Annotated in this window: 56 protein-coding genes and 4 tRNA genes (2 of these 60 cut by a window edge); 35 read left to right on the top strand and 25 right to left on the bottom strand. The window is 33.8% G+C overall.

The features are described from left to right. Both EW093_RS10010 and EW093_RS10015 read left to right on the top strand, forming a co-directional pair. Positions 1 to 182, top strand: partial view of an FGGY family carbohydrate kinase gene (locus tag EW093_RS10010; RefSeq protein WP_149568271.1) — the 3' portion only. It extends 946 nt beyond the left edge of the window; the window shows 182 of its 1128 coding nt (coding positions 947-1128); the start codon falls outside the window, past its left edge; the stop codon is at positions 180 to 182. Positions 183 to 454: 272 nt separating this feature from the next. Next, positions 455 to 1786, top strand: a complete 1332-nt coding sequence (locus EW093_RS10015) for a hypothetical protein (RefSeq protein ID WP_149568272.1) — start codon at positions 455 to 457, stop codon at positions 1784 to 1786. 59 nt (positions 1787 to 1845) lie between these two features. Here the strand turns inward: EW093_RS10015 and EW093_RS10020 are convergent. The 4 genes from EW093_RS10020 to alr all read right to left on the bottom strand — a co-directional run bounded on the left by EW093_RS10020 (position 1846) and on the right by alr (position 3289). Next, positions 1846 to 1919: transfer RNA gene (locus tag EW093_RS10020), tRNA-Asp, on the bottom strand. 45 nt (positions 1920 to 1964) lie between these two features. After that, positions 1965 to 2038: transfer RNA gene (locus EW093_RS10025), tRNA-Asp, on the bottom strand. A 17-nt stretch (positions 2039 to 2055) separates the two neighbouring features. Further along, positions 2056 to 2128: transfer RNA gene (locus tag EW093_RS10030), tRNA-Arg, on the bottom strand. A 69-nt stretch (positions 2129 to 2197) separates the two neighbouring features. Continuing rightward, on the bottom strand, positions 2198 to 3289 hold the full coding sequence (gene alr / locus EW093_RS10035; protein ID WP_149568273.1) for an alanine racemase: 1092 nt from the start codon (positions 3287 to 3289) through the stop codon (positions 2198 to 2200). Between the two features lie 211 nt (positions 3290 to 3500). On the opposite strand from alr, the gene EW093_RS10040 reads away from it, so the two are divergent. The 11 genes from EW093_RS10040 (at position 3501) to EW093_RS10090 (ending at position 14261) form a co-directional block, all read left to right on the top strand. Next, the gene (locus EW093_RS10040) at positions 3501 to 5048 is read left to right on the top strand and encodes an HD domain-containing phosphohydrolase (protein ID WP_149568274.1); all 1548 of its coding nucleotides are present in this window, start codon (positions 3501 to 3503) and stop codon (positions 5046 to 5048) included. A 62-nt stretch (positions 5049 to 5110) separates the two neighbouring features. Then, positions 5111 to 5800, top strand: coding sequence for a response regulator (locus EW093_RS10045; RefSeq protein ID WP_149568275.1), 690 nt, complete (start codon positions 5111 to 5113; stop codon positions 5798 to 5800). Continuing rightward, a complete protein-coding gene (locus EW093_RS10050) occupies positions 5797 to 7554 on the top strand; it encodes an ATP-binding protein (protein WP_149568276.1) in 1758 nt (585 codons plus the stop codon). The genes EW093_RS10045 and EW093_RS10050 overlap by 4 nt, the downstream gene beginning before the upstream one ends. 5 nt (positions 7555 to 7559) lie before the next feature. Further along, positions 7560 to 7904, top strand: a complete 345-nt coding sequence (locus tag EW093_RS10055; RefSeq protein ID WP_149568277.1) for a hypothetical protein — start codon at positions 7560 to 7562, stop codon at positions 7902 to 7904. Positions 7905 to 7964: 60 nt separating this feature from the next. Continuing rightward, a complete protein-coding gene (locus EW093_RS10060) occupies positions 7965 to 9071 on the top strand; it encodes an ROK family transcriptional regulator (RefSeq protein WP_149568278.1) in 1107 nt (368 codons plus the stop codon). Beyond that, positions 9052 to 9717, top strand: a complete 666-nt coding sequence (locus tag EW093_RS10065; protein WP_149568279.1) for a carbohydrate-binding family 9-like protein — start codon at positions 9052 to 9054, stop codon at positions 9715 to 9717. The genes EW093_RS10060 and EW093_RS10065 overlap by 20 nt, the downstream gene beginning before the upstream one ends. Positions 9718 to 9727: 10 nt before the next feature. Continuing rightward, positions 9728 to 10936, top strand: a complete 1209-nt coding sequence (locus EW093_RS10070; RefSeq protein WP_149568280.1) for a diphosphate--fructose-6-phosphate 1-phosphotransferase — start codon at positions 9728 to 9730, stop codon at positions 10934 to 10936. A gap of 15 nt (positions 10937 to 10951) precedes the next feature. Continuing rightward, positions 10952 to 11968, top strand: a complete 1017-nt coding sequence (locus tag EW093_RS10075; protein WP_149568281.1) for an SIS domain-containing protein — start codon at positions 10952 to 10954, stop codon at positions 11966 to 11968. 67 nt (positions 11969 to 12035) lie between these two features. Further along, positions 12036 to 13148 carry a GGDEF domain-containing protein gene (locus EW093_RS10080; protein ID WP_149568282.1) on the top strand — a complete coding sequence of 371 codons (1113 nt, stop codon included), beginning with the start codon at positions 12036 to 12038 and terminating at the stop codon, positions 13146 to 13148. 1 nt (position 13149) lies between these two features. Next, positions 13150 to 13356: a hypothetical protein gene (locus EW093_RS10085; protein WP_149568283.1), complete on the top strand. Its 207-nt coding sequence runs from the start codon at positions 13150 to 13152 to the stop codon at positions 13354 to 13356. A 2-nt stretch (positions 13357 to 13358) separates the two neighbouring features. Then, positions 13359 to 14261 (top strand): DMT family transporter, encoded by a 903-nt coding sequence (locus tag EW093_RS10090; RefSeq protein ID WP_223111594.1) that lies wholly within the window; start codon positions 13359 to 13361, stop codon positions 14259 to 14261. Here the strand turns inward: EW093_RS10090 and EW093_RS10095 are convergent. The 5 genes from EW093_RS10095 to EW093_RS10115 all read right to left on the bottom strand — a co-directional run bounded on the left by EW093_RS10095 (position 14247) and on the right by EW093_RS10115 (position 17217). Then, positions 14247 to 15077 carry a M14 family metallopeptidase gene (locus EW093_RS10095; RefSeq protein WP_149568285.1) on the bottom strand — a complete coding sequence of 277 codons (831 nt, stop codon included), beginning with the start codon at positions 15075 to 15077 and terminating at the stop codon, positions 14247 to 14249. The genes EW093_RS10090 and EW093_RS10095 overlap by 15 nt on opposite strands. Before the next feature lie 87 nt (positions 15078 to 15164). After that, positions 15165 to 15686: an ECF transporter S component gene (locus EW093_RS10100; RefSeq protein WP_149568286.1), complete on the bottom strand. Its 522-nt coding sequence runs from the start codon at positions 15684 to 15686 to the stop codon at positions 15165 to 15167. Next, complete coding sequence (locus EW093_RS10105; RefSeq protein WP_149568287.1) at positions 15683 to 16312, bottom strand: hypothetical protein; 630 nt, start codon at positions 16310 to 16312, stop codon at positions 15683 to 15685. The genes EW093_RS10100 and EW093_RS10105 overlap by 4 nt, the downstream gene beginning before the upstream one ends. Next, positions 16293 to 16886, bottom strand: a complete 594-nt coding sequence (locus EW093_RS10110) for a hypothetical protein (RefSeq protein ID WP_149568288.1) — start codon at positions 16884 to 16886, stop codon at positions 16293 to 16295. Before EW093_RS10110 ends, EW093_RS10105 begins: the two co-directional genes overlap by 20 nt. Next, positions 16876 to 17217 (bottom strand): hypothetical protein, encoded by a 342-nt coding sequence (locus tag EW093_RS10115; protein ID WP_149568289.1) that lies wholly within the window; start codon positions 17215 to 17217, stop codon positions 16876 to 16878. The genes EW093_RS10110 and EW093_RS10115 overlap by 11 nt, the downstream gene beginning before the upstream one ends. 71 nt (positions 17218 to 17288) lie before the next feature. Here EW093_RS10115 and nudC point away from each other — a divergent pair, with 71 nt between their 5' ends. Further along, entirely contained in the window at positions 17289 to 17939 is a 651-nt protein-coding gene (nudC, locus tag EW093_RS10120; RefSeq protein WP_149568290.1) for an NAD(+) diphosphatase, read from the top strand. A 1-nt stretch (position 17940) separates the two neighbouring features. Beyond that, the gene (locus tag EW093_RS10125) at positions 17941 to 18891 is read left to right on the top strand and encodes an alpha/beta hydrolase (protein ID WP_187759668.1); all 951 of its coding nucleotides are present in this window, start codon (positions 17941 to 17943) and stop codon (positions 18889 to 18891) included. Here the strand turns inward: EW093_RS10125 and EW093_RS10130 are convergent. The 4 genes from EW093_RS10130 to EW093_RS10145 form a co-directional block, all read right to left on the bottom strand. Beyond that, the gene (locus EW093_RS10130; protein WP_149568292.1) at positions 18875 to 19912 is read right to left on the bottom strand and encodes a 2TM domain-containing protein; all 1038 of its coding nucleotides are present in this window, start codon (positions 19910 to 19912) and stop codon (positions 18875 to 18877) included. The genes EW093_RS10125 and EW093_RS10130 overlap by 17 nt on opposite strands. Before the next feature lie 72 nt (positions 19913 to 19984). Beyond that, positions 19985 to 20068: transfer RNA gene (locus EW093_RS10135), tRNA-Leu, on the bottom strand. 198 nt (positions 20069 to 20266) lie between these two features. Continuing rightward, positions 20267 to 21091: a radical SAM protein gene (locus EW093_RS10140; protein WP_149568293.1), complete on the bottom strand. Its 825-nt coding sequence runs from the start codon at positions 21089 to 21091 to the stop codon at positions 20267 to 20269. Between the two features lie 12 nt (positions 21092 to 21103). After that, the gene (locus EW093_RS10145) at positions 21104 to 23077 is read right to left on the bottom strand and encodes a methyl-accepting chemotaxis protein (RefSeq protein ID WP_187759669.1); all 1974 of its coding nucleotides are present in this window, start codon (positions 23075 to 23077) and stop codon (positions 21104 to 21106) included. A gap of 232 nt (positions 23078 to 23309) precedes the next feature. Between EW093_RS10145 and mnmC2 the strand changes: the two genes are divergently transcribed. The 4 genes from mnmC2 to EW093_RS10165 all read left to right on the top strand — a co-directional run bounded on the left by mnmC2 (position 23310) and on the right by EW093_RS10165 (position 27186). After that, positions 23310 to 23984 (top strand): tRNA (5-methylaminomethyl-2-thiouridine)(34)-methyltransferase MnmC2, encoded by a 675-nt coding sequence (gene mnmC2 / locus EW093_RS10150; protein WP_149568295.1) that lies wholly within the window; start codon positions 23310 to 23312, stop codon positions 23982 to 23984. Positions 23985 to 24078: 94 nt separating this feature from the next. Beyond that, positions 24079 to 25611 (top strand): ribonuclease Y, encoded by a 1533-nt coding sequence (gene rny / locus EW093_RS10155; RefSeq protein WP_149568296.1) that lies wholly within the window; start codon positions 24079 to 24081, stop codon positions 25609 to 25611. Continuing rightward, positions 25601 to 26416: a TIGR00282 family metallophosphoesterase gene (locus EW093_RS10160; RefSeq protein WP_149568297.1), complete on the top strand. Its 816-nt coding sequence runs from the start codon at positions 25601 to 25603 to the stop codon at positions 26414 to 26416. The genes rny and EW093_RS10160 overlap by 11 nt, the downstream gene beginning before the upstream one ends. Next, positions 26416 to 27186, top strand: coding sequence for a TlyA family RNA methyltransferase (locus EW093_RS10165; RefSeq protein ID WP_149568298.1), 771 nt, complete (start codon positions 26416 to 26418; stop codon positions 27184 to 27186). Before EW093_RS10160 ends, EW093_RS10165 begins: the two co-directional genes overlap by 1 nt. On the opposite strand, the gene EW093_RS10170 is transcribed toward EW093_RS10165, so the two are convergent. The 12 genes from EW093_RS10170 to EW093_RS10220 all read right to left on the bottom strand — a co-directional run bounded on the left by EW093_RS10170 (position 27164) and on the right by EW093_RS10220 (position 37336). Then, the gene (locus EW093_RS10170; RefSeq protein WP_149568299.1) at positions 27164 to 27574 is read right to left on the bottom strand and encodes a prepilin peptidase; all 411 of its coding nucleotides are present in this window, start codon (positions 27572 to 27574) and stop codon (positions 27164 to 27166) included. The two genes, EW093_RS10165 and EW093_RS10170, sit on opposite strands and share 23 nt — an antisense overlap. Continuing rightward, complete coding sequence (locus EW093_RS10175) at positions 27571 to 28425, bottom strand: hypothetical protein (protein WP_149568300.1); 855 nt, start codon at positions 28423 to 28425, stop codon at positions 27571 to 27573. The genes EW093_RS10170 and EW093_RS10175 overlap by 4 nt, the downstream gene beginning before the upstream one ends. Beyond that, positions 28409 to 28885, bottom strand: a complete 477-nt coding sequence (locus EW093_RS10180) for a hypothetical protein (RefSeq protein WP_149568301.1) — start codon at positions 28883 to 28885, stop codon at positions 28409 to 28411. Before EW093_RS10180 ends, EW093_RS10175 begins: the two co-directional genes overlap by 17 nt. Continuing rightward, complete coding sequence (locus tag EW093_RS17325; RefSeq protein ID WP_187759670.1) at positions 28857 to 29021, bottom strand: hypothetical protein; 165 nt, start codon at positions 29019 to 29021, stop codon at positions 28857 to 28859. The genes EW093_RS10180 and EW093_RS17325 overlap by 29 nt, the downstream gene beginning before the upstream one ends. After that, on the bottom strand, positions 29014 to 29460 hold the full coding sequence (gspG, locus tag EW093_RS10185) for a type II secretion system major pseudopilin GspG (protein ID WP_149568302.1): 447 nt from the start codon (positions 29458 to 29460) through the stop codon (positions 29014 to 29016). Before gspG ends, EW093_RS17325 begins: the two co-directional genes overlap by 8 nt. After that, the gene (locus EW093_RS10190; protein WP_187759671.1) at positions 29441 to 30022 is read right to left on the bottom strand and encodes a carboxypeptidase-like regulatory domain-containing protein; all 582 of its coding nucleotides are present in this window, start codon (positions 30020 to 30022) and stop codon (positions 29441 to 29443) included. Before EW093_RS10190 ends, gspG begins: the two co-directional genes overlap by 20 nt. Continuing rightward, complete coding sequence (locus tag EW093_RS10195; RefSeq protein ID WP_149568304.1) at positions 30019 to 30870, bottom strand: hypothetical protein; 852 nt, start codon at positions 30868 to 30870, stop codon at positions 30019 to 30021. Before EW093_RS10195 ends, EW093_RS10190 begins: the two co-directional genes overlap by 4 nt. After that, positions 30861 to 31778, bottom strand: a complete 918-nt coding sequence (locus tag EW093_RS10200) for a hypothetical protein (RefSeq protein ID WP_149568305.1) — start codon at positions 31776 to 31778, stop codon at positions 30861 to 30863. The genes EW093_RS10195 and EW093_RS10200 overlap by 10 nt, the downstream gene beginning before the upstream one ends. After that, positions 31778 to 32947 (bottom strand): type II secretion system F family protein, encoded by a 1170-nt coding sequence (locus EW093_RS10205; RefSeq protein WP_149568306.1) that lies wholly within the window; start codon positions 32945 to 32947, stop codon positions 31778 to 31780. Before EW093_RS10205 ends, EW093_RS10200 begins: the two co-directional genes overlap by 1 nt. Continuing rightward, positions 32944 to 34329 carry a GspE/PulE family protein gene (locus EW093_RS10210; protein ID WP_149568307.1) on the bottom strand — a complete coding sequence of 462 codons (1386 nt, stop codon included), beginning with the start codon at positions 34327 to 34329 and terminating at the stop codon, positions 32944 to 32946. Before EW093_RS10210 ends, EW093_RS10205 begins: the two co-directional genes overlap by 4 nt. Next, entirely contained in the window at positions 34329 to 36485 is a 2157-nt protein-coding gene (locus EW093_RS10215; protein ID WP_149568308.1) for a hypothetical protein, read from the bottom strand. Before EW093_RS10215 ends, EW093_RS10210 begins: the two co-directional genes overlap by 1 nt. Positions 36486 to 36601: 116 nt before the next feature. Beyond that, positions 36602 to 37336, bottom strand: a complete 735-nt coding sequence (locus EW093_RS10220) for an Rpn family recombination-promoting nuclease/putative transposase (protein WP_149568309.1) — start codon at positions 37334 to 37336, stop codon at positions 36602 to 36604. A 387-nt stretch (positions 37337 to 37723) separates the two neighbouring features. Here EW093_RS10220 and EW093_RS10225 point away from each other — a divergent pair, with 387 nt between their 5' ends. The 16 genes from EW093_RS10225 to EW093_RS10300 form a co-directional block, all read left to right on the top strand. Beyond that, entirely contained in the window at positions 37724 to 38221 is a 498-nt protein-coding gene (locus EW093_RS10225) for a GNAT family N-acetyltransferase (protein WP_149568310.1), read from the top strand. Between the two features lie 84 nt (positions 38222 to 38305). Further along, complete coding sequence (locus EW093_RS10230) at positions 38306 to 39655, top strand: dicarboxylate/amino acid:cation symporter (RefSeq protein ID WP_149568311.1); 1350 nt, start codon at positions 38306 to 38308, stop codon at positions 39653 to 39655. 172 nt (positions 39656 to 39827) lie between these two features. Continuing rightward, positions 39828 to 41195 (top strand): [FeFe] hydrogenase H-cluster radical SAM maturase HydG, encoded by a 1368-nt coding sequence (gene hydG, locus EW093_RS10235; RefSeq protein ID WP_149568312.1) that lies wholly within the window; start codon positions 39828 to 39830, stop codon positions 41193 to 41195. Further along, the gene (hydE, locus tag EW093_RS10240; RefSeq protein ID WP_149568313.1) at positions 41192 to 42208 is read left to right on the top strand and encodes a [FeFe] hydrogenase H-cluster radical SAM maturase HydE; all 1017 of its coding nucleotides are present in this window, start codon (positions 41192 to 41194) and stop codon (positions 42206 to 42208) included. The genes hydG and hydE overlap by 4 nt, the downstream gene beginning before the upstream one ends. Beyond that, on the top strand, positions 42201 to 42452 hold the full coding sequence (locus EW093_RS10245; protein ID WP_149568314.1) for a hypothetical protein: 252 nt from the start codon (positions 42201 to 42203) through the stop codon (positions 42450 to 42452). The genes hydE and EW093_RS10245 overlap by 8 nt, the downstream gene beginning before the upstream one ends. An 8-nt stretch (positions 42453 to 42460) precedes the next feature. Then, positions 42461 to 43525: a lyase family protein gene (locus EW093_RS10250; protein ID WP_187759672.1), complete on the top strand. Its 1065-nt coding sequence runs from the start codon at positions 42461 to 42463 to the stop codon at positions 43523 to 43525. Continuing rightward, positions 43522 to 44706, top strand: coding sequence for a [FeFe] hydrogenase H-cluster maturation GTPase HydF (hydF, locus tag EW093_RS10255; protein ID WP_149568316.1), 1185 nt, complete (start codon positions 43522 to 43524; stop codon positions 44704 to 44706). Before EW093_RS10250 ends, hydF begins: the two co-directional genes overlap by 4 nt. A 73-nt stretch (positions 44707 to 44779) precedes the next feature. Next, positions 44780 to 45802 (top strand): LacI family DNA-binding transcriptional regulator, encoded by a 1023-nt coding sequence (locus EW093_RS10260; protein WP_187759673.1) that lies wholly within the window; start codon positions 44780 to 44782, stop codon positions 45800 to 45802. Between the two features lie 229 nt (positions 45803 to 46031). Continuing rightward, complete coding sequence (locus EW093_RS10265; protein ID WP_149568318.1) at positions 46032 to 46304, top strand: hypothetical protein; 273 nt, start codon at positions 46032 to 46034, stop codon at positions 46302 to 46304. A gap of 15 nt (positions 46305 to 46319) precedes the next feature. Next, positions 46320 to 48143 carry a glutamine--fructose-6-phosphate transaminase (isomerizing) gene (gene glmS, locus EW093_RS10270; protein WP_149568319.1) on the top strand — a complete coding sequence of 608 codons (1824 nt, stop codon included), beginning with the start codon at positions 46320 to 46322 and terminating at the stop codon, positions 48141 to 48143. Positions 48144 to 48216: 73 nt separating this feature from the next. Then, positions 48217 to 50127: a RecQ family ATP-dependent DNA helicase gene (locus tag EW093_RS10275; RefSeq protein ID WP_149568320.1), complete on the top strand. Its 1911-nt coding sequence runs from the start codon at positions 48217 to 48219 to the stop codon at positions 50125 to 50127. Positions 50128 to 50188: 61 nt separating this feature from the next. After that, positions 50189 to 52165, top strand: coding sequence for a signal peptidase I (lepB, locus tag EW093_RS10280; RefSeq protein ID WP_149568321.1), 1977 nt, complete (start codon positions 50189 to 50191; stop codon positions 52163 to 52165). Between the two features lie 103 nt (positions 52166 to 52268). Then, positions 52269 to 54773 carry a glycoside hydrolase family 94 protein gene (locus EW093_RS10285; protein ID WP_149568322.1) on the top strand — a complete coding sequence of 835 codons (2505 nt, stop codon included), beginning with the start codon at positions 52269 to 52271 and terminating at the stop codon, positions 54771 to 54773. A 94-nt stretch (positions 54774 to 54867) separates the two neighbouring features. Further along, positions 54868 to 55050: a hypothetical protein gene (locus tag EW093_RS10290; protein ID WP_149568323.1), complete on the top strand. Its 183-nt coding sequence runs from the start codon at positions 54868 to 54870 to the stop codon at positions 55048 to 55050. Positions 55051 to 55151: 101 nt separating this feature from the next. Continuing rightward, positions 55152 to 56657: a 4Fe-4S binding protein gene (locus EW093_RS10295; RefSeq protein ID WP_149568324.1), complete on the top strand. Its 1506-nt coding sequence runs from the start codon at positions 55152 to 55154 to the stop codon at positions 56655 to 56657. 218 nt (positions 56658 to 56875) lie between these two features. Then, a protein-coding gene (locus EW093_RS10300; protein ID WP_149568325.1) for an aldolase catalytic domain-containing protein crosses the window boundary here: on the top strand, positions 56876 to 57671 show its 5' portion. The gene runs 206 nt beyond the window's last position; the window shows 796 of its 1002 coding nt (coding positions 1-796); its start codon is at positions 56876 to 56878; its stop codon lies beyond the right edge, outside the window.

Genomic DNA, 57671 nt, shown 5'->3' on the forward strand with positions numbered 1-57671 from the left:
ATGCAGGAATAGAGAGGCTAAATATTAAAAAAGCATCTCAATTTGATATTCCTTTAAAAGTATATCCTGAGGGGTCTGACCTTGTAGGAAATGGGGTTTTAGGAAGTTTGGTTTTAGGGGTTTATCCCTCAATAGGTGAGGCTTGTTCTAGAATGGTTAAGGAGAAAGTCTGTTACAACTAATAAAAAAATATTTACTTCTTATTATCGTTTTATTTACCTCTTGTACATCTACTCCTCCCCCTTTAAATATTTCAAAAACATCTATTTTTGAGTATTTTAAAAGTGACAAAATTGAGGATTGGAAAATTGGGCTGGCTGAATTAGAGAGTAGCCCTGATAAGAAGTACTTTTTATCTCTTATAGACCTATATTTTGATGACTCTTATAGGGGCATTAGATTAGAAGTTAAGGGTCTACTAACCTTATATATAGGTAGTTTTGATATAGATTATATGGAACTTATAAGTAGAGTTGATTCTATAAAGAGTGTAGAGTTATTAACTGACCTAGTTGTAGGTTTAGATGATACTGAAGTAAATTTATACTCAGTTGGACTATTTAATAATAACTCCCAATATAGGGACCTATTTCTTCAGATGTTAGGTTCAGATATTTTAAAATATACTAATGTTGTAGAGTTATTTGACACTTTAAATAAGGAAGAGAAGTTAGGTCTTATTTTCGCTGTAGGGTTTATGAGTAATCCAAGTATAAATAACTGGTTAGTATCTGCTCTTTATAACAAGGATGATGATATCTCATCTTCTGCGGTGTTTGCACTATCAAAACGGGGAAGTTCTGGTTATAGGCTTTTAGCGGAGAACCTCATTGATCTTTCAGATAGGATAAAGATGATTTCTTTAGACCTTTTAACCTATAATAAGGTTTATGCAGTTTATGATAAATTCCCTGAACTTCTTACTACAAAAAACGATTTAATTGCTAAGAAAATTTTCAATGTCTATAGATCTTTAGGAGAAAGAGCAGAACTTTATATATTAAATAGCTTAAAATTAGCCCACAAAGATTATCTTTTACAACTATTGGAGATTCTTGATGATTTAGAAAATAAGGATTATTTAGGTAATATCTACTATCTTATAGATAACCCTCTAGTTCAAGGCAAAATAATTGAATTATATTTTAACAATGAGTCCGTGTATCTACTTAGAAAGATACTCTTATCCCAAGAAATAGAGGTGGTAGATATGGTAATTGACTACGCTATAAAAAATAATTCAGTCCTACTTTTTGCAAATAAACAGATTAGTGATTTAGTGCTTTCAAATTTTCTATCTCATTACCAGACAAGTAGTGTTATAGGGTATTTTGAGAGTATCGGAATCGATAATAACTATATTGATGATTACCAGAGTTTAGAGACTATATATAGGGCTATTGCTGTTTTAAAGGATGTTGAAGGAAAGAATGGAGAGGTCGATTATATCTCTAAGTACTTTGAGTTTGAACAGAGTCAGGTAATTGCTCAACAGGAACTCTCTATTTTTTATAATGGAATGAAGAGTTGGCTAAAGAGTGGAAATATAGAAGACTTAGATCGCTCTTTAGCAATAAAGAGTGCAAAAAATGCTAGTTCTGGAAGTATTGAGGATGAAAAGAGGTCTTTTGTAGACGCTTTAACAGAGGATGAGAGGTCTATTTTACTAAGTTACGAAAAATCAAAAAAAGATATATCTAGAAATTATAGAACGCTAAGCTTTAGATTAAAGTATTTTGCCCAGAAGATTATAAACGAGAGTGGTTACCAGCATTTAATAGAATAAAAAAGCAAAAAAAACGTAATCTAAAGACTTCTAAGAAGTACAATAAGATTACGTTTATTCGAGAACAACGGGGATCGAACCCGTGATCTTCGGCTTGACAGGCCGACGCGATAACCATCTTCGCTATGCTCCCAATTTGTTATTAGCGCTAATTTATCTTAAAAGATAAAAAAGAGTACGAGAACAACGGGGATCGAACCCGTGATCTTCGGCTTGACAGGCCGACGCGATAACCAGCTTCGCTATGCTCCCAATTAACAACCTAAGTATACCCCGGAGCCGATTCGAACGGCCGGCCTATCGCTTAGGAGGCGATTGCTCTATCCCCTGAGCTACCGGGGCGCTAACAACGAAGATGATATTAAAACGACTATCAAAAAGAGTCAACACCTAAGGCATAAAAAAAAAGAACTATTTATTGTAAAACCTTTTAACTCTGTGAATATTAGTTAGAATTTCATAGCTTATAGTCCCAACTTCTTCTGCTAAGCTTTCTGCATTAGGTTGATCTTTCTCTTTTCCAATTAGAGTAACCTCATCATAGAGTTTTACCTTATCATCAACTTTAACCATCATTTGATCCATGCAAATATTACCAACAATAGGGTATAGATTCCCATTTATATATACGGTTCCAACATTAGACAGAGCCCTAAAATATCCATCAGCATATCCAACTGGAAGTGTAGCTATAATACTCTCCTCTTCTGTAATATATGTTCTTCCATAGGATATTGATGTTCCTTTTTTAACTTTTTTTAACTCTACAATTTGTGTTTTGAACTCTAAAACAGGCTCAAAATTTAGGGTTAGCCTGTCTGTAGGCGGGTATCCGTATAAATTAATTCCGCTTCTTACAAGGTTAAATATGGATTCTGAGTTGTTAATTATTGCTCCTGAATTTGCAGCATGGAAATATTTAGGTGATATGTTAGACCCTTTTAACTGGTTTATTACCCCTTTAAATCTATCCAATTGAATATTTGTATAGTCCTGATTCTTTAGTTCTGAGGTTGAAAAATGTGTACAAAGCCCTTTAAACTTTAGATATTTTGAGTTAAAAATCCTCTTTCCCAGGTCTAGAGCATCCTCTGGAGGGCAACCAATTCTTCCCATTCCTGTATCTACTTTCAGATGGATGTTTAGATTCTTTTTCTGATTTTCACACTGCTTTTCAAATAAAACTATGTGTTCTTTTGTACTTATTATAGGCTCTAAACCCAACCTAACGATATCCTTTATCTCTGTAGGAGTAGGTAGGGAGAAGAGTATTATTGGTCTTTTAATTCCATTTTCTATAAGTTCCAAGGCCTCGTAGATAGTAGCTACTCCAAAAAAATCACAACCAAAATCTTCTAGGCTTTTAGATACTTCAATAGCCCCGTGGCCATAGGCATCAGCCTTAACTGCAGCACAAACCGCAACGTTATTACACTGCTTTTTTATTGCTATGAAGTTATTTTTTAGATTCTCTAAATGTATTATAACCTTTGTGCTTCTCATAGATTTCTCCTATAAATATTGTTATTTTCTGGAAATTATTAATATTAGTATTAAACTATTAATATGTTAAAGAATAAATACGGTTTATATTTAATATTATTAAGGATTTTTCTCATCTCAGTGTTGGTTCAATTTATAATAGTTATTCTTCTTTTACAATTTTGAGTTATTAAGGCATAATGTATAAACTGAGTATGGAAGGTATTAATTTATGAGTGATGAGATCCAGTTTATGGATGAAGATGAAGACATTGATGATATCACAGAGCAACATGAGAACTGGAAAGTATTAATCGTAGACGATGAAAAAGAGATCCATATGGTTACAACTCATGTTCTTAAAGAGTTTCATTTTAAGGATAGAGGTATAGACTTTTTTCACGCTTATAGTGGGGAAGAGGCAAAAGAAGTTTTAAAGGAAAATCAGGATATTGCACTTATTTTCCTTGATGTTGTAATGGAAACAGATGATGCTGGGTTTAAATTAATAGAATGGGTAAGGAACTTTTTAGAGAATAAGTTTATTAGAATAGTTTTAAGAACTGGTCAGCCAGGGTTGGCACCAGAGAAGGAAGTTATTTTAAACTACGATATTGATGATTATAGGGCTAAAACAGAGCTTACAGCTGTAAGATTGTTTACAACCACAGTTGCCTCTTTAAGAGCCTACGCTATTATGATGGATCAAGAAGAGAACAGAAGGACTCTTGAAGCCCTTGTTAAAACTTCTTGGAGTATTGGCTCTTCTAGAACTGCAGATAATTTTTTAAAGGGTTTAATGCCACAAATTAGCTCCTTTATGTCTTTAGGGGAGAACTCCTTTCTCTCTGAGGTGGAGAGAGTTGGGGATAAAAATGTTTTAAAAGCTGTTATGGGGACTGGGCGTTTTAAAAAAATAACCGGTGATGTCGCTGAATATTTAACAAGTCATGAACATGAGATTGTAGATAAGGCACTTTTTGATGGGCATCATGTTTTTGAAGATCAGGTAGTTGTTGGTGTTGTCCTACACAGTGACCCACAAAATAGTAGACTACTTTTTATAGAGAGTCATGAGAAGATAAAGAGTTTAGACCTCTCTGTTTTGAAAATATTTTTATCAAGTCTAGACTCTGCATATGATAATATAAAACTCTCATATGAGGTTGAAATTGCCCATATAGACCAGATAAATATGCAAAAATCTCTTTTAGATAGGCTAAATAATGTTATATCAATTAGATCAAAGGAGACTGCAGGCCATGTAAGGCGTGTTGCAGAGTGTTCTGTTTTACTTGCTAAATACTATGGTTGCAGTAAAGATTATATTGAGATTTTTAAAACCGCATCTCCAATGCATGATATTGGGAAAATTGGTGTCCCAGACTCAATACTATTAAAGCCTGGAAAGCTTACCTTGCAAGAGAGAGCAATAATTAATACCCATGCCCAACTAGGACGAGATATGTTTGAAGGGGATGAATCTGCTTTAATAAAAATGATACGGGATGTTGCAGGAACACATCATGAAAGGTGGGATGGGAAGGGATACCCTGATGGATTAAAGGGGGAAGATATTCCCCTCGCTGGTAGAATAACATCAATATGCGATGTTTTTGATGCTCTTTTATCCGAGAGACCATATAAAGAGGCACTACCCCTGGATTATGTAGTTGATATCCTGAAAAAGGGTAGAGGTAGTCACTTTGATCCTAACCTTTTAGATCTATTTATGGATCATTTAGATGAAATGAGTGAAATATTTAGAACCTATAAATAATTTAACAAAATTCTAACAATTTGATTTTATAATATCAGATACAAAAGTTTGAGGGGCTATTAGTGGCACACGAGAAGATTTTAATAATTGAAGATGAAAAAGATATTTTAGAACTTATTGCATTTAACCTAGAGTGTACTGGGTATACTGTATATAAAGCATCAAACGGTGAAGATGGAATTGAAATAGTTAAAAACTCTATCCCAGATTTAATTCTACTAGATCTTATGATGCCAGGTATTGATGGTTTTGATGTTTGTAAAATTTTAAAACAGGATAAAAAGACCAAACATATTCCAATTATTATGTTAACGGCTAGAGGTGAGGATACAGATATTGTCTCTGGACTTGAAATTGGTGCAGATGATTATGTGACAAAACCCTTTAGTCCTAAAATACTTATAGCAAGAATTAGAACCGTTTTAAGAAGGCCTAATGATTCCCCTGAGGTCGGGGAGACTTTAAATGTCTCAGGAATAATTATGGACATTAGCCGTCATAGGGTAAGTATTGATAGCGAGGAGATAGATCTCTCCTCTACAGAGTTTGATATTTTAAAAACACTAATGTCCTCTCCTGGATGGGTTTTCTCTAGGAATCAAATAATCGATGCCGTTAAGGGATCTAACTATCCAGTGACCCAAAGATCTGTAGATGTTCAAATTTTAGGTTTAAGAAAAAAGCTTGGGACTAGAGGACAGTTTATTGAAACAGTTAGAGGTGTTGGATATAAGCTAAAAGAGGTCAAATGAAACAAAGAAGTATATTTACCACCCTCTTTTCAATCTTTTTAGTAATAATATTACTCTCAATAGGTGTCTCAGCAATTTACAGTATTACAACTTTTAATAACTTTATATATAAGATTGAGAAGGATCGATTAGTTGAAAAAACAGAGATTTTATTAGATTTATTTCCTGTTGAAGACATTCATAATATTGAAAAAGTTGATAGATTTACCCGTGCAGGAATAAATGGCCAAACTCGGATTACAGTTATAGATAACAGTGGAGTTGTATTGTCTGACTCTATAAAAGACTCAGAAACCATGGATAACCACCTCTACCGTGAGGAGATTCAAGACTCTATAACTGGTAGGTCAGTTGTTGTTTTAAGATTTAGTGATACTTTAGACCAAATGATGATGTATTACTCCCTTCCTATTGAGTATAAATCAAAATCTCTAGGTTTTTTAAGAACTTCAATATCCGTAGATCTTCTAGAGAAAAGGGTTCAGGTTGTAACTATAACCATAACTATTATTAGTATTGTTCTTATACTTCTCTCTGTTGCAATATGTTATATCATGACTATAAAATTTAGTATTACTATTAATTCTATTAAACGAGTAGCTGGGTGTTACGCTGTAGGAGAGTTTAATAACTCTCTCTCCGAGAATGGACCAAGGGAGATTGCATCCCTATCAAAATCTATTAATAATATGGGGAACTTTTTACAAGAGCGAATATCTACTGTAGTAAAACAGAAAAATAGATATAAATCCATGTTAGAGAGTATGCATGAGCCTGTTATTAGAATAAATAATAACTTTATAATTGATGAGATTAATAGATCTGCAGAGTTACTTTTTAATAAAAAAGATAAATACACTGTAGGAAATAATATAAGATTCTTAACAGATAATGAAATTTTTTTGGAGTTTGTAACCCTCTGTTTAAATGAGAATAAATCCCTTGTAAAGATTATACCTCTCTCTTTAGATAAAAAGTATCACTTCCAAATTCATAGTTCTATTCTATATGATGCAGATAATAATCGATTAGGAATACTTCTAGTAATGAATGACTTAACAGAGCATGTAAGGCTAGAGGGGATGAGAAAGGAGTTTGTAGCCAATGTATCCCATGAGATTCGAACTCCAGCAACAGCTATACAGGGGTATATTGAAACACTAATTCATAATGATGTTAGCTTAGAGCAGAGGGAGAAGTTTTTAAAAATTATCTATAGGCATAGTAACAGATTAAATAGCATTATTGACGATCTACTAATGTTAGCCGGTTTAGAGAAGAGTGATTCAAGTTTTCAGTTTGAAAAATTCCCAGTCTCTGATTTAATTTCAAGTGCAACAAATATAGTCTCTGTAAAAGCTGAGAAATCATTAATTGAAATTGTTTTTAATATTGGGGAGAATCATCAAATATACGCCCATCCTCTGTTAGCAGAGCAAGCATTAACAAACCTACTGTCAAATTCCATAAAATATAGTCCTAAGGGTAGTACTATTAGGATTAGTACAAGATATATACATGGAGGTTTAATGGTCGAGGTTCAGGATGAGGGGTGTGGCATTCCCTTGGAAAATCAAGAGCAGATATTTGAGAGGTTTTATCGGGTAGACAGGGGACGGAGTAGAGATCAAGGTGGAACAGGTCTTGGGCTCTCAATAGTTAAGAGGGTTATGAATATACATGGTGGGAATGCAACTTTAGAGAGTAAGGTTGATAAAGGTTCTACTTTTAGATTATTCTTCCCTGGGGAGTAATTTAGATGATTAATATAATATATAAGGCTACTTTTGTTCTGCTTATTTTTAAGCTGTTAATGACAATGTATCAACGTAAATTCAATGAAAATGGTGGTTACAAACGTTTAGTATCCCTATATCAGAGTCTCTACCTTGGTGTAATCTATATTGGTATGTCCAGTGTAATAGCCAGAGGATATAACCTAAACCTAGTTTATTTGGTTCTTATTGTGGGAGTTCTTGTTGGGATTTTGTTAAGGGGAAAATTATTTCCTTATACCACTAAATGTGAAACATGCCATGGTAGGCTAAAATTAAGCCAAATCCTCTTTTTAGATGATAAAAATTGCCAAAAATGTAAAAAATAGCATTGACGACTTAAAGAATTCCGTACTATAACTAATTGTTGATTTAATAAACAAACAATAATGGAGTTAGAAACAGTGGCGGATAATAAGGCTTTTCAGAAAAAAGCTAATATCTCTTTAGTAATGCAGACCATAAGGGTTAATAAACAGATTTCTCGGATTGATATATCCCGGGAGCTTGGGCTAGACAGGTCCACAATAACTAATATTGTATCTAAACTAATCGAGGGTGAGCTACTTGTTGAACTTGCTGAGGGTTCCTCTGTCTCAAAGGGAGGGCGAAAGCCTGTTTTATTAGGATTAAATAGGGATTTTGGAACTGTTTTAGGTTTAGAAATTCAGATAAATCTATATAGAGCAACTCTAATGAATATTGATGGTTCAATTATATGGAATCGAAGTGGCAATATAGGGAGTAGTTTAAACCTTTATGAGATAGTCTCTTCTATCTATACTGAGTTAAAAACATATCTAGATAGAAATAACTCTCCCCTTCTTGGTATTGGTATTGGCCTCCCAGGGCATATTGATCCTGAAAATAATACAATTCTAGCTTCTAGTCCATTTTTTAAAGAGAGTGGATATGTTGAGGACTTTTCTAAACTATTCGATTTTCCAGTGGTTTTAGACAATGATGCTAACTGTTGTGCATGGGGTGTTTTAGAGGATAGAAAGGAAGATAGTATTAAAAATTTCCTATACTCGATATTAGAATTCCATGGGGACAGGGAAGCTGAGAGTAAGTTAGAGATAGGGTTCGGTATTGTTATAAATGGTGATGTCTATTATGGAAGTAATTTTGCCGCCGGAGAATTAGGTGATGACTTAGTTGAAGATAGTCATCTTATTAGAGACTACAATACTTTTTTTACAAAATTAATTAAAAAGTTAACCCAATTTATATCCTTTCTAAATCCAAGCCATCTGTTTTTAGGAGGCGAGTTTATAAACCATCAAGAGTTAATAACTGATATTGTAGGGAAATCATCTATTAATAATAAGTGCGAAGTTCTCTTTTCAAATAGAAGGGAGTTTGACGTATCTTTTGGAGCTGCAAGTATGTTTATTGAAAGATTATTTAAAATCCCCGGACTAGATAACCAAAGAGTTACAAAGTTAACCTGGGAAAATATATTAAGTTTAAGAAGTGAGAAAAGGGGGAGATAATCTGAAGAATCTAGATATAAATTACTTAACAATAGACCAGGGTTGTGACCTAAAGGATATTAGGACTAGGCTTGAAGAATTGGATAGTCACAAAATTGATAGTGTAAATTGGAGTGATTATAGTTATAAACCTGAAGTTAGCTTTAATATAGCATATTCGGACTATGCCATTTATATAAACTACAGAGTTTTTGAAGGCTCAGTTTTAGCGACAAAATCAGAAATTAACTCTCCTGTTTATAAGGATAGTTGTGTAGAGTTCTTTGTATCGATGGATTTAGAGAGATACTTTAACTTTGAATTTAACTGTATTGGAACAAAATATGGTGGATCCGGATTTGATAGAAGTAGTGGTACAACAATGAGTTCAGATAAAGTAAAAAAAATTAGAACTTTTTCAACCCTTGGTGATAAAACATTTACGGAGAAAGAGATTTTTGAACCATGGAACCTTGTTGTAGAGATACCACTTGAGCTTTTTACAACAAAAAATATAGAAGAGATTAAAGGCAGTAGTGGTAGAGCTAACTTTTATAAGTGTGGAGACGAAATGTCTAAACCACATTTTATATCATGGAATAAAATAGAGACCAAAGATCCAGACTTTCATAGGCCTGAGTTTTTTGGCCAAATAAATTTTAAATAGTGGAGGAATTATGTCATTAAAAGGAAATGCAATTATTGGACAGTCAGGAGGTCCTACATCTGTAATTAACTCGTCTTTAGCAGGAGTGATTGATGCTGCAATAAAAAGTGATTCTATAGATAATGTTTATGGAATGAACTATGGGATTGAGGGGTTTATGAATGAGTGGTTGTATGATTTAACTGCTCAGCCAAAGGAGATACTAGAAGGTTTAAGAGAGACTCCATCCTCTGCGCTAGGGTCATCTAGATTAAAGCTTCAGGATGAACACTTTCCTAAAATTATGGAAGTTTTAAAAAAATATGATATTAGATATTTTTTCCTAATTGGTGGAAACGATACAATGGATACTGTTCATAGAGTAGAAGCATACTGTAAGGAAGTTGGGTATGAGTTAAAAGGAATTGGAATACCAAAAACCGTAGATAATGACCTATATGGAACTGACCATACTCCTGGTTTTGCATCAGCTGCTAGATTTAACGCCTTATCTGTAATGCAGGGTGGTCAGTTAGCTAGGGATATGAAAAAGGTTGATAAGTTTGTTGTTTTTCAAACTATTGGTCGAGATGCGGGTTGGTTAGCAGCTGCTGCAGCGTGTGGGAAGAAGAAAGAAGACGATGCTCCTCACTTGATATACTGTCCAGAGCGAAAATTTAATGCTAAAGAATTTGTAGAAGATGCTAAAGCATGCATAGAGAAGTATGGTTGGGTATCAGTTGTTGTATCAGAGGGAATTTGTTATGAAGATGGAACTCCAGTTTCTGCAGCTGTTACTAAAGATAAGTTTAATAATACAGAGTTCGGAGCTATGGGTGGCGCATCAGTTGCTCTAAATGTTCATAAGATATTAAGAGAAGCAACAGGGGAGCGGGGAGAATTTCAAATAATTGAGTCTCTAAATATGTCTGCCCATGATAGAGCTACTAAAAGTGACCTACAAGAAGCGTTTGATTGTGGTGTTGAGGCTGTAAGGTTAGCAGAATCAGGTGAAACAGGTTTTATGGTAACTATTGAGAGGGTATCAAACTCCCCTTATCAAGCTAAGGTAGGAAAAACACCTCTATCTAATGTTGCGGTTAGAGCAAAATCTATGCCAGATGATTTTATTAATGAGAGAGGAAACTTTGTTACAGAGAAAGCTTTAGAGTATCTAAAGCCATTGGTAACGGACCTTCCAAACTACGTAGAACTTCAACCAATATTTGTAAAAAAATAATCCAAGGAGATAAAAATGAACTTAACAGATAAAAAATATTCACAGTACTCACTAACTAAAGAAATGTTGGAAACAGTAGAGGTTATGAGAAACTTTGATGTAAATATAGGAAAGAAATATAGCGCTGATATTAAGGCAAAGAAAGGTATTTTTTATACAGGAGAGGGGTCATCAAGACTTTTTCCAGGAAAAAGAGCTATTTATGAAACAATGAAGGATTCGGGACATAAACCTAGTGCTACAGATGGAGCGACACAGGCCCTAGAGTATGATTTAAGTGATTATGCTGTAATTGGTCTATCTAATTCTGGTAAAACTAAGGAGTTAGTACGACTCTACCATAAATTAACTAAAGATAACCACAACGCCTTTTTTGGTATTACAGCCTTTGATAATACTCCTGTTGCTGATCTTCCTAAACAATCAACTGTTTTATCCTGCGGTCCAGAGATGGCAGTTGCAGCTACAAAGTCTGTAATCGAGCAGGCTTTGGTTGTTGATTCTATTGTACACGCCGTAAATGATAAGGAGATGCCAAGTTTAGAAGTTGCTGCTAATGCTGTAGAAACTGTATTAACCCAAGAGATTGATCCTGAGCTAATTAACAAAATAGCCAACGCTGGAACTATCTATTTTGCAGGTAGAAATAATGGAGTTGCAGAAGAGTTAACACTAAAAACTAATGAGATCACTCGAAAAAAATCTGACTACCTAGAGGGTACTTATGCAGCCCATGGTATTGAAGAGGTTCAAAATAAGGAAGATGTAATTATTGTTATTGACCCTTTTGAAGCTGAAGAGGAGAAATTTAAAGAGTGTCTAGTTGATGGTGTAGGTCTTACAATTATAGCTATTTCAACCAGGGATACAATATTTCCAACAATTAAAATCCCTAAAGTTGATCACTACCAAAACTATGTTGAATTAGCAGCAGGGTGGAACTTGTTAGTTGATACTGGTATAAAGCTAGGAATAGAGATTGATAAACCTGTTAGAGCACGTAAAGTCGGGAATGAGTTTATTCCTGAATAATAAATAAATAAAGCCATCAAAAAATAGTTTGATGGCTTTAATTATATTGTTGTGCTAAAATTACTATGTGAAAAGTGAAAATAACTTATTTCATCTAAAAGTTATATTTAAAAAGTATCCTGTATTTCTATTTTTTTTAGGTTTTGTTGGAATCATAACCTTATTATCTGCTATGTTTATCTTTAATAACTCTATTATTCAGCTGTATATGTTCTTTCTATCAATTATTATCTTTTTTGTTTTTTTTTACAGGGTAGGGGTTTTTCGTTATAAAAAACATCAAACAAAAAATATCCTTATCAATAAGGAGAGGGAGCTTTCTAGGGAAAAGTGTAGGGTTGATATCTTACTTGATGTGGGGCAATTATGCTCTTGGCAGTACTCTGTAAGTGCTGGGATACTTAAATTTGATGCATCAGGAGCTAATATTTTAGGGGAAACAAAGAGTTATTATACATATGAAGAGTTAATACAAAACAGATATTTAAAGAAGATTCTGGACTATATAGAAAACCTAGATACACCTGTCTTTGATGAAGAAGCCTGTTTCCCCTTTGTTAATAAGTGGGTAATTATACGTGGAAGGTGTATAGGCCGGGATATTGATGGAAGGCCAAACCAGTTTATAGGTATTATTATTGATAATACAGAAAGAAAGCAGACCTTAAAGAAGTTGGAAGAGATATCTGTAACCGACGAACTAACCAAGCTTAAGAATAGAAGATTCTTTTTTGAAACTTTTTCAAGGGAGTTAAATCTATATAAACGTAATCACCAAGTTTTTTCAGTTGCGATGTTAGACTTAGACTATTTTAAAAAAATTAATGATGAGTATGGGCATTTAGCAGGGGATTATATTTTAAAAAAGTTTGCCGACTTAATAACTAGAGAGGTTCGCCCCTACGATGTTGTTGCTAGATTTGGTGGAGAGGAGTTTATTATTATGTTTCCTTCAATAGATAAATCTGAGGCAAAAAAAATAGTTAATAGATTAAAAGTAAAAGTTGGGTTTCTTGAGAACAAGTTCCATGACCAACTTATTAAATTTACCTTCTCCTGTGGGATTGGGGATGTTTCTGAAATAGGCCAGTATACGGAAGAGGAGTTTATCACTATAATTGATGATAGATTGTACAAGGCTAAACACCTTGGTAGGAATCTCATAGTATCTGGAGGTTAAATTGATAGATTTAGACTTAAAAGAAGTTATTGAAGTTAGTGGTAGTGGAATAATTGTAAAGTTAACAAAGAGCGAAGAGGGAATCTACCTAAATTTCGAGTCTGAGGAGGGTGGAAGAGTTATTCGGATTCAACCCCATGAAGAGGATAAAAAAACCCTTGTACTATCCCTTGATAAAAAGAAACCATCTTTTTCCGTAGTTAAATAACAGTGGCAAACTATTTAGGGGAAATATCCGCATTTGGTACTGTATTCTGTTGGGTTATCTGTTCTATAGCCTTTGAAAGTGCTGGTAAAAAAATAGGTTCAATGCCAGTTAATATAATTCGATTAGTGATGGCATTTATTTTTATCTCAATTTTTACACTATTTAGTAGAGGTCTATTTTTTCCAGTAGATGCAACTCCAAAATCCTGGTTTTGGTTATCTCTATCTGGTGTTGTTGGTCTATTTATTGGTGATTTATGCCTTTTTAGAGCCTTTGTTTTAATAGGCTCAAGAATATCCCTTTTAATATACTCCCTTGCTCCACCTATATCTGCTCTGCTTGGTTTTTTTATGTTTAAGGAGACCATGTCTATCTATGCTATAGTTGGTATGTTTATTACTATTTTTGGAATAGGTTTAGTTATTTTAAAAAAGGATAATAAGAGATATAAATTTTCCCATCCCCTAGAGGGTGTTCTGTTGGCAATAATTGGTGCTGTGGGACAGGCATTTGGTATAGGGTTAAGTAAGTTGGGTATGGCTTTAGAGAGTGGGGGAACCTACGATCCAATTGCTTCAACACAGATAAGAATTATATCTGCAACAGTCTGTTTTATTATTCTATTTTTTATTACAAAAAGATGGTCCTATGTTTTTAAATCCTTTAAAGATCTTAAGGCTATTGGGGATGTTGCCATAGGGTCATTTTTTGGGCCATTTATAGGTGTAACACTCTCCCTTGTTGCAATAACATATACAAGTATGGGAATTGCATCTACAATTACATCCATACTGCCTGTGGCAATAATAGTTCCCCACGTTTTCATTTACAAAACAAAGATATTTAAAAGAGAAGTATTTGGGGCAATAGTGGCGGTTTTTGGTGTATCTCTACTCTTTATCTAGGTAGTTAAGTAGGGAATTAATACCATTTAAAACCCTCTGACTATTATTTTTAGAGTCGCTATCTAGCTCTATATCTAGGGCTATGACCCTATCTATTTTACCGGTGTAAGCGATAAACTCCCCTTTAAATCTATCTAAGATCGGGATAGCAGGTGAGTACATCATCTCTGGTTTATATCCAATTCCTTTTCCAAGTAATTGGGCTATTTCCCATGGACGACTCTCTACAATAAAGTTATTTCCCCTAGTTATCTTGTACTCGGGGTATACTCTTCCCCCAGACATATACCCATGTAGAGAGAGGATAATAAGCTCAGAATGTCTCTCTAGTAGTCTATCAATTAAGTCTATTAAAACTTTTGTAGTTGGAAGAACTCTGTTTATAAAGTCCCTGTTGGGGTCAACATAGTGGTCTATACCATTTATATATGTATTTTGATTACCATAAAAGATCCTGTAGTAGAGAGTTTTATTGAATTTAGTTAGATCGCTACCATCTTTTATATATCCTCTACTATCTAACTGCTCCCTAAGATAACCCCTTCTATTAACCTCTTTAGAGTAGAGTGTTGGGTTGACCGATGGAATAAAATAGATTGTTTTATTTCCATTAAGAGTATCTTTTAAAAAGTTAGCAACTGTAACAGTTTCCCGCTCATCTCCGTGTATACCTGCTATTATTAAAAGTGCTCTATTAGAATCTACACCGTTATTGAATAGTAAAATATCTCTTTTCCCTGAATCGAGACCTAAACTCTCTTGGGAGAAGAGAAGTTGGGATAGACTAAGTAATATGAATAAAAGTTTAATTTTCATTATATTTTAAAACTAGTTTATTATTAGATGTTCTGCAAGGTAGAAGTGGATTGATTTTGGAGGAACATAAAACTCCTCCAATCTATATTAGTTACTCTCTTTTTTAATAATTTTACTTGCTACTAAAAAGAGAATTCGTCCTCCAATAATACCTCCAAAAAGCTGGATAGTATTAGTTGGGAAAACTTCACCAATAGCCATCTCCATTCCACCTATATCCTTTAAGAAAAAAGCTTCTCCAATAAAATAGGTTGCAACCATTAATAGACCACCAGTCAATAGTAGTAGAAGATGTTTTATACCTTTTTTATTATAAGATAGGTAGGCCATGGAAGCCTCTAAACCCTTAGCTATAAGAGTCATAGGTGCAAACATTCCATACCCTATAACTATATCTGCTGTTGCCGCCCCAAGACCAGCTACTAAAAATGCGGCTATCATATTTCCCCAATCACCCTCTTTAATAAAGTGGGCTATAAATAATCCTGCAAAAACAACTGCAATATCACTAAAATTGAAAAAACCCACACCTACAGGTACCGCTATAAATATAGTTGTAAGTGTCACTGTTGCAAATAATACTAATAAAGTAATTACCCTTTTTGTCATATTTTCTCCTCTAATACTCTCTCTCTCTCTAAGAGAATTTTATATTTTGTTTCAAAACCTCTATATATTCCAAAAAATAGGGTTAATGGAACCGCTAAATAGTGATAAATTTTTTGTAGCCCCCTATTTGTTCTGTTTAGTGGGTGATATTCATAATGTATTTTTAATCTCTCCATTACCTCTGTTCCAGAGACCATTAATATGTAAAAAATCTTACTTAGAGGACTATTTCCTGTTAAAAGGATTATATCTATAAACCCTATCTTAGAAAATATAATATTTATAAATGCAAAGAGGTTTGGAATAATGAAAATTCTTAATACAATAGATTTCCATCTCTCTATATAAAATTCTAAAGCAAATTCTCTACCCATTACTAGGTATTTATATGTAAAAAATATTGTGTGTAGAAGAACTATTGCTATAAGTAAAAATTTTGTAAAGTTTAGAAAAGTAAGAAGTCTCTCTCTGTTACTTAAAAAAAAGTAGGTAGTGAATATAAGAAAAATCGTAAGCTGATAGGGTATGCTCTCTCTAAAAACAGTGGTTGAAGTTATTACAAATACAAATATTTGCAGAGTATATAAAATAAACTTAAACCTAGCTTTAACTATTAAAGAGTTCAATATTAACTCCTCCCTCTTTACTACTTAGCTGTAGGGTTTGATACTCTGTTTTGAAAAGATGAGAAATAATAAATATATGTTTACACTTTAGGTTCTCTACAAAAGTTATAAAATCTTCAACTTTCCCAAAGTACTTATCAGCCTCGTCAAATATAACCACATCTAAATTACTATATTTAGAACACTCAGTAATAATAAAACTCTTTTTTGAGTCGTCTGTTGGGGTTAGTGTTGTCTCATCATTAAACTCAAGGGGTATATTATTGTGACTATCATCATTTAAAAAAATTGTTTTAAAAAAAGACCCCTGCTTTTTAAGAGTTTCAACAAATACTTTTACTAGATTTATAAGGTTATAACAGAGTATCTGATTCTCAATATCCTGGGCAAAATAGAGTATAGATTTATCCTGTTTTTTTAGCTCTTTAAGTAGTACCCCTTCTATAAAGCGACTTTTACCTACCCCATTCTCTCCTTTTATAAGATATATACCTGTTGGGGAATCTATGCTCTCTTTTAGATTGTAAGTTAGTTGGGATAGTTTATCGTTGTATACTCCCTTCCTAAGCAACATATATACCCCTCTCTTCTAGGTATTTTTCTAGCTTCTCTCTGCTTTTAGGAGATAGGGATTGGGTTATATTTACTAAATTTAGGGTTACTTTTTCTAACTTCTTTTCCAATATTATATAACTTAGAGTTACAAGATACGCTATTGATCGTTGCCCACCACTTAGTGTATTTATGTTTCTTGATGGTTCAATTTTATAATTGAACTTTGTTTCTATGTCTATAAGAATTTTTTTTTCTATCTCTGTATAATTCCATATATCATTTAAGAGTAGTTCATCCTTTATTCTGTTAGATATAAACTCTTTATTATACTCAATTGTTAAAAACCTCATCTCTCTCCCTAGGAAAATTATAATAACTTAATAGAGTAGATTGCACTAGTCTTTTTTAGCTATAATGAAATATGATTTTTAAAGGTAATTCAGTTTTAGTAAGTAAAAAAGATAATAGTGTTCTGTTAGAAAATGTGGGTGATGATGCAGAGTTTATCCCTTTAATGGATTTAGCTTCCCTTATAAGTGGTCAGGAGCTTAATAATATATTAAAAGAGTATCAGGTAGATAATTGGAAGCGACGTCATAACTTTTGTGGTACCTGTGGCAGTAAAACAACATTCGATATTGATGATCAGTGTATGGTTTGTCCAAAGTGTCAAGAACGTTTTTATCAAGCTATGTTTCCTGCAATAATTGTCTCAATAATAAAGGATGATAAAATTTTATTAGCCCATAATAAGAACTTTCCTGAGAATTTGTATTCTGTAGTTGCAGGTTTTGTGGATATAGGGGAAAACCTTGAAGAGACTGTAGCCAGGGAGATAAGGGAAGAGGTTGGAATTGAGGTTAAGAATATAAAATATTTTGCAAGTCAAAACTGGGGTTTTACATCATCCCTAATGTTAGCATTTACTGCTGAGTATAGTTCAGGAGAGATTGTAGTAGATCAAGAGGAGATAGACAGAGCAGATTGGTTTACTCGGGAAAATTTACCGGATCTGCCTCCTAAGATTAGTATTTCTAGGGATTTAATAGATCATTATGTTACAGGGATGTAAGTTGAAAGTTACCAGTCTTATTTTCATCTCTATTTTGGTCTTCTCATGTCAGACATATACTAAAGAGAGTCAAGAGGTACTGGATTCTAGGGATGAACTTAGAGGATTAAGATCCTACGTTTACGAAGATTGGATAGAAGCTGATCAACTTTTTGATAGGTACTTTGATGAATATACTAAGGATCTTCCTAATAGCAAATACTTTCCTGTATGGTTTAATTCCATAGGGGAGAAGATGAATGGAGTGATATTCACTCCACAAGTTCAAACAAAGGGTACTGTCCTTTTTATACATGGTTATGCTGGTAATAGTAGAGGATTGCGATATATAGGAAATAGATTATTAAAAGATGGATACGTAATTGCAGCTTTAACACTTCCAGGCCACGGCTTAGCTGGTGGAGATAGGGGTGATATAGATAACTTTGATGATTATGCAGTTGTAGTCTCTGATTTTATTAAAATCTTAACAGACAAGGGATTAAAACCAGATTTTGCGGTTGGTCATAGCACCGGTGGCTCATCTTTAATAATATATAACCAGAAATATGGGTGGGAGTTTAAAAAAGTTATTTTAATAGCTCCTTTAATCCATTCTTCATATTGGTATACCTCTAAGATTACAAGGTTTATTACTAGGCCTTTTATAAAGAAGTTAGATACACGATGGACTGGCCCTTTAGCTGTTAGCACATTTCCTATGCATTGGTTTGATGAACTTACAAAATGGAATAAGAAGTTAGAAAATTATAATAAAATGGATGATGAAATTATTGTATTACAAGGGGATAAAGATCGAATTGTAAGTTGGAGATATAATATAAAATTTATAAAAGAGTTATATAATAAGAGTGAGGTTTTAATTTATAAAGATGGAACCCACACCTTATTCCTTGATGAGGAGTGGGATGGTATAAACGTGATCAATAAGGCTTTTAATTTTTACTACTAGTGTTGGATAACTCGTTATAGCTCTCTAATAGGTCTTTATAATAAAGCGCTAACTCTGAAGATTTCTTATCAAAGTCATCTAATATTGAGGAGTCCTCAAGTGTTGTTTGACTCTTGATTCCAACAAGTTCTAAATTAAGATGTTTTAAGCTATTAATGGATGAGGTAATCTTTAATTTCAAAAGCTCCTTATCCTCTTCTAACTTCTTTATTGTAGTAATATGATTATCGATATCATCTATTAGTCTGTTATACTCCGTAATTAATACTGGTGAGTCAGTGTTCCCTTTTTTGTTTTTTAACTCTTCCTTATCAAGAATTAAGTCATTAGTTGAACTCTCCTTTAAAAGTTCATCTAAATCCTCTTCTTTTTGAGTTAGTAGTTGTATGGTCTCTACATAGCTATCTATTTTAGGTAGAATATCCGAAGCAAAATCCTTAAACTTATGTCTTATCTCAACAATTGTCGATAGGATTGACTCTCTTAGAACTATAGCTCTTTGGAGTTGACTGTTTGTTAGAATGTCACTTATGTCATTAGGGTCTATATTTATTGGTTCTTCATAACTCTTCCTGTTTGTATAGGAAGCCCAGTGGGAGGCTACTCCAATACCCATGGCTACGATTGGTATAAAAGACCACATAAAAGCTGTTGATGTTATTATGTTTATTGTTAATAGGTATATGGAAACCGCAATATTACTTATTATATGCTGATAAAAGTTGTGTCTTAGTCTATGGGATTTAATAAGCTCTTCTAAATCTTTAGTATCCATGTCTGTTATATTTATAACATCATCTAGATTTTTTAAAGCGATAAATCGCTCTCCCCAATGGGAAACCATTCCTATACCCCATCCTCCTGTTACAAATAGAAACCAGGGAAAACTAGGTGAAGTCATCATATTTAATATAAATATACCAATGTTTACTGCTATGTAAGTTGTGAGATGTGTTCGTAGATTATTATAGGATTTTATCTCTTTGCTTTTTACTTTTTCTTTATATACTTTTAAATTCATGATTAAATTCTCTATTCAAATTTGGATATTGTCAAGTATATTGATTTGATTGGAAGAATAAAAGAAAAAAGTTGCGGACGACTGGACTTGAACCAGCACGAGCGTAAGCTCACTACCCCCTCAAGGTAGCGTGTCTACCAATTTCACCACGTCCGCTAACAGAGAGTTATATTAACTTTTTAGAGGTAATAAAGTCAATATTCCTATACAAATATTTGACTGATAGTGATTGATGGATTATTATTAAAGTAGACGGAGAGTTAGTTCTCTAGATAATAAATGTGAGAGTTTTCAGACAACATTGAATGCTCAACTGAAAACATTTCTAAAGCCGGCCAGTATAACCGGCTTTTTTTAATTAATAACTCCTAGCTGTCCACAAGCCCCAGCAATTTCTTGTCCTTTACCATGTCTAATGGTTACTTTTAAGCCTAAGTTATAGAGAAAACTTGAAAACTTCTCCACATTTTCCATTGTAGGTTCTTGAAAGTTTTTACCTGGAACATAGTTATATGGAATTAAATTTATTATAACATCCAGACCCTCTAGAAAGTCCCTAATCTCTATTGCCTCGTTAAGGGACTCATTTATACCCTGGAAGTTTATTATTTCGATTATCAACCGTTTATTTGTTTTTTGTTGGTACTGTTTAAGGCTCTCTTTTATTTCGGAGAGTTTAGGTGTATTGGGCATAAGTTTATATCTTAGATCTTGGTTTGCTGTAATTAAGGAGAAGGCTAATCCTGGGAAAGGAGGGTTTTTTAGAAGTTTGTCCATACCAGTTATTGCACCGCTAGTAGATATTGTAATTCTCCTTAGAAAAATATTGTATGTTTTAGGGTTTGTAAATGTTTTTATCGAAGTTAGAACATTGTCAATATTGTGCAGAGGTTCACCCATTCCCATATAAACTATGTTGGTTATATCCCTTTGGAAAACGTCTTTAAGTGCTTCAAACTGCCAAATAATCTCTGAACTAGTAAGATTTCTTTTTAGTCCCATAGTTGCAGTTTGGCAAAATTGACAATTTTGAGCACAACCTACCTGACAACTTAAACATGCTGTAACTCTATCTGATTGATCGATAAGTAGGACGCTTTCAATAATTGAGTTATCATCTAATTTAATTGCAATTTTTCCTGTATTATCAATTGCTCTAAGGGTTTTTATTACTTTCATTGCCAAATATTATTAGTTTACAGTAAATTGATCCATACTCTTACTTAGTTTATTAACAAGATTGTTATTTGTTATTTCTTTTGTAGTTAACTCTTGTAGTTTGGAGCCAATTTGAGTAACTGCATTAGACATTATATTTGCAGAATCTGTAACATCTATAATTATTTTGTATACTGCCTCTTCTTCATCTTGCATTTTATTATTCATAGTATTTAATTCCGAAACTGTAGAATCAACAGTGTAGCTATTTGTTTTAAGGACAGACATAGCCTCAAGAATTTCATTGGAACCTTGATTTTGTTCTGTCATAGCGCTTTTTATTTGGTCTTGGTTTTGAGCAACAGCTTCAATTTTATCAGTTATATCTGTAAATGTTTTTTCAGTCTCAGTTGAACTTTGAACTGCAGCTGATATTGCTACTATTATATTTCCTAGGTTCTCAGTTATCCCTTTAGACTGTGAAGCTGTTGATTCAGAAAGCTTTCTTATTTCATCAGCTACAACAGCAAAACCTTTACCAGCATCACCTGCATGGGCAGCTTCTATTGCAGCATTCATAGATAATAAACTTGTTCTATCTGCTATGTCAGCAATTAATGCATTTGCACTTTTAAGAGAATTAGAAAGTTCAAAAACAGTGTTTATTTTGTGGGTAACCTGATTTATTTGTTCTTTTCCTTTTATTCCAGAAGTCGATAAGTTTTCAACAATGCCTGCAGTTCTTTCAACACTTGTAGTTACTGTTCTAATATTCGCTATCATTTGTTCAACAGCTGCAGATGATTCCTCTACAGCTGTCATTTGCTCTTCAACAGCACCTGATAGCTTATTGGTATATGATACTACCTGATCCATCTCTTCTTTTAATGAAATAACACTGTTTTTCTCTTTATCTAAACTAAGTTCAACACTACCTAGGGATGTGTTTACATTGTCGTTGGAACTGTTAACTTCTGTTATTATAGTTTTTAACTGATTACTGAATTCAACAAAATTTATTCCTGTTTCTTTTATATCTGATATAAGAAGAGCTAGGCTTGATATGTAGCTATTAAAGGCATTTGATAACTTACCTATATCATCATTTATATCCTCTTCTAATAAATGAGTTAAATCTCCACCACCAGCACTCATGGCTTCAAGTCTATGGGTAACCTTGTTAATTCTTTTAATAATATAGCTTGTAATGAATATTGATAATAAAAATATAAACAGTGTTGTAACGGAAATACCAATTATACTTCCGTTTCTTGTTGCAGTTAAGTTGTTAATAATTTTAATATTACTCTCTGCTATATATTTTGATTCAATACTAATCATCTCTTGTATTTGGGATATAATCCTAGTTCCATCACTCCAAACTTTTGTACTATCTAAATTATACTCTCCAAACTTATAATTACTGTTTATTCTATTATGTACTTCTTTTAAAAATCTTAATTCATTAGATTCTAATAAACTAGTTCTAACCTTTTTGGAATTATCTGTTAATAATATGCTACTACTTTTAAGACTTAAAGCTATTGTATTAAAGTCAGAATAAATTATATCCACTACATCAGTAGGTATTGCCTCGTTTTTTTTAATAACTGAAGATGCATAACCTCTAAATCTTCCTGCAGATTCTTGAATTTCAATTAATGCATTTAAGCCTGTCAATCTTTTTCCTATACCTCCAGCAGTTTTTTCACTAACGGCGGTTAAATTAAGCTTAATTAATATATTAATAATTGTTGTATAATTTTCCATTACAGCAAAGGCTGTAATGCTTTTATTATCAACCTGTGTTCTTAAACTCTTAATTGTTTTGGTTAAAGATTCATATTCATCTTTACCTTTATTATATAAAGTACTTATATAAAGAGCATCATTGGTTTCTATATAGCTCTTATCTACGTTACTTCTTGCTTCGGTGATTTTACTCTTATTATTGTCACCATTTATGTAGTTCGAAGATAAACCTCTTTCTATTTGTATATTTGTCATTAAATTAGCTATGGAGAAAACTAAACTAGAATTAATTGTTTGCTTTGAAGCAGTATCAATTTCACTGTTGAGTCCATTGACCTGTGTCAATACATTAAAAAGAAAGCCCATAAATGGTATTAATGCTAATATTACTAAACTTTACTTGAATGATAATTTTATTTTTTTCATAGAATTATTATACATACATTATCTGTTATATATCAATTAAATTTAGTAGTATCAATTAAATATGGAAGAAAAATTAATTAATGAATATTTTGATGACTGTTATTTTTCAGATGAAAGCGGATATTTAGAGTCAGAATATGTTTTTATAAATGGAAATAACCTAGAAAGTAGATTGAATGAAGAGTTAAGTATTGGTGAAACGGGTTTTGGTACAGGGTTAAATCTCCTTGTCTTAGAAGAGTTCCTCGAAGGGAAATTGGTTGCTGATAAAACTGTTAAATTTACAACTGTTGAGAAGTATATAATAGAAGTTGATGTTGTTAAAAAAGCTTTAAGCAGTCTAGCAAATATCTCAGAAGAATCACTTAGTCGTCATTTAAACCTGTATGAAGAGATTTGTGCCAACAAAAAAAACGGGTGGAATTCGATATCGGTTGATAGATCATGGGGGAGGTTAGAGTTTAACCTGTTTTATGGTGATATTATGGATTGTTTTGAAAATTATCCCATTAAAAATAATTGTTGGTTTTTTGATGGTCATAGTCCGGATAAAAACCCAGAAATGTGGAGTGTTGAACTGTTTAAAAATGTTTCTAAACAGACAAAAAAAGGTGGAACATTTGCAACTTTTACAGCTGCTGGAGTAGTAAAAAGAGCTCTTAGAGATGCAGGGTTTACAGTAAAAAGAAAAAAAGGATTTGGTAGAAAAAGACATATGATTACCGGCTTCTTTTAATTCATTAATAAAGTTTAAAAGATTGACAAATATAGGTATGAATATATAATGATGAATACTAAATATTAGAATAAAATTACATGGAGGGAGTCATATGCCATATTGGGTTATGATTTTAAGTTGTTCCCTCGTTGGTGTGTTAATTGGTTGGCTATTAAGATTAGCCTATGCAAAATATCAATTGTCATCTTCTGAGCAAAGGGCTATTAGATTAAAGCAAGACGCAAAGATTGAAGCTGAAAGACAAAAAAACGAGTATTTACTTGAGGGTAAAGACCAACTTCATCGCGAACGGAAACAACAAGATAAAGAGATTAGAGAAAGACAAAAAGAGTTACAAAAGTATGAAAAGAGAATACAAACTAAGGAAGATTCATTAGAAAAAAAACTTTCAGACATTGAAACTCAACAGAAAACGATTACCTCAAAGGAAGTTGAACTTAATGAGAAATCCAATAACATTACTAAGTTAGAGGATGAATTAAAACTTGAACTAGAGAAGGTTTCTGGTCTTACAAGGGAAGAGGCAAAGAGAATTATTGTTGAAAGAGTTGAAAATGATGCAAAGCATGATGCTCAAGCTCTTGTTAACAAGATTGAACAGGAAGCTAAGGATACTGCTGAGAAAAAAGCTAGAGAAATTCTTGTTTCTACAATTCAAAGAATTGCTACTGATGTAACAAGTGATGTAACGGTAACTTCTGTTAGTCTACCTAGTGATGAGATGAAAGGTCGAATTATTGGTAGAGAAGGTAGAAACATTAGAACTTTAGAGACATTAACTGGAGTTGATATTATTATAGATGATACACCAGAAGCTGTTGTTATCTCATGTTTTGATCCAATTAGAAAAGTTATTGCTAAAAAGTCATTAGAGAGACTTATCTCCGATGGAAGAATACATCCTGCAAGAATTGAAGAAGTTGTTCAAAAAGTAGCTGCTGAGATTAACCAAATTATAATTGAAGAGGGTGAAAAACTTCTATTTGATCTAGGTGTACACAATATTCCTAGAGAGGGTGTTAAAGCCCTAGGTAGATTATACTTTAGAACAAGTTATGGACAAAATATTCTTGACCACTCTAAAGAAGTTGCTGTATTAGCAGGAATGATAGCTGCTGAAGTTGGTGCTGATAGAGAACTTGCTAAACGTGGTGCACTTCTTCACGATATTGGTAAGGGATTAGAGACCGATGGAGAGGGTAACCATGCTGAGTTAGGTGCAGAGTTCTGTAAACGAATGGGAGAAAAACCACTTGTTGTAAATGCAGTTGCTGCCCACCATAATGATGTAGAGTTTGGATCTTTAGAGGCTATAATAGTACAACTTGCCGATGCAATTTCTGCTTCTAGACCTGGTGCTAGACGGGAGAGTTTAGATAACTATATTAAACGTTTAGAGAACCTTGAAAGAATTGCAGAGAGCTTTACAGGTGTTGAGAAGTGTTTTGCTATACAAGCTGGACGTGAGCTTAGAATATTAGTTAACAGTGATACTGTAACTGATAAGGATGCTCTACCACTAGCTAAAGAGATAGCTAAACAGATTGAAACAGAATTAACATACCCTGGAAGAATTAGGGTTGCAATAATAAGAGAGACTAGAGCAATAGAATATGCCAGATAGTAAAAAGGTTGAGAACTCTTTTAGAGTTCTCATGCTAGGAGACATAATTGGTCACCCGGGCATGAGAGCTCTTTTTTCTTCTTTAAAGAGATTAAAAAAAGAACAAAAAAGTGATTTTGTTATAATTAATGGTGAAAACGCTGCAGATGGCTTTGGGCTACTTCCTAATCAGGTAGATGAGATTTTTAGTTACGGAGCGGATGTTATTACCAGTGGTAACCATATATGGCAGAAAGAGGAGTTATATCCCCTTTTAGATAACAAAGAGAGACTTCTAAGACCTTCTAACTATCCTAACGGTGTTCCAGGCCATGGAGACTGTGTTGTTGAGTTGAAAGGTATTAAATTAGCAGTATTAAACCTACAAGGTAGGGTTAGAATGTCTGTTAATAGTGAGTGTCCTTTTAAACAGGGACTAAAAGATATTAAACGACTAAGATCAATTACAAAAAATATTGTTGTGGATTTCCATGCTGAGGATGTTACCGAAAAAGAAGCTCTAGCTGAGTATTTTAATGGTAAGGTTAGTGCTGTTGTTGGAACCCATACCCATATCCAAACTGCAGATGAGAGAATCCTTGATGGTGGAACTGCCTATATCTCTGATATTGGAATGACAGGCCCAATGAATGGTATTATAGGTTCAGACCCGGACGCTGCAATAAAAAGAACATTTAACTCTATTCCATATAAAACATCTATCCTTGATGAAGATGCTGTAATTAATGGGGTTTTAATTGAGATAGATGCTAGTAATGGAAAGGCTGTTTCTATAGAGAGAGTATCCTACGATACTGGACTTTAATGGCTAAAAAAAATTTACTACATGTTTTAAAAGATCGTTACCCAGATATAGAAGAGAAGCAACTCTATGCATATATTATGTGTGGAGAAGTTATCTGTAATGGTGGTAGAATTAAAAATCCAAAAGAGAAGATAAAAACAGATAGTGAGATAACCATTAAAGGGATGAAGTATGTCTCTAGGGGTGGTTATAAACTTGAGAGTGGTTTAGACTCTTTTAATTACAGTGTAACTGACCTAATTGTTGTAGATGCAGGTTGTTCCACAGGGGGGTTTACAGACTGTCTCTTACAGCGTGGAGCTAAAAAGGTCTACTCTATAGATGTTGGGAGCAATCAACTTGCCTGGTCTCTTGTTAATGATCCAAGAGTTTCTCCTATGGAAAAAACTAATATTATGTCCATTGACAAATTAGACCCAAAACCCCACTTTGCAGTGGCGGACCTATCCTTTAGATCTGTGTTAGCCCCAGCAAGAAAACTTTTTAACCTTATTTCTGGAGATGAGATTTTAGTCCTGGTTAAACCCCAGTTTGAATGGGAAGACCCTGATAAGGACTTTGATGGAGTTGTAAGGGAAGGGGAGACTATTATATCAATATGTTTAAACCTAATAGATAAACTAGAAGAGGACTCTATCTATGTTAAAGGTGTAACCCTATCCCAAACTAAGGGGCGTAAGGGTAACCAAGAGCTTCTTTTTCTTTTAACTACAAACAGAGAGGATAAAATCAACGATATTGGACATGTTATATCATTGATGTTTGTATAATAAGACCTAGGGCTAGAAATGGAATAAATGGTATTTTTGTATACCTTTTAATTATCTTTGAAAGATATAGAATTACTGTAATAAATATTGCAGAGATTGAGCAGTATATAATTGAGTATAACCAAAACTTATATCCAAAATAGATAGCAGTAATAGAGGTATACTTTATATCTCCCATTCCAATGTTACCTCTACTACCTATATAGAGTAAAAAGAAGGTTAAAAAAGCTATAGCCCCACTAATTAAAGACAACTTTAAATCACCAATTAAAATTTTATCTATTAAGACAAAAATAAACAAAACTAGAAGTATTTTATTAGGAACCTTTTTATATCTTAAATCATAGTAGATTAGGTAGAGAGAGGTTAATAGAATTATATAAATCATACTAACTCCCTATAAATAGAGATTAACCTATATTTATTCTCTGACTCAATCCACCTAAGTATCAATGTAGTTTTAAATGATTGCTTTTTATCTAATATAGTCACACCCCAAAATGTTGTTTTATTCCCTAGGTAGTGTTTTTGACTCTCTTTACTTAGACTTTTAACAGCTTCTAATAGGGATTTATCCAGATACAACTCATTCCAAAAGGGTTGAATAGTCACCCTATTTAGTAGAACATCCCCATAAATGGATATGACCCTTTTAAACTCCCTACTATCTATAGGCTTTTTACTCTTCCTTCTATTCTGAATATACAACTTTAGACTATTAGCCTTTGATTTATTATCTGATAATTGAAAATATAATAACTCTAACATAGTATCCGACATACTGTTTATATTTGGTAGACTGTATGTTGTAAATAGTGTTTCTAACTCTATATCATCCTTAAAAAAGTCCCTATATGTCTCCATATCTGTTGTAAAACCAACACTATTCCTATACTCCTCTAGATCGACCCATGAAAATCCCTGCTTTAAAAGTTTATTAAACTGCCTGTTTTTAAATATGGTGAAATCAACAAAGTTAAGATCAATTTTTGATGATAGATCTACAAACTCTATTGTGACTTGGTTATTAATTATAGTTTCTATTTTTTTATATACATCTAAGTTTTTATTAAGGTAGTCTATAACTTCTTTTACGTTATCTATACTACTATTTAATATCTCTAACTTATCAATTGATTTATCTATTGACCTATTTAAAATAGATACTGAGTAGGCTGCTCCTATGGCTAAAATTCCCACTGTTATTGAGAACATAAAAGCCTTAATCGAGTTGGACAATAATAACTCCTAATGGAAATTTAAACTCTATATTATCCTGGGTATATAGAATAAAACCATCTTTAAAATCTATATCTCCTGTTAGGTTTTTAGATGAGTATAGAGCCTTTTTTTCAGATTCAACTATTATTCCTTCCACTCCTGTTGTGATAATTAAGGTATTATTCTTTAAACCATTGTAGTAGTTAAGTGTTAATATTCCCCCTTCTAGTGTGTAGTTATATTGTGATAAAAACCAGGGCTGTTTGACTCTACTTGCCTCTTCTTTTAATAGAAGTTTAAGATGTAATAGATCATTTTTAACAATCAGTTTATCTACGCTACTACTGGTAAAGGATTGGATAGTAGAGCTATTTATATAGATAATTGTGGATAATAACCCAAGGATTAGAATGGTTATAAATGTTTCAATAAAGGTATAACCATCATCCTTAAAAAAGATCTTGAATAGACTCTTCATAAGCCATGTTTTCCTCTAATGTAATCTCTACCCTATTTATTGTTTTATCCTTAAACTTTGATGTCTGAATAAGAAGATCAAATGTGGAGGTTAAAGTTGTTAATAGTATTAATAGGGCAAATATAACATCAATCATAGGAGTTTATATCCTTGTTTAAACCTAAACCGCCAATTGTAGAGTCTGCACCTAATGAGCTTATTGTAAATGGTAGACCATTCTCCCCTGGGATTTTATATAAATATTCATTATCCCAAGGGTCTAAGGGTGTTTTTTTATCAATATACGGGCCATCCCAGTTTTTAGGTACAGGACTTAAAACTGGTTTTTCCCAAAGGGAGTTTAAACCCTGCTCTACAGTTGGGTAAACTTTGTTATCCTGTCTATACATCTCTAGAGCTAGTTTAAAATTCCCTATCTGGCTAGTTGCAGCTGTAACATTTGCTTTTTCCATCTGTTTTACTGCAACAACACCCACTCCTGTAGTTAATAATAGAACAATTGCTATACCAATAATTGTCTCAATAAAAGTCCAGCCATCATCCTCTTTTAATATTTTAATTAACTTCTTTATCATCTTTTAAATCCTCCAATAATAGGTCTACATATTTATAGTTACCACTTTTAAGTTCTTTTAGAATATTAATTGCTTCCTCTTTATTATCTGTTTTGATTAGATATATAGCTTTTAGATAGTTAAAATAGATATCCTTTTTGTCTATTTTATTTAGTTTTTCTATGGTTTTTAAAGCCATACTATTCTCTTTCTCTTTTAATTCTTCCTCTAACAAGTAGATTAGATCAGAGAAACTTTGAAGGCGAATAATTAGAATACTCTCTATGTCGTAATGGTCCAGATCTACAGTTGTATCTAAAAAATTATCTCCACTTACACCTACTAAATAACTACCAAATGTAAGCTCAGGGATTAGAAATTTCCCATCGATATCCGTATTAACACTTTTTATTACCACTCCCTGGGTATTTGTTATGGTTATTATTGCATTTTGAACAGGGTTACTCTTTTTGTCGTATACAACACCTAAAAGGGAAGTTGTTATTCCACTATTTTTTATCTGAGTTGTTTTACAAGAGAGTAAAAGTAGTGTTCCAATTAAAATTACTATTATCTTTCTCAATTTAATACCTCATATTTGATTCCATCTTTTTCGAATAAGAACTTACTGTTCTTCTGGCCTAGATATTTCCAGTCTGAAATAGTTGCACCACTTTTGAATCTATATATTCTGCCATGGTTCCTCTCTTTGAACATGGTTATTACTCCATCTTCTTTTTTTAATAATCCAACAAAACTAAACTTATCTGTTTCTAATATTTCTATTTTGTTTATACTCTTAAGCTCTTCCTCCTGTTTTAGTGGTAAAGGTTCGGGTGTAGCTATAAAAAGTTGGACACCAAAGGGTTCTAGGATATTTGTAGTTTGTTCATTTATCTCTTCTAGTTTTCTAGGACTGTCTAAATAGAATGCTCTGTTTTTCTGATAACTTTTTACATTCTCCATTACTTCCATATTTCCAGAGAGGTTTTCATTATCTATCATACGTAGATTAAACATAGGGTAGTAGTAAAATTTATTTTGAACCCTAACCCTATTTAAATAGGTCTCTAGATCTTTTTTAGTTCCAGTAAAGGAGAAATTTACCGACTCCTCCCCCTGGCTATACTGGCTTATTGTTAGGCCACTATTTAGAAGATCTGCCTTAACCTTGTTAGTCATATTTTTTAAATTTGGAGAGTCTGTAAAGTAGGATTTTAACTCTTCTAACCTTTTATCTAAACTCTCTAAATCCTCTTTGCTTATTAAATCTATTGGTGGTTTATAATTATCAATTAGTGTTTGATATTTATCAATTTTACCAGCATTATCCTTGTAAACTAGGTAGTAGTTATTATACAAATGATATCCTGATAGTAGGAAAATAAGGGTTAGTAGGATCGATAGTAGAATTTTTCTCTCTAGGGGCATATTACCTCCCCACTAAAATTAACCTGTTCGTATAACTTCTCTCTAACAGTAGAGTTTAGTTTGAATTTAAATATAGTTGACCTATTTAAAGAGTCTACTAAGTCTAGGCTATTAGGTGTTATTGCCACTATGGACAAAAATCGATTGTTATATGTAAAGTTTAAAACCTTGTAATTATTAGAGTTGGAGTTTAACTCATAAAATATAGAGTATATGTTTGGTGGGATATTACTCTCTAGGGATAATATTTTATCTAGTTTATTCTGGTATAACTCACTACTCTCTCCGCTAGTTGTTTGAATAATTTTATTATACTTAGACTCTAACTCCTTTAAAGCTTTAAAACTTCTATCTGTTTTATCAATAAGGGTATAAACAGAGAGGCTTATACCTAAAAGCATAACTGTTGGAAAGAGTAGATTTAGTCGGCTCTGCCTCTTTTTATTAAATAGTTTACCCCTGCTTATTTTATAAAGATCTTCTAGTATTAAAAGGCGTTCTTGTGGTGGCGTGTCAAAAGTGTCTAAATTTGCCCTATCTGTAACTACTATTGGATCTAAAAGTTTAGGAAGGTTATCGGTTACGCTATATATACTTAGTGTATAAAAATTTCTGTTTTTAATTTTTAGGTCTATTACTTCATTATGATAGTAGATCCTATAACTTCCATCCTTTTTTAATAGGGATTTAAAGATTAAAAATGGGTGTAGCACTTTACCCTGATATTCTAAATAGTTTTCCCTTAACATGTAGAAAAGTAGGGCTTTTTTCCCACTAACTATATAGTCATAGATTAATCTATCTGGTGCTGGGAAGTGGTTTAGAAGTTGGGATTTTATATACCTATTTATCTCATCTATCTTTTTTAAATTTGGGAAATCTATTAATACTAACTCTCCATGCACCATTATAAAAGCCCTCCCATTTTTGTTAATAGAGGTAGAATGAATAGTAGTATTAGGGTGAATAGAACACCTCCAATTAATAGGGTAAATAAGGGGTCTATTATTACCATAAACCCATCAACCCTTTTATTACTCTCCTTAAAAAAGTAGTTACTTAAATCATCTAATACAGAGTTTAAATTCCCTGTTTTCTCACCAACTTTTATAAATGATGATATTCTTACTGGGAAAGGGGAACTTTTAAATGCAGAGGACAAGCTCTCTCCTCCTACTATTTTATCCCTAATAATAGAGACCTCTTTTTTTAAGTAGAGGTTGGATATTACTCCCTGGGTATATAGTAGGCTCTCCTCTATGTTTAGATAACTTTGAGATAGTACAGATAGGGAGAAGACTAGGGTAAAGCTACTGTTTTCTAAAATTATCTTCCCAATAAGTGGTAGTTTTAAAAGTATTCTATCCATCCTTAAATCCTCTATTCTAAATAGTAAAAGTAGAGATGAAATAAGGAGTAAAAATCCAATTATAACGCTTTTTACTATCTGTCCCCTCTCTTCTAAACTACTCCCTAATCCATCACCAAGGGTTGAGAACATCTGGTTAAATTGGGGAAGTAGAACTGTGATAAAGAGAATACTAAATATTGATGTTAATATAAGTATAAAGATTGGGTATATCATTGCTGATTGTAACTTATCCCTAAAAAGTTTTTCCCTCTCCAGGTATGTATTTAACTGCTTTATAATTAGTTTTAAATTTCCTGTTCTCTCCCCAACTGTAATTAGTCCCTGGTATAATATAGGTAGGTTGGGGATTAAACTCTTTAGGGTTTCCGAGAAGTTCTCCCCCCTGTTTAGCCTAATGGTTACATCTTTACATAGCTCTATAAGTTTTTTATCTGTTAAGGTTTTCCCTGCTATCTCCACTACATCGTTAATAGAGAGGTTAGCACTTATTAACATATTGATGGTTTGGGTAAAAATTAGTAACTCCTTAGGTTTTAGTTTATAACCTAATTGGGTACTACTTAATCCATTACTCTTTTTAAATGATAGTAGATGGAGATTTTTATTTTGTAGTGTTGTCTCTAAAACTTCACTACTACTGGCCTTAATTATTACCTCTTTTATGCTTCCAGAGTCATCTACAACCCTACAGATATACTCTATCATGATAGTATCCTCTGTAGTTCACTTTTTGTTGTTAATCCACAATTAACTAAAGAGTCCCCAGCTTTGTAAAGGTCGATAAACCCTTGGGATATTAGGTGTTTTTTTATCTGGTAGGGTTTTGCTCTATCTAATATTAACTCTTCTATTTTATTATTAAGTAGGAAGCCTTCGGATATGGCAATTCTTCCCTTATATCCACTATCTAGACAGCTTTTACAACCTGATCCTTGGCAACTATTACAAGTTTTTCTAATAAGCCTTTGGGCAAATGAAGCCCTTAATACAGAGGTAATTAAATAGTCTGGAATTCCTAAATCCTTTAGCCTGCTTATTACAGAAATAGCGTCATTTGTATGTAGTGTAGATAGTACAAGGTGACCTGTTAAGGATGCCCTAATTACTAGCTCTGCTGTCTCCTTATCCCTTATCTCCCCAATCATAATAACATCTGGGTCCTGTCTTAAAACTCTTCGTAGAATATCGCTAAATCCTAGGTTTATATTGGCCTTAACCTCGATCTGGTTAACCCCTGGAATGTTGTATTCCACAGGATCCTCAATGGTTATGATTTTTTTCTCCCTACAATTTAGCTCTTGTAACATTGCATTTAGGGTTGTTGTTTTACCTGATCCTGTAGGGCCTGTTATTAGTATTAATCCGTGGGGATACTTTGTAACCATTTTTAATCGGTTTAGGTTATCCCCCCTGTATCCAAGATCTTCTAGGCTTTTAAGGTTATCCTTTTTAATAAAAAGTCTTAGTACTATAGACTCCCCAGAAGATATAGGCACAATAGATATCCTTAGATCTACACTTGTATCCTCTAATTTTACACTTACTCTACCATCCTGGGGGACTCTTCTCTCCATAATATTTAGGTTGGCCATTATTTTTATTCTTGAACTAATACCTGGAAATAGGCTCTTTTTTATACTATCCCCCTCTATTAATACTCCATCGACTCTGAATCTTAAATCTATATGGTTTTTATACCCCTCTATATGGATATCCGATGCATTTAGATTAATTCCATCTATAATTATAGAGTTCACAAGGTTAATAACTGGGGCGTCATGGGCTAATCTGTTTAGGTCGTTCTCCTGGAGGTTCTGTTGGGTATCCCCACTTAAACTAGAGTCACTTTTTGATATGTAGGATGTAAGTTCAGACTGATTTATCTGGATATACTCCAGGGTTTTATCCTTTAAAAGATGGTTTAGTCCACTCTTTTTCTTTAAGGGTAGTTTAGATGTATATCCAATTATTACACTTGTTTCATCCTCTTTTAGCTTGATGATTCCATTTGTCTTAATATATGGGATGGGGAACTGTTTTATATCTTTTAAGTAGATTTTATAATCATCTAAGGAGGGTTTTTCCATTAAAGGAACTCCTTATATGCTTTTTCCATTTTTTTATCTATGTTGTCTAGTAGACCATCCTCAATATATGGAAGTAGGTAGATGGTAAACTCTGATTGGGTCTGCCTCTCTACATTTTTTCTAAAGAGGAATCCTAATAGGGGGATATCCCCTAAAAGAGGTGTTTTTTCCTGGGTAGTCTCTTTTTTACTACTAATTAGGCCCCCAATTACCACAGGAACACCCTCTCTAGTTCTAACTTCGGTATTTACTATCTTCTCCGATGTTGAAGGAATCCCTGAGTTATCCCCAGACACTGTAGTTTCATCGGAGAGGGTAGATTGAACACTTACCGTTACCATTCCATCCCCACTGGTCCAACCCTCAATATCAAGAATTATACCCCAGGATACCTCCTGGGTAGCCCCTGTTTTTTCCACATCCCCATCGGAATTTACTGTTGTTTGATAGAACCTACTGGTTGTTGTATTTCTAAAACTTACCTTTTTCCCGGATAGGGCCTGGAGTGTTGTATCCACAAGTATTTTTGACCTGTTATTGTTTAATGCTGCATTTAGTTCAAAGCTAAAAAGTGGACCAAATGCGGACAAAACGTTGAAATTTAACCCTAGAAGATTTCCAAGGTTACCAGAAAAGGCACTCCACTCATCTTCTGGTAGGGTTATATCCCCATTCCCCTCACTATGGGCCTTTGTATTAATTCCAAAAGTAAAATCATCCCCAATACTGTTTTGTAGCACTAATATCTTATACTTTAACTGTGGAACAGGTTTGTCCATCTTATCTAGTTCAGCTAAAAATGATCTGTATGCCTGATCCTCTCCGTAGTAGTAGATAACTGATGGGTTTGGTGTTGTAACTATTTGGTCTAAGTTTACTGTTTTAGGCAGGTTATCTAGTAGGTCCTCACTCTTTATATATTTTAGGGTGATAGTATGGCTTTTAGGAGCTAGGTCCATCTGATTTTTAAGTAGTAATAACTCTTTATACTCATTATCTGTTAGTAGTATTAAAAAAGAGTCCTTATCCATATTTATAATTGAGCTTTGACTATACTGCTTAAGAAGGATATTTTTAAAGTTATCTGCACTAATAAAGCTCGTTTTTATCAGCCTAGGTCGCTTTTGTAGATCCCTGTCTATTAGGTCTATAAATTGAATTATTGGTTCCGTTTTAATATTAGTTCCGTAAACAATTACAGAGTTTGTATCCTCATCAACCTTTAAAACATTGTTACTCATAAAACTGCCAGGCATAAGCTTTAGTAGATCCTTTACCAGGATGTTTTCTAGCTTAATAATTCTGGTTAATATGTGTCTATTTGCGATCTCTGTCTTATTTATATCAAAGATGTAGTAGATGTTATTAGATAATACATAGTCAGAGCTTCCCTCTTCTAATATTAGGTTTAACATCTGTTCTAGGGTTTTATCCTTGTAGTTTATCCTCTCTATAATATTGTCATTTCTGCCTTGTAGACTGTACTCCTTCCCTGCCTTTGTAAATAGCTCTTTAATGACCATACTAAATCGAACTCTATTTAAGTTAATCGAGTATAATTCCTTATCATTTACCACAATCCCATCAGTTTCTGTTAGACCATTGGTAAGACTGTTTGGGTCTTGTATATCTTTTTTTATGTAGTAGTAGTTTTCATTCTCTTCAATAACATAGTCGTTGTACTTTTTCATAATAATTTCCAGTACAACTTTTAGCTCTAGGGTTTTAATGTTTAAACTAATTTTATCAGCTTCCAGCCTATCGTAGAGTATGGTTTTTCCACCTAAAGTAGAGAGTCTATCTAATATTAGTTTTAAATCTACACTGTCGCAGTTTAAAGAGATCCTACTCTCCGAATCTATATTTATTTCAATTTTGCTTACTCTGTAAACTCCATCGGCCTCTGTTAGGTAGAGCTTTTGACTCTGAAGAAATAGATTTAGTGCTTTATCAATATTCTCTGTTGTAAAGTAGTAGCTACAGTTTCCAGTAACACTCTCATCAGGGATTATGTTTTTACCAGTAAGGTCTGCTAACACCAGAAGAACATCGGTTACTGGTTTGTTGTCAAACTCTAGTACTTGGGCTTGTGAATACAATCTAGGAGTAAACACTATTATAAATAGGAGGGTTAAAGTTTGATTTTTTAATTTCATATAAAGCTTATATGTAATTTTTGTTTATATGATTCAATTGTCAAAAAGAATGGAAAATTTACCTGTTATTGATACTGTAGTATCAGTAACAAGTCCATCATAATTTGTTAATAATACTAATCTATTTTTAATTTTTTAAGCTCTTCAATGGTTAACCCTGTCATTTTTGAAGTGTTTTCTAATCCAAAATTTGATTTTAAAAGGTTTATTGCAATCTCTTTTTTCCCTTTATCCAAACCCTTCTCGATACCTTTCTCGATACCTTTCTCAATACCTCTTAAGGTAAATTCTTCTTCCATTCTATCTAATGTCGCTGCAAACATTGGTAATACCTCCTGTGGCGAATCTAATTGTTGTATTATTTCTTCATCTATATCAATATTTCTATCTTTTAAAAGACTATTTAACCATATCTTAAATCCATCAACTTCAACAGGGGATGAATCTTTTAAAAGTATAATTAAGTCATCAAATGCTTTATGTAACTCTTTTAAAGATGCATTTTCTAATAAAAATATTGCAGATACAACATTATGTATTTTAAGTAGTGTTTTTTTCTCTATCTTGTTAATTATAATTGGGTAGTATTCAAAACTAGGGATAAACTTGTCTGGTATTGTTTTTGCATATAGCTCTTTAGGGTTTATATTAGCTGTCCATTTATCTTCACCATTATATAATAGTAGTGGGAATACCGCAGGGTATGATTTTGTATCTTTATCCTTACCATAACTCTCGGATAGCTCTAGTATATATCTTAAAAACCTTAAAGGCATGGTTTTATCAACTGAAGATTGAAACTCTAATAATAGATAAATATAAATAGGTTTACCTCTGAAGAGAGGTGGGATCCATTTTGCTCAACCTGCGATACAACAGAACCTAACCATTATAGTAAGATGTATGGACCAGTAAATCATATTCTCATGGAAGTTGAATTTGTTCTACTCGGATAAGGCTCTATTCAAACATATTTTTGATGAAATAAAAAAAGAGGCTGTTAATACAGACTCTTTTTTTTCTAGTTTCTAAACTTTTTCTAATCAATTTTAATTCTAATTTTTAAAAATAAACTTTTTCTAATTAACTTTTCTTAATAATTAAATCTTATATCTCATTTAGCATTCTGTTAATAAGGATACTACCTCAATTTGAATAGGGAAAATCCCTATTAGTTATAAGAAATGTAATATGCTAGTAAAAAAATCCGTGGTATTGTTAAAAAAAAGGAGTTATTCTTGGAACTATTTATGGGACTTGAGTTTAAAATTTTCGAAGAGACGGATATCGAAGTCTATACAGAGATTATGAAATTGGCTTTTAATGATGATAGTAAGAGACACTTAAATGAGGAGAGTGGAGGGCCTCCAGGTTATGATAACGGGAGTTTTCTAAGAGAATTTGCCCTACATAAGGATAGTGTAGCGTATAAAGTCCTAAAGGATGACACCCCGGTAGGTCTTATTATTGTATGGATAAAAAGCGACGGAAATAACTACTTAGGAAACATGTTTGTAAATCCTAAATATCAGGGCCGTGGAATTGGCTTTAAGATGTGGAAGTATATAGAGGCAAAGTACGACAAAACAAAGAGTTGGAGTACAGAAACCCCAGGTTTTTCAAAGACAAATCATCATTTTTATATAAATAAGTGTGGGTTTTATCTAGTAAAAATCGATAATCCCATGGATAAGTATAACGAGAGTTATTTATTAGAAAAAAAATATAATAGATAAAGATCTCTTGTTTTTTAATCTTACTATATTGATTAATCCCTACCATACCGATATGATTAGTAGGATAAAGAAGTGGAGGAACAAATGAGTAGTATAGCTATTTTATGGTTAGGTGTATTTTTAGTCCTTTTATTAGGATTAGGTTTAATTAAAAGTAAAACTGGATTATCATTTTCAACTAGGGTTTTTATATCAATGGTTTTAGGTATAGCTCTTGGTTTGGGAATATATTTTACAACAGATGTTGAAGTTGCAGGTGGAATTAGAAAGTGGTTATCACTTGTAGGCTATGGTTATGTAGATCTATTGAAGATGCTTATATTACCACTTGTTCCTGCTAGTATAATTTCAGGTCTTTTAAAACTAAGTGATACAAGTGAATTAAAAACAATGGGTGTTAGAACTATCTCTCTATTCCTTTTTACGGCTGTTTTAGCAAGCATTATTGGTATAGTTATAGCTTCAATTTTAGGTGTAGGTAGTGGAGTAGTTGTAGGGGAATTAAAACCTAGGGAAGCAAGTAGTGTAGTAGATTTATTCTCCCAGTTTAGAAGTTTTATCCCATCTAACCCTGTTAAGTCAGCAGTAGATATGAAGATAATACCTTTAGTTGTATTTTCTATATTTATTGGTGTAGCAGCGGTAATAGAGTCTGGTAAAAACAGTATAAAAATAGAGCCATTTAAGGCTTTTATAGACTCTTTTTTAGTAATTGTAACAAGATTAACTAAGTTAGTAATAAAATTAACACCTTATGGTGTTTTAGGTTTAACATCCTATTGGTTATCTAACTCTGGTCTAAGTGCAATAAGAGGATTAGCCCTATTTGTTGTAGGTATTATTATTGCATGTCTAATTCAGGTATTTGTAGTTTATGGAGGTCTTCTTGTAACAACCGCAAAGGTAAATCCAATTAGATTTTTTAGAGCTGCATCCCCTGCTATGTTGTTAGCATTTACAAGTCGATCTAGTTTGGGAACATTAACATTAACTGTAAGTACAATGATAGATAGATTAAAAATAAAACCAAGGGTTGCTAACTTTGTTGGTCCTATTGGAGCAGTTATGAATATGGACGCCTGTGGTGGAATCTTCCCTGCTGTAGTTTCAATATTTGCTGCAAATGCCTTTGATATTGAGTTATCAACTCTGCAATATATTTTAATTGTTGTTGTTTCTGTATTTGCAAGTGTAGGAAGTGCCGCAGTTCCCATGGGAGCTACAGCTTTTACAATTGTAACACTAACAACAGTTGGTCTACCTGTGGAAGCTGTTGGTCTTGTTTCTGGTGTCGACTTTTTAGTTGATATGTTTAGGACAGCTACTAATGTTACAGGAGACCTTACAGCCTCTGTTGTAGTTGGAAACTCTCTTGGTGAGTTTGATAGGGAAGCCTTTGAATCCCAGGATTTTAAGGATGTAAAAGAGGCTTAATCTATATCAAAGGGTGCTTCTAGATGCTTTTCTAGAGGCATTCTAGCTCTGGGATCTTGATTTAAACGTTTAATTGATATATTTTTATCTTATCTGAGTATTGGCTAGATGTCATACAAGGATTCATAAAATTATCTGAACCTAAGGATTATCTAAGGGTTAAGGAGTATAGATGTTTCTCGATATAGAAAAGCTAAAGAGATTAGCACGCACTACAACTGTGTCCGAAGTAGAACTTAACAGAGTTCTAAATAAAGCAAAAGAGTTAAAGGGTCTTAATTTAGATGATGTAGCTATACTATTAGCTGTTGAATCAAAAGAGCATATTCAAATGTTATTAGAGAGTGCAGCCTTAGTAAAAAAAGAGATCTATGGTAACCGAATGGTTCTGTTCGCACCTATTTATACAGGGAATCACTGCTCTAATAACTGTCTCTACTGTGGTTTTAGAGCTGCAAATAAAGATCTTAAAAGAATATCTCTATCAAAAGATGACTTAGTAAAAGAGACTGAATTATTACTTAAAGAGGGGCACAAAAGAGTCCTTCTCTTATGCGGAGAGTCTAATAAAACACCTTTAGAGAGCACTTTAGAGGCGATAGAAACAGTATACTCCGCAGAGTATAATGGGCATAAAGTTAAACGAATTAATATTGAGATAGCTCCTATGGAGGTTGATGAGTTTAAAGTACTTAAAACCGCAAATATAGGAACATATACATGTTTTCAAGAGACTTATGATCCAGAACTTTATAAAGAGTACCACCCCACAGGGAAAAAAGCTAACTATGAGTACCGTTTAAATGTAATGCATAGAGCCATGGAAGCTGGAATTGATGATGTAGGTGTTGGAGTCTTATTTGGTTTAGCAGATTATAAATTTGAGATTTTAGCCCTGTTAGAACACGCTAGTTCCCTAGAAAAGGAATTTGGTTGTGGCCCCCACACAGTAAGTGTTCCAAGAATAGAGAAGGCAAGTGGTGCACCATTAACCGAGAATATTCCATTTCCAGTAAGTGATGATGATTTTAGAAAAATTGTTGCTATTATTAGAATGGCAATGCCATATACAGGGATAATTCTATCTACTAGGGAATCTACAGAGCTACGGGAAGAGTTAATGCATTACGGTGTATCCCAACTATCTGCAGGTTCAAAAACTAGCCCAGGAGGTTATTCCGACTCTGAGGATAATAGCCAGTTTAGTCTAGGGGATCATAGAAGTTTGGAAGAGGTTATTTCTAATATGAGTGATGCTGGATATATACCTTCTTTTTGTACAGGGTGTTACAGAAAGGGACGAGTTGGAAATGATTTTATGGATCTTGCAAAACCGGGATTAATTAAAAAGTTCTGCGTTCCTAATGGACTTACATCCTATGCTGAATATCTACATGACTTCTCATCTAATGAGGTTAAGGAAAAGGGATTAAAACTAATTGATAAGTTAGCCGAAGAGATTCCCTTTCCTGAAATAAAAGAGATGACTAAAAAAAGTCTACAGGAGATAAATGTAGGCAAAAGGGATGTCTATTTATGATAGATAGAACAGTGGAAGAGATAATCGCCCTATATAAAAATGAGGATCCTACAGAGCTATATAAAGCTGCATGGGATGTTACTACAGAGTTTCATGGGGATAGTGTCTATTTAAGAGGACTTGTAGAGTTTACAAATAAGTGTGTAATAAACTGTGAATATTGTGGTATTAGAAGGGATAACACCAATGTTTCAAGGTATAGCCTAGATAGTAAAACCATTGTGGATACCTGTTTGGAAGGCTTTAATAAAGGGCTTAGAACCTTTGTGTTACAAGGAGGAGAGGATAAGGATATCTCTGTTTCCTCTCTATGTGATACTGTAAAAAAAATAAAAGAGTCCACAGATCATAAGGCAGCTATAACCCTAAGTTTTGGCTCTAGGAGTCTAGAAGAGTATAAGATGATGAAATCCGCTGGGGCTGATAGATATCTTTTAAGGTTTGAAACTAGCGACCCAGAGTTACACTTTAAATTAAGGGGTATTTCCCTAGAAAAGAGGCTTAAAAACATTGAGGATATTAGGTCTGCAGGACTTCAGGTTGGCTCCGGTTATATGACAGGGCTTCCAGGGGAAACAGAGGAGACAAGAATTAATAATGCTCTACTGTGTAAAGAGTTGGACCTGGATATGGTAGGTATTGGACCTTTTATCCCAAGTGATGAGACTCCATTAGCTGGATCAGCCCAGGAGCCAATTGACTACGCATTAAGGGGTACTGCTCTATTAAGGCTTCTTCTTCCTAAGGCACATATACCTGCTACTACTGCAGCAGGTTCTCTAAAACCTACAGGTAGGGAGGATATGATAAGGGCTGGGGCAAATGTATTAATGCCCAACCTTACTCCTGTTAGCGTAAAAAAGGACTACCTACTATATCCTGGTAAAATCTGTTTAGATGAAACAGGTTCCCAATGTATCGGTTGTATGGGAATGAGGGTAAAAAGTGTTGGAAGGAAGATCGATTTCTCAAGGGCTGATGCCCTAAGATTAATGGGCATAAGTTATGCCTGATTTTATAGGGGAACAGACGGCTAATGCTATACATAACTGGGGGGAGGGGGTAACCCCACCCTGCTTAGTTAAAGCCTACGCCCAGGTAAAAAAAAGTGCACTATTAGCTGTAAACGATGTAGACCCATCTCTGGGAATAGAAATTTTTAAGAAGGTAATTGAAGTTTTAGATAGAGTGATAGGTGGGGAGTTTAACCATCTATTTAAACTTCCATTAAAACAGGGGGGGCAGGAACTAGTTTAAATATGAATATGAATGAAGTTATAACTTTTTTAGTTAATAAAGAGTTAGGTGGAGATTATGTTGAGTATTTAGAGGATATAAATAAGTTTCAGTCAACAAATGATACTTTTAATACAGCTGTAACCGTAGTATTTCTACGCCACCTTGAGAGTATAGAGAAGATGGTTATTGAACTCCAGGAGATTTTAGTTGAAAAAGAGACTTTTTATTCAAGCCTACTAATAACAGGTCGAACAGAGATGGTTAGTGCCCTTCCAATAACCCTTGGCCAGGTATTTTCGTCCTATGCCGGGGCTATAGAGAGGGACAGATGGAGATTTAATAAGATAAAAGAGAGGGTTAGACCTTCAGTTTTAGGTGGAACAGCTATGGGCACCTGTTTTGGAGCCCCATCTAAATATCTTTTTTCTGCAGAGAAACATCTTAGGGCTATAACCGGACTATCCCTACCTCGGAGTCAAAACCTCGTTTCTGATATCTCCATGTGTGATAAGTTTGTAGAAGCTGGAGCCGTGTATGATGTTCTTTCTAATACCCTTTTTAAAATGGCCTCCGACTTTACATATTATGTCTCTAGAGGGGAGTTTATTCACCCTAATTTACAGTATGGGTCAACAATTATGCCTATAAAAACAAATCCTGTTTTATTAGAGTTTGTAAAGGGCTTAGCTATCGATATAAGCCTAGAATCTAGAAAAATCGGTGAGTATTCCAGGAATGGTCAGCTTCAATTAAACCCATTTTTACCCTTTATTTTAGACGCTGAGATATCTATTTTTAAATCTTTAATAAAAGCAATGGATAGCCTAATGTTATTTATAGCAAACCTTAAGGTTGATAAAGAAGTAATAAACAATAACTTAATAAACTCCAATGCTATGGTAAATAGTTTAAGACCCTATTGTGACTATACTACCCTTAAAAACATTGGGGAGATTTTAAAGGATGTAAAAGTTAAAGATATTGAAGAGTTAAAAGTTGTAATAGTAAATAACTGCGACTTAACCATGGAGTTTTTAGACGAGTATCTAAAACCTGGAGGTTTTACATCATTCCTAAAGGAGAATATATGAGTACAGCCCTTGCAGAATCTAAAAGAGTAGTTATTACAGGATTAAGAAACGCGGGTAAGAGTTCTATAATGAATAACCTTTTTGAGAGAGGAGTTTCTATTGTTTCAGATACCCCAGGGACAACCACAGATCCTGTTACTAGAAAAATTGAACTTGGTAATTTAGGACCCTGTGCTGTAATTGATACCGCAGGATTAGATGAGTTTGGTGAACTTGGTCTTAAAAGGAAAGAGAAGAGTCTCCAGCGGGTTAAAACCTGTGATATAGCCCTATTTGTAACAAGAGCTGATATCCCATCTACTAAGGAAGAAAAGAGTATATTAAACCAGTTAGTTGCTTTAAAAAAGCCATTCTTGTTTTTATTAACCTGTGTGGATCTAGATAAGAATGAGGATAAATTAAACTGGGCTTCCGACTACAACCCTATTGAGATTAATAATATAACAAGTTTTGGCCTTAAAAAGGTTAGAGATAGGCTAAGTAGTTTAAAAGTGGCTTTAAACCACGAAATTACCCCTGTAGAGGGACTAGTAAACGAGGGAGACTTTGTAATTCTTGTTACACCTATAGACTTAGCAGCACCAAAGGGTAGGTTAATTATGCCCCAAGTAGAAACTATAAGGGATCTCCTGGATAGGGATTGTGCCACCCTAGTTGTAAAAGAGAGGGAGTTAAAACAGTTTTACGACAATCTAGGGATAAAACCAAAGCTCGTAATTACTGATAGTCAAGCTTTTGCTCAAGTTGCTGCAGATCTTCCAGAAGATCAACCTTTAACATCCTTCTCCATCCTTTTTGCAAGGAAAAAAGGGGATTTAGACCTATTTATCGAGGGGGTAAATGTTATAAAAGATACCCCTAAAAACGCAAAGATTTTAGTTATGGAGTCATGTGCTCATCATAGACAGGCCGATGATATTGGGACAGTAAAAATTCCTAGACTATTTAAGCAGTTAGTTAGAGAGGATGTTGTATTTGATTTTACCAGAAAAATGCCTACGGATCAGGAGTTAAAGGAGTACTATTTAGTAATCCACTGTGGTGGATGTATGATTACATCAAATGTTATGTTGGACAGAATGAGCATTTTTAAGAGAAATAACACTTATATAACAAACTATGGGTTATTTTTAGGATGGGTTAATGGTGTTTTCCCAAGGGCTATAGAGCCTTTACAGTAGAATCCTACCCTATAACGGGTAATTATTTATATATAGTTGTTATATACTTTTATTGAATCTATTATTTATGTTAATGAGCGCAACAATAAAAGATATAGCTAAACTTGCAGGAGTAAGTATTTCCACAGTCTCTAGGGCATTAAATAATAATCCACGGGTAAAAAAGGGGACAATGGATAAAATACAGGATATAGCAAAATCCCTTAACTTTGAATTTAATGCAGGGGCTAGAAGTCTAAGTAGTAAGATTACTGGAAATATAGCCCTGGTTTACGATGCCCATATAAATGGTTTTGAAGTCTCCCTATATATAAATCAACTCTTTCTTGAGGTTAGGTATATCTTGGAGCAGATGGATATGGATACGATACTGCTAACAGGATACGATGTTAATACTGGGGCAAGTAATATAAAACGAATTGTTCATAAAAAAAAGGTCGATGGTTTTTTAATAGTCCATGACTCAATTACAAATGATGATTATAAAACTATTCAAGCCGCAGGCCTTCCAATTGTTCAACTACATATGGTTCCAAGAAATGACATTAGTGTCCGTTTTGACTCCTTCTATTCTGATAACTTTATGGGGGGCCAGATGGCCACAAACCACCTAATTAGCCTAGGCTGTAGAAGTATTTTAACTGTTTTGCCCTTTGCAGAGGAGTCTAAAGAGTACTCTCAAAGGGTTTTAGGGTATAAAAAAGCTCTTGAGGATAGTGATCTACCCTTTAATAAGGAGCTTGTTGTCTCTGTAGAGTGTGCCTACTTAAGTGGTTATAATCTATTTAATTCAATACCTAAAATAATTAAACAGGTTGATGGGATATTTTTCCAAGCTGACATTCAAGCCTTTGGGTTTTTAACAGCTGCGAGGGAGAGGGGGATTGATATTCCTGGGGATATAAAGGTTATTGGATACGATGATGTCCCTATGTGTCAAACTGTAATACCTAGCCTATCCTCTATTCATCAGCCTAGAAAAGAGCTTGCAGAGCTAGCTTGTAAAAGGATTATCCAACGAATCAACTCTCCTATAAACCTTAAGCCTGAGTGTCGATATCTTTTACCCTCAATTGTTCTAAGAACTTCATCGTAATACAAACGTTTGTATTTTTTTTAAATTATTGATGCAAACGCTTGCAGGATTTAAAAAGCCGTGCTAATATTTCTCTAGATTGATAAATTTTAAGTTTCCAAATTAAAAAAGACTTGATTTCTTGCCCGAATTCGGGCAAATTATAGTCAAATTTGGTTGATTTTAAACTTTTTTCTTAATTTTAGTAGAAAAAAGAGAATATTGTGTTCATATTATTAGGAGAAAACGATTGAGCGATATCAGACTTGATGAAGAATTTGAAAAGTATCTTTTGTCGTCATACTCTTTAGGAGAAAATGACCTATACAGACTATTAGACGACTTAACTGGAGCCTTTGACTCATCTGTAGAGGACTACATACAAAAACGGCATACGTCCCTACAGAAAGAGGGCAAAAAAAATGTTGTAATTTATGATATACTTCAAAAGGAGATAAGAACCCATCGTTTTCTTGGTCCTGACCTTTCGGTTAGGCAGATTCGTAGAGCAATCTATGGCTAAAAATAGGAGAACAAAATGTGTGGAATTGTCGGTTATATCGGACCAAGGCAGGCTGTCTCTGTATTAATGCAGGGTTTAAAACAGCTAGAATATAGGGGTTATGATTCGTCGGGTATTAGCGTATTAAATGCTAGTAGTATTAAGACATTTAAAAAAATAGGTAAGTTAGTGAACCTAGAGTCTATAGTCCCTGAAAAAAATAGAGCCAAGGTTGGTATTGGTCATACCAGGTGGGCAACCCATGGTAAGGTAACCGATGAAAATGCCCACCCCCACGTATCAAACTGTGGGAAAATATCCTTAGTACATAACGGTATAATCGATAACTATGTATCACTAAAAGATGAGCTAATAAAGAAGGGGTATACTTTTGATAGTGATACAGACTCTGAGGTGTTAGTTCACTTAATTCACTATTATTTAAACGGTGATCCTGTCTCTGCGGTTCAAAAAGCCCTAGAGAGATTAGATGGCACCTATGGTGTAGGTGTTCTATTTGCAGATTACCCGGATTTATTAATTGGTGCAAGAAATGGTAGTCCTCTAATTGTTGGAGTAGGAGAGGGAGAGATGTTCCTAGGTTCCGATGCCTCAGCATTTATAGGTCTTTCAAAACAGGCTATCTACCTAGATGATGGTGAGATGGTAGTTCTTACGTCTAAAAACTATAAAACAATAAATAGGCATAACAAGATTGTTGATAAAAAGGTTGAGCAGGTAGAAATCGATACTACCGAGAACCTTAAAGGTGACTATCCCCACTTCTTTTTAAAAGAGATCCATGAGCAACCGGACTCTATTCGTCGTGCTATTGGGGGTAGACTGCTTCCTGATTTTGGTACTGCAAAATTAGGTGGCCTAAATCTTGATAAAAGAGATTTTTTTGATATAAAAAGAATACATATAATTGCTATGGGATCAGCTCTATACGCTGGTCAGATTGGTGCAAGTGTTATAGAAACTTTAGCAAGAATCCCAACCCAGGTTTTTGATGCTTCAGAGCTAAGATACTCTAACCCAATTGTTGATAAAGAGACTCTTTTTATAGCTGTAAGTCAGTCAGGGGAGACTGCTGATACTATTTTAGCTGTAAAAGAGATACAGAATAAGGGTGGTCGAGTCCTAGGTGTAATTAATAGTGTTGGATCCACATTGGCAAGACTAACCCATGGTGGAATGTACATCCATGCAGGTCAGGAAGTCTCTGTTGCATCAACTAAGGCATTTACAAACCAGGTTATGTTGTTAAATATGTTTGCCCTTGTCCTAGGTAGAATGAGGGATGTCCCATTAAGCCGTGGAAAGGATCTGGTAAAAGAGATTATGGCTATGCCAGAGAAGGTTGAAGAGGCTTTAAAGTGTGGCGAAATTGTAAAAGAGATTGCATATAAATATAAGGATGCAAATAGCATTCTGTTTTTAGCTAGGGGAACAAACTATCCAGTAGCCCTAGAGGGAGCACTTAAGGTAAAAGAGGTTAGTTATCTCCACGCGGAAGGTTTCTCCGCTGGTGGTTTAAAACATGGTCCCCTTGCTCTAATCTGCCCTGAAACTCCATCGATATTTGTAATAACCGAAGGTGAATATTTTGAAAAGATGATAGGAAATATTATAGAGGTTAAGGCTAGAGATGGTAAGGCTATAATTGTTACTACCTCCTCGGATGAGAGATTAAAAGAGCTTGCTGATGACTATATTAAGGTCCCTGAGGTTGATGAGTTATTATCTCCATTAGTTACAATTATCCCAATGCAGTTTTTCTCCTACTACATCTCCCTGGCCCTAGGTCGGGATATTGACCAACCAAGAAACCTTGCTAAAAGTGTAACAGTAGAGTAGTTCTATATTATTTTAATAGCCCGGTGTATAGTGCCGGGTTTTTTATTTATAAAATGTAATCTAAAATGAGTTCATGGATATAAAAAGTGTTTTAAAAGATAAGTTTGGTTTTGACAATTTTAGGGATGGTCAAGAAGAGGTTGTAGAGAGGGTTTTAGATGGTAGATCTGTAGCCGCTATTTTTCCTACAGGAGCTGGAAAGTCCCTATGTTACCAACTACCTGCCACACAATTTAAAGGCCTAACGCTAGTTGTATCACCTCTTATTTCTTTAATGCATGATCAACTAAAATTTCTACAGAAAAATGGAATCCCATCAGCAGTATTAGATTCTACCCTAACTAGAGACCAGTATCAGGAGACACTTAATAAAGCTATAAATAATAGCATTAAGGTATTAATGATATCCGTTGAAAGGTTTAAAAATGAGAGATTTAGAAACTACTTATTTAGAATGGATATCTCTCTATTAGTAGTAGATGAGGCCCACTGTATATCTGAATGGGGACACAATTTTAGACCAGAGTATCTAAAACTACCTAAGTATGTAGCTGAGTTTAATATTCCACAGGTACTACTTCTTACTGCAACTGCTACAGAAAATGTAGCCATTGATATGTGTAAAAAACTTAATATTAAGAAAGAAAACCTAGTTAGAACAGGTTTTTATAGATCAAATCTTCATTTAGAGGTAACACCAGTTGATAGTGATAAAAAAAATGAACTGCTTCTTAATAGATTAGCTGAAGAGAACGTACCAACAATTGTATATGTTACCCTTCAAAAAAGTGCGGATTCTGTAGCTAGTTACTTACAAGAGAGGGGTGTTTTAGCACTATCATATCACGCTGGATTAAAAAGTGAAGAACGAACCCAAATTCAGAACGATTTTATGGATGGACATGTAAACTGTATAGTTGCCACTATAGCCTTTGGAATGGGTATTGATAAAAGCGATATTAGACGGGTTATACACTATGACCTGCCAAAATCCATAGAGAATTATAGCCAAGAGATTGGACGGGCTGGAAGAGATGGTAGGGATTCTGTTTGTGAGGTATTTGCAAATAGAAGTGGAATTACAGTGTTAGAGAACTTTATATATGGTGATACACCTGGTTTAGACTCTATAAAACAACTATTAGAGGATATTCAATCGTCAAATGATATATGGGAGGTAAAAATATTGTCCCTGTCAAATAAGGTCAATATAAGAGCCCTTCCTCTAAAAACTCTCATTGTCTACTTAGAGATTAGGGGGATTATTACTTCATCATATAGCTACTTTTCCCAGTACCGTTTTAAAACAGAAAAAACCAGTAGTGAGATTTTTAGTAATTTTGATAACAATAGACAGAACTATTTAAAGTCCCTATTTAGCTATAGTAATAAAAAAAGAACTTGGATAGATTTAAGGTTAGAAGACTTCCTTATAGAAACCAATGGGGATCGGTCTAAGGCTATAAATGCCCTTGAGTATTTGGATTCTAAGGGCTTTATTCAACTAGAATCTAAGCAGGCTGTAGAGGTCTATAAAATAATTGACAACTCATATAGTGTTGAAAATCTTAGCTTAGAGTTATTTAATCTCTTTAAAAAGAAGGAGAGTAGTGAAATTTTAAGGGTTAATAAGATGATAGAGTTTTTTGAGTCAAAGACATGTCTATCATCTAGACTCTCTAGCTACTTTGCAGAGGATAGGGGAGTAACCAAGTGTGGACATTGCTCGGTTTGTTGTGGCAGAGTTGCTGTAATGGGTAAGGCAGAGAGTTTGGAGACATTAACATCTGATATGGTTCAGAAGAGTAGTGCCGAGATTCTTTCAAATATTGGGGATAAGGGTAGTAGTCAAATAGTAGCAAACTTTTTATGTGGGATTTCTATGCCACTATTTACTAAAATTAAAGCTAGATCAATGTATGGTTTTTCAAGTTTAGAGAAGTATCCATATAAGGACGTTCTAGGAATTATTACAAATAAATAACTTGCAGGTGATGGATCAAATGGTTAAACTGTAATTATTTATTATTAGAGAGGACGAATCATTGGATATAAAGAGAAGTATAGAGCAGGTTTTAAGACCCCAGGATGGTGGTAATAATAAGTGGTTTTTTATTCCCCTTATTCCAATGGTACTATGGGTAGTATTCTCTTTTATCTCACTATTTACTATTAACTTTAGTATTATTTTAGATCCATTTGTTCTAGTTTCTATTGTTGCTAGGTTTCTAATTCCTATTTTCTCAATACATCTTATAAAGGTTTTTTATATTAAAAGAGAACTTAGTAAGCTAGAGTATAGTCATTGGTTAAATTTTATAGGGTATGCCATATCCTTAACCTATGTTGCCTATATGGTTCCTGCAGTTGTTTTAGATTTTCAAAATAGTGGTGCCACATCAACACTGTTTACTGTTTTTGTAATACTCTCAACCCTTTGTCCACTCTCTCTTTATATATTATTAAGGAGTTCTGTTGTAAAGTTAGCCTCTGGGTATTTTAAACAGGTTGATATAGAAAATGAGAAGAAGAGAAAAAAGGATAAAAAGCTTAAGAAAGAGCATCAGCGAAGCCTAAGAAAGCAGAGAACTTTTTTACAGAATTTATGGTTTGAAGTTTTTGACCCCCTAATGTGGGCAATTTTATGGGTTTTAATCATAAATAATACGCTTTTTCAACTATACCAAATTCCATCTTCCTCTATGGTTCCTGAATTTTTAGAGAAGGATAGAGTTGTTGCTAGTAAGCTTTTTAGTGGACCAGGACTTCCTTTAACAAGGTATAAATTCCCTGAAATTGGTTCCCCTAAGGCTGGTGATATAGTAACTTTTAATAACCCAAAAGTTGATGATCCTAATTCTGAACTACACTATAAAAATGTCTTTACTCGAATTTTTCAACCCTTTGTTTATATGCTCTCATTTTCCAAGTTAGATATAGATGCAGGGGATGATGGTTATCCAAAGGCCAGGCAGCTGGTAAAAAGGGTAATAGGTGTCCCTGGAGAGAAGCTGTGTATGGTTAATGATAAGGTTTATAAAAAGAGAGCTGATAGTGACTGGGTTTTAATGTCCGAACTTCCAAATGAGAAGGAGTGGGGACATAATGACCTTTTCTCCTTAAATAACCCCAATAGTGGAGCACAGATTATAAATCCAGCACTTAGAGAGAGTTTAGATCTAGGGGCAAAACTAGCATTAGATTCCAACCTAGATGAACTTAATAGAGAGCTTAAAATAGAAAAGACAAACCTACTATATAATTTGGATAAGATAGATACCATATCATTTCTAAATACTCTTATGTCTTATAATAGAAGAAGTGCAAGTAGTGTTATCGATGTTGTTGAGCATTTAGAAGATTCTTATCTAGGAATGATGCAGGTTAATAGGTTAAATATATCCGATAGAAGTAAAAATGATATTGTAGAGAACTTCTCTAACAGTTTAGAGAATTACAATACATTTATACTCTTTGATAAGATTAATGATCTTAAAGAGATTATTCAGATGGATAGAAAATTATTAAATGATGAACTAAAGATTAATCTATCTTTTCCAGATGATGCCTCTCCATACCAAGAGTTTGTAACTAAATTAGATGGTATTATTAAGTTAAACTCTTTGAAATTATATAACAAAATCCTATCAACTGGAGAGTTTTCAATTGATAAAGAGTTATTAAATGATATTAAATATCTCTCTCTATACACAACAGGTCTACAGTTAAAATCAAGAGTAGAACCTGTCTCATTTTATGGTGCAGGAAATCTTCCTGAATTCCCAGCTGATAAAAATAGTTATATTCCTAAGGGAGAGTACTTTCTACTTGGTGATAATAGATATAACTCTTTAGATAGTAGGATGGGGGATGTTGATTATAGTATACCACTTAATCCTAATGGTGGAGAGTTAACAGAGTCCCTAACTGTAAGCTGGGAACCCCACACTATAAGCGACTACTATATCCATGGTAAAGTGCGTTTAATTCTATGGCCATTAAGTCACGCTAAGATTTTTTAAGCAAAAGTTGATTAATTTCAACTTTTTATTAAAATATTAGTTGACGATGGAAACTTATTCCCTCATTATAGACGTATAAAATAAAATATTGTGGGGAGGATACATGAGTATTCAAGAAAAGAGTGATTATGGCTTTTTTGACGATAAAAATAGAGAGTATGTAATAACAAGACCAGATACACCACTACCTTGGTTAAACTACCTAGGACAGGATGACTATTTTGGACTTTGCACTAACACAGCAGGTGGTTATACATTTTGGAAAGATGCAAAACTTAGAAGGTTAACCCGATATAGATATAACAACGTACCCTACGATCTAGGTGGAAGGTATCTATATATTAATGATAATGGTTCAGTATGGAATCCTGGGTGGAAACCAGTTAAAGCTAGTGATGTTAGTTATGAGTGCCGGCATGGAATGGGGTATTCTAGGATTACAGGAGAGAAAGATGGCCTTGAAGTAGAGACTACATACTTTGTTCCAGTTAAAGAGAATTTAGAGATTTGGAAGGTAAAAGTAACAAATAACTCTAATGTTAGGAAGTCTCCATCTATCTTCTCCTATCAAGAGTTTGCATTTTTTGATGCAGCTAATGATATGAATAATTTACAAAGAACCCTATCAATTGGTGAAGTTGAAGTTGAAGGAAATGCTGTTTACCATAAAACAGAGTATAGAGAGAGGAGAGATCACTACACTCTGTTTGCATCAACTAGGGATATTGCAGGTTTTGATACAAGCCGGGATGCATTTGTTGGGGTTCATGAAGGTCTTCATGAGGCTAAGGTTCCATTTTCCGGAAAGTGTACAAACTCTAAGGTTTTTGGTTGGAATCCAATCGCATCTTTACAACATGATTTTGATTTATCCCCTGGGGAGAGTGTTGAATACTCATATATTCTAGCCTATGTAGAGCAGGGAGATGAGCCTAAATTTGACTCTCCAATGGTGATGAATAAGAGTAAAGGAAAGGCTATTATTGAAAAATGGTCTAAGCCAGGAGCTGTTGATGAAGCTATAAAAACCCTAGCTAATACATGGGATGACCTTTTAAATAAGTTTCAAGTAGATACTCCTAACGAGCATGCATCTAGAATGGTTAATGTTTGGAATCAGTATCAGTGTATGGCTACATTTAACATGAGTCGATCTGCTTCAATGTTTGAGGTAGGTATTGGGCGAGGTATGGGTTTTAGGGATTCTAATCAGGACCTACTAGGTTTTATTCATCTTGTACCTTCTAAAGGAAGAAGAAGAATCCTTGATATTGCTGCGACACAATTATCAGATGGTACATGTTTTCATCAGTATCAACCCTTAACAAAAGAGGGAAATGCTGAGATCGGTGGGGATTTCTACGATGATCACCTATGGTTAGTTCTATCCACAGCAGCCTATATTAAAGAGACAGGGGATCTAACTATATTAGATGAACCAGTTGGATATGCAGATAAAGAGTATAAAATTGGAGAGCTTGGAGAAGATGGAGAGCCTAGAAAGATAAATGCAGAGACTCTGTTACACCACCTTGAAACTTCTATATCATATACAATGAAAAAAAGGGGACCTAATGGTCTTCCATTAATAGGACATGCTGACTGGAACGACTGTCTAAACTTAAATTGTTTCTCTACAGAGCCTAATGAGAGCTTCCAATTAGCAGGTGATGTTGATGGATCAAAAGCTGAATCGGTACAAATTGCTGGTCTATTCTTGTATGCAGCTAAAGAGTTTGCCGACCTTTACTCCTTTATGAAACGGGATGAGGATGCTAAGAGAATAATGGCAGACTATAATGAGATGTTAGAAACTGTTGAAACAAAGGCGTGGGATGGTCAGTGGTATACAAGGGCCTTTGATGCTGCAGGAAACCCTGTTGGATCTAAAGATAATGAAGAGGGTAAAATTTATATCGAGAGTCAGGGATGGTGTGTTTTAGGTGGAGCTGGAGCAACTGGAAAATATGCCGGTAGGGCTAAAGAAGCATTAGAGAGTGTTCACCAACATCTGTACACAAAAAACGGTATTGTTTTACAACAACCAGCTTACTCTACATATAACTTAAATCTAGGTGAGGTTACATCATATCCACCAGGAGTTAAGGAGAATGCTGGTATCTTCTGTCATAATAATACATGGATTCATCTTGCTTGGTGTCTAATGGGTGACGGAGATAGGGCTCTGGAATACTACTTATCAATTTGTCCAAGTGCTAAACAGAATCAGATTGAAACATATAGGTCAGAGCCATATGTATATGCTCAGATGTTAGCTGGAAAGGATGCCTCTTGCTTTGGTGAGGCTAAAAACTCTTGGTTAACAGGAACAGCAGCTTGGACTTTTGTATCTGTTAGTCAGGGTATTTTAGGGGTTAAGCCCCAGTATGATGGATTAAAGATTGAGCCTTGTATTCCAGGATCATGGGATGGATTCTCTGTTCAGAGAGAGTTTAGAGATGCTACCTACCAAATTAAAGTAGAAAACCCAAATGGAGTATGTACTGGAGTTAAAAAATTAGTAGTTGATGGGAATGAGATTCCTGGGGATGTTATTCCAGCCTTTGCTGATAAAAAAGAGCATAGTGTTGTTGTTACATTAGGGTAATAAAAGCAGGCCGGAGATTTTTCTCCGGTTTTTATATAAATATGTGATTTTTATCTTTTCTTATACCGATAATAAAAACTTAAGGAGTTAGATTATGTTAAAAAGAAGTATTAGCAAATTTAAAGTAGCTCTGAATATGTTTAAACAAGAGCTATCAGTAATGAGGTTCTCAAAAAAATACAAGGTTTCTAGACGAGAAGCTTTAGAATTTAAAAAATGGTGTTATGAGGTATATTATTATCAGTCATACAAGACCTCGGATAGTTACTCTTTATAGGTGGGACAAACTCTTTACGGAATCTTTACTATATAGAGAGAGATAATTTACTTGAATTATAGATAATTATAACTAAATATTTATTTGTAGGAAGGTAAATTATGAAGTTAAGAAAAATAATACAGATACTCTTTTTTGTTCTGATCTTGTTAACATCTATTGGGCATGGTTTAGAGGAATCAGGAGTATCTATTCCTCTTATATCGTCAGCATCTTTACATGCTGTATGTCCCTTTGGTGGTGTTGTTTCAATCTATGAGTACTTTGTTTCCGGTAGTTACGTAAAGAAGGTTCATGAGTCATCATTTATATTAATGTTCATAGTTTTTGGTCTTGCTATAGTTTTAGGACCTGTTTTTTGTGGATGGATATGTCCTTTTGGAACATTCCAAGAGTGGGTATCAAAAATAGGAAGAAAGGTTTTTAAAAAAAGATTTAATACTTTTATTCCATACAAAGTTGATAAATATCTACGTTTTATCCGTTACTTTATACTTATTTTAGTTTTGGTAAAAACAGCCCAATCTGTGGAGTTACTTTTTGCGAATATTGACCCATACTACGCTCTTTTTAATATATGGTCAGATGAAGTAGCTATAACAGCATATATTGCACTATTAGTTGTTGTCATATTATCACTATTTGTAGAGAGGCCTTTTTGTAAGTATGCCTGTCCCTATGGAGCCCTACTGGGAATTACTAATCTATTTAGACCTGCTAAGATTAAAAGGGAAGCCTCTACGTGTATTAGTTGTTCTGTCTGTGACAAAAAATGTCCTATGAATATCCCATTATCAAATATAGATGTTTCAAAAGATCATCAGTGTATTTCCTGTATGGAGTGTACCTCTGAAGCAAATTGCCCAAAGGCTGATACAATGACATTCTCAATTGGGAAGAGGGTCTTAAGTTATAAAAACGTAGCTATAATAACAGTTTCTCTATTCATAATTGGTATTGGTGGATCAATGGCATTAAATTTATGGAAAACAGAGAGTAGTAAGATTCCAGTTAAGTTTAGCTCAGGAGAGTTTGAAGGTATTAATAATCCAGCAGATATTAGGGGCTCCTACACTTTAGAGGATGTTAAAAATGCTTTTGATGTTCCTGTTGATGATATAGTTAGAGCTTTTGCTCTTTTAGATATTAAAAATCCTGAAAGCTTTATGATTAAAGAGTTAGAGGGGAGATATATTTTTGAAGATGATATTGAAATTGGAACAGATGCTGTAAGACTTTTTGTCGCTCTATATAGAGGCCTTCCATATACACCGGAAGAGGATACTGTTTTATTAAGACCAGCTAACTCGGTTTTAAAAGATATTATTTCCAGTGATAAAAAAGAGTATCTTAATTCTATTCTTGTAGATCTACCTATAATGACCAACGATAGCTTAATTGAGCATCAGGATGAGTCTACTGATATCTTTGAAATTAAGGGAAAAACTACCTTTAAAGAAGTTATAGACCAAGGGGTTTCAGAAGATGACTTAATTAAAATTATAGGAAGTATCCCAGACAATTTAAATATGACAATAAGGGACTATTCTATAGAGATCCAAAAGGAATTTAGCTTAATTAAGAGTGAGCTTGAGGGATATCTATAGTATTAGACCTTAATAATTAAGGGGGAATAGAGTTATTTTAGTTAATATTTTTACTAAAACTAAATAATTCATAGCATTTAAAGGTTATATTGTATGATTCTTACATTATATTTTGTATTGACCTTTGTTTGTTTATCTTTTACTAATAAAATTTGTTTATTATTGTTTTTACCTTATTTTTAAGATATTATGCTGTAATAAAATAATAAGGTGAGTAGATGAGTAATATAGTTGAAGAGACCGTAGAGATACAGCGAAAGGGGACCTGGCTTACTGTTCGGGACGATGTAAAAATAGTTGATTGTACAGTAAGGGATGGGGGATTAGTTAATGATTATCACTTTAGTGATGAATTTGTTAAAGCAGTTTATGATACCTGTGTCATTAGTGGTGTAGATTATTTTGAGATTGGTAAAATAGTATCTAAAAAGGTAATGAGCCCTGATGAGTATGGTGTTTGGAACTTCTGTGATGAGGAAGATATAAGGCGTATTGTTGGTGATAATAATCAAGATATAAAAATAGCAGTTATGGCGGATATTGGTAGAACCTTTAAAGAGGAGATTAAACCAAAATCCGAAAGTGTAATAGATATGATTAGAGTTGCATGTTATATACATCAAATCCCTGCGGCACTTGATATTATAGAAGATGCCCATCAAAAAGGTTATGAGACTACAATTAATATAATGGCTATATCTAAGGTTTCAGGTATTGTGTTAGATGAAGCCCTGGAGTTGGTTAAGGGATCAAATGTAGACGTAATATATCTTGTAGATAGTTTTGGAACATTTTATTCAGAACAGATTAGGGATTTAACAGTTAAATATACAGCATTGGCAAAATCCTGTAATAAGAGTGTAGGAATTCATGCCCATAACAATCAGCAACTAGCTTATTCTAATACCATAGAGTCTATGATAGGAGGGACTAGTTATTTAGATGCTACTATTGCAGGTCTCGGTCGTGGTGCTGGGAATTGTCCTATGGAACTACTTTTTGGTTTTTTAAGAA

Origin of the sequence: Thiospirochaeta perfilievii, from assembly GCF_008329945.1 — a bacterium.
Lineage (GTDB): Bacteria > Spirochaetota > Spirochaetia > DSM-2461 > DSM-2461 > Thiospirochaeta > Thiospirochaeta perfilievii.

Coding starts and splice junctions, on each gene's coding strand:
- EW093_RS10295 (WP_149568324.1), top strand. CDS start 55,152: ATGAAGTTAAGAAAAATAATACAGATACTCTTTTTTGTTCTGATCTTG.
- EW093_RS10130 (WP_149568292.1), bottom strand. CDS start 19,912: ATGAATTTAAAAGTATATAAAGAAAAAGTAAAAAGCAAAGAGATAAAA.
- EW093_RS17325 (WP_187759670.1), bottom strand. CDS start 29,021: ATGATTGATGTTATATTTGCCCTATTAATACTATTAACAACTTTAACC.
- EW093_RS10260 (WP_187759673.1), top strand. CDS start 44,780: ATGAGCGCAACAATAAAAGATATAGCTAAACTTGCAGGAGTAAGTATT.
- EW093_RS10140 (WP_149568293.1), bottom strand. CDS start 21,091: ATGAAAGTAATAAAAACCCTTAGAGCAATTGATAATACAGGAAAAATT.
- EW093_RS10285 (WP_149568322.1), top strand. CDS start 52,269: ATGAGTATTCAAGAAAAGAGTGATTATGGCTTTTTTGACGATAAAAAT.
- EW093_RS10160 (WP_149568297.1), top strand. CDS start 25,601: ATGCCAGATAGTAAAAAGGTTGAGAACTCTTTTAGAGTTCTCATGCTA.
- EW093_RS10165 (WP_149568298.1), top strand. CDS start 26,416: ATGGCTAAAAAAAATTTACTACATGTTTTAAAAGATCGTTACCCAGAT.
- EW093_RS10015 (WP_149568272.1), top strand. CDS start 455: ATGGAACTTATAAGTAGAGTTGATTCTATAAAGAGTGTAGAGTTATTA.
- EW093_RS10075 (WP_149568281.1), top strand. CDS start 10,952: ATGAACTTAACAGATAAAAAATATTCACAGTACTCACTAACTAAAGAA.
- EW093_RS10275 (WP_149568320.1), top strand. CDS start 48,217: ATGGATATAAAAAGTGTTTTAAAAGATAAGTTTGGTTTTGACAATTTT.
- mnmC2 (WP_149568295.1), top strand. CDS start 23,310: ATGGAAGAAAAATTAATTAATGAATATTTTGATGACTGTTATTTTTCA.
- hydF (WP_149568316.1), top strand. CDS start 43,522: ATGAGTACAGCCCTTGCAGAATCTAAAAGAGTAGTTATTACAGGATTA.
- EW093_RS10250 (WP_187759672.1), top strand. CDS start 42,461: ATGAATGAAGTTATAACTTTTTTAGTTAATAAAGAGTTAGGTGGAGAT.
- EW093_RS10195 (WP_149568304.1), bottom strand. CDS start 30,870: ATGCCCCTAGAGAGAAAAATTCTACTATCGATCCTACTAACCCTTATT.
- EW093_RS10205 (WP_149568306.1), bottom strand. CDS start 32,947: ATGATAGAGTATATCTGTAGGGTTGTAGATGACTCTGGAAGCATAAAA.
- nudC (WP_149568290.1), top strand. CDS start 17,289: ATGATTTTTAAAGGTAATTCAGTTTTAGTAAGTAAAAAAGATAATAGT.
- EW093_RS10050 (WP_149568276.1), top strand. CDS start 5,797: ATGAAACAAAGAAGTATATTTACCACCCTCTTTTCAATCTTTTTAGTA.
- EW093_RS10040 (WP_149568274.1), top strand. CDS start 3,501: ATGAGTGATGAGATCCAGTTTATGGATGAAGATGAAGACATTGATGAT.
- EW093_RS10290 (WP_149568323.1), top strand. CDS start 54,868: ATGTTAAAAAGAAGTATTAGCAAATTTAAAGTAGCTCTGAATATGTTT.
- glmS (WP_149568319.1), top strand. CDS start 46,320: ATGTGTGGAATTGTCGGTTATATCGGACCAAGGCAGGCTGTCTCTGTA.
- EW093_RS10170 (WP_149568299.1), bottom strand. CDS start 27,574: ATGATTTATATAATTCTATTAACCTCTCTCTACCTAATCTACTATGAT.
- EW093_RS10245 (WP_149568314.1), top strand. CDS start 42,201: ATGCCTGATTTTATAGGGGAACAGACGGCTAATGCTATACATAACTGG.
- EW093_RS10070 (WP_149568280.1), top strand. CDS start 9,728: ATGTCATTAAAAGGAAATGCAATTATTGGACAGTCAGGAGGTCCTACA.
- gspG (WP_149568302.1), bottom strand. CDS start 29,460: ATGATAAAGAAGTTAATTAAAATATTAAAAGAGGATGATGGCTGGACT.
- EW093_RS10145 (WP_187759669.1), bottom strand. CDS start 23,077: ATGACAAATATACAAATAGAAAGAGGTTTATCTTCGAACTACATAAAT.
- EW093_RS10115 (WP_149568289.1), bottom strand. CDS start 17,217: ATGAGGTTTTTAACAATTGAGTATAATAAAGAGTTTATATCTAACAGA.
- EW093_RS10055 (WP_149568277.1), top strand. CDS start 7,560: ATGATTAATATAATATATAAGGCTACTTTTGTTCTGCTTATTTTTAAG.
- EW093_RS10180 (WP_149568301.1), bottom strand. CDS start 28,885: ATGAAGAGTCTATTCAAGATCTTTTTTAAGGATGATGGTTATACCTTT.
- alr (WP_149568273.1), bottom strand. CDS start 3,289: ATGAGAAGCACAAAGGTTATAATACATTTAGAGAATCTAAAAAATAAC.
- EW093_RS10110 (WP_149568288.1), bottom strand. CDS start 16,886: ATGTTGCTTAGGAAGGGAGTATACAACGATAAACTATCCCAACTAACT.
- EW093_RS10210 (WP_149568307.1), bottom strand. CDS start 34,329: ATGGAAAAACCCTCCTTAGATGATTATAAAATCTACTTAAAAGATATA.
- EW093_RS10215 (WP_149568308.1), bottom strand. CDS start 36,485: ATGAAATTAAAAAATCAAACTTTAACCCTCCTATTTATAATAGTGTTT.
- EW093_RS10200 (WP_149568305.1), bottom strand. CDS start 31,778: ATGGTGCATGGAGAGTTAGTATTAATAGATTTCCCAAATTTAAAAAAG.
- EW093_RS10100 (WP_149568286.1), bottom strand. CDS start 15,686: ATGACAAAAAGGGTAATTACTTTATTAGTATTATTTGCAACAGTGACA.
- EW093_RS10095 (WP_149568285.1), bottom strand. CDS start 15,077: ATGAAAATTAAACTTTTATTCATATTACTTAGTCTATCCCAACTTCTC.
- rny (WP_149568296.1), top strand. CDS start 24,079: ATGCCATATTGGGTTATGATTTTAAGTTGTTCCCTCGTTGGTGTGTTA.
- hydE (WP_149568313.1), top strand. CDS start 41,192: ATGATAGATAGAACAGTGGAAGAGATAATCGCCCTATATAAAAATGAG.
- EW093_RS10060 (WP_149568278.1), top strand. CDS start 7,965: ATGGAGTTAGAAACAGTGGCGGATAATAAGGCTTTTCAGAAAAAAGCT.
- EW093_RS10230 (WP_149568311.1), top strand. CDS start 38,306: ATGAGTAGTATAGCTATTTTATGGTTAGGTGTATTTTTAGTCCTTTTA.
- hydG (WP_149568312.1), top strand. CDS start 39,828: ATGTTTCTCGATATAGAAAAGCTAAAGAGATTAGCACGCACTACAACT.